Genomic DNA, 57671 nt, shown 5'->3' with positions numbered 1-57671 from the left:
TACGCCGTGCTGCATGGGTACGTTTTCGATGTCTTTGAGGGCACTATCGGCTTTGGGCTTGCGTTTGCTGTCGGTGACGATGTTTCCCTTTTCGTCTCGTTCGGGTTGGTTTACAGTTATTTGGTAGTAGCCAAAGTCTTCGTTGCGGAACAGTTTGCTGTATCCGCTTTCTTCGAATGCAAAATAGAGGCGTTTTATTTCGCGTATATGATCTTCGGTCAGTTCGTTACGCTTGCTCCCGAGCGATTTGCGCATCTTGCTGTAAAACTTGTCCGAGCTCGCGTTGATGAGCTGAATTTTCCCTTTTCGTTTTTCTTCTTTCACGTTGCTTATTATCCACACATAGGTGGCTATGCCCGTGTTGTAGAATATGTCGTTGGGCAGTTGGATGATACATTCCGAGAGATCGTTTTCTATAATATACTGGCGTATGCCACTTTCGCCACTTCCTGCATCACCCGTGAAGAGTGCCGACCCGTTGTGAACGGATGCTATGCGGCTGCCGCCATCGCGTGGGGCTTTCATCTTTGATAACATGTGAAGGAGAAACATGAGCTAACCATCGTTGCTGCGCGATGTGAGGCAAGTTTGTTGTGGCTCGCCCTTGAAGTCGCGAATAGGCAGGTTGAAGCGAGTGTCTACAATGCTTATTTTCTTCTCGGTGCCTACATTCAGATTGTTTATATCTTCTTTCCAGCTGGTTCCGTAGGGTGGATTGGTGAGCATAAAATTGAAACGTAAATCGGGATCGAATCCATATTCGCTAAGTGTGGAACCAAACTTTATCTTGTCGGGGTCTTCCCCTTTCAGCAACATATCCGATTTGCAAGTAGCATATATTTCGCCCGTATTTTCTTGCCCATAGAGGTGGAATGTGGCATTGGAACGTATCTCGCCATCGGGGTCGGTGGCAAATTGTTTCGATTGTGTGAGCATGGCTCCCGATCCCACACATGGGTCATAGACAAGGAATGAGCCTTCTTTTATCTTATCTTTTACGGGCAGATATACCAAATGCGTCATCAGGCTGATGATTTCGCGCGGAGTGAAGTGACGTCCTGCGGCAGCATTGGTTTTCTCATTGAATCGGCGGATAAGGTCTTCGAACATATAACCCATTGCCATGGGCGATATTTTGTCGGGGCTTAGTTCCACCTTAGGGTCGCAGAATTTTTGTATCAACGAATATGTTATTCCCGTACTCGAAAATGTTTCGAGTTGGTTGCGGAACTTGAATTTGAGGATAATATCTTGTACCGTGTCGGAAAATCCGTTGAGGTAATCCAAGAAGTTGGCATCAATGTTTTTAGGATCGTTGAGCAACTTTCCCATCGTGTATTGCGATGTGTTGTAAAATGCCAATCCGCTACCATGCTGTGGGCTGGTAAGCAGGGGTGCAAGATTGTCGAGCTTGCCTTTGTACTGTTCGAATGTAGCCTGCACTTTGTCTTTAGTTGGCTTAAGAGCCAAGTCGAGACGGCGAAGCACGGTCATGGGTAGTATCACATCTTGATACTGATTTTCTAAAAATTTGTTTATCAACACATCATCGGTTACTGTCCAGATGAAGTTTATAATAGGTTGCAACGATTGCTTATTGAAGCTCATTATTAATGGTTTATTATTATTTCAATTTTGAATTAACAAAAATAGTGAAAAATAAACTCAATGCTTTATTTGCTGGGATACATTATTACTGTTTGAGGTCGAAGTAAGTTAAATCAAATCTATATTTTTCATACATTTACAGAAAATATCAAGCTTATGACCGCAACAACTCTAACAGAAAAAGAAACTGCAATCAGAGAAAAGCTTATCAAGGCTGCATCTGAGGGTAATAAGGTGTATTATTCGGATTTGGTAGGTGGAGAGGATGCTTCTCTTATACGTAGTCTTGGGGCAATATTGGAAAATATTACCCGATACGATCTTGAGAACAAACAGCCTATCTTGGCATCTATCGTTGTTCTTAAATCGACAGGTTTACCCAGCGAGGGCTTCTTTGAGATGTGCGACACACTGGATATAGATGCTTATCTGAGTGATTTGCAGAAAGAGTGTTTTGAGTGGTGGAGTGAATAAACCTTTATACGCTATATTATGATAAACTTTACAAGAGGGAATAATACAATAATAGAAGATCAAACGTATAATAATACAGAAACAGTAATCGAATTTCCAACCAATGGTGCGGTTTTCAAGCATTGCATTTTCAAAGAAAATTTAATATTTAAAAATGTCAACCTCAATAGTGGACTATATTTTGAGGATTGTAGCTTTGAAAAAAATGTATTCATATCAAACTGCAAATCTGAGGGAGGTCAGAATATAGTAATACAAAGAGATTCTGGCGCAACGATAACTTTTGATAAATGTACTATAAAGAATCAACTATTCATATCAGGAGTGGTGAATGACGCCCAAACGCATTGCAGCCCAACAGTATTTCAGCGAGGATTATTAATAAAGGATAACACAGAGATAAATGAATTAATTTTCAATTATTCGGAGACAAAGAATGTTGGTATAACTATAAATAAATCTATAATTAAACAAAAAATTGATTTAAATCATAGCCAAATTAATGGAGCAGGATTGCATATTTGGGATTCTAATATTCAAGGTTATTTTAGAGCAATGGATATTAGTGGTTCCTCTTTTGCATTTATTAAATCTAATTTTGAGAAATCATTTCAGATATGGGGGAATAAATTCTTACAAGGAGTTACTTTTAATTATGGTGTATACAATGAAGATGTTGAAATATATGCAACAGAATGTAAAACCTTGACTATATATGATGGAGATTTTCGAAAACACATGCGAATTCGCTGTATTGATTCAACAAGGGAGGATAATCATGTAAATGGATGCGCCAAAGAAGTATATATTAAGAATTCGAAGTTTGGAGATAAATTATCAGTAACGTCAAACTATGAGACGAAATACGATTTAGATAAGATTATAATTCGTTCCACAAAGGAACAAAAAGGGGATATCGTTTTTGAGAAGCTTAATATACATGAAGAACTTTCAATAGAGGGAAGTAATTACGACAGTAATATTAGTTTTCGGGATATATCTTGTAAAAAGATTAAGATTGATAATTTAACAAATTTGGCAACACTTGTTTTTTGGAAATTATCTGACATCGAAGATAATAATTCTTTGTTTGAAATAAAAGGTTCCGATTTAGGAAATACAACTTTTCTTAATTGCCGATTTAAAGATTTTAAAAACATAATAATAGAAGATTCTATCTTATCTCAGATTAAATATTCTAGAGTAGAGTGGTTTAAATCCAACCAAATCAATAAAAATATCAACAGGAAAAATTCTGAGTATTGGAATAGTATTAGAGAAGTTTTCAGGCAATTAAAGTATAGCGCGGAAAATAATATGAATAGACCAGAGGCTTTATATTTTAAAGCCTCTGAAATGAAGGCTTATAATAATTACTTGCTTAAAGATGGTTGGTTTAAAAATATTGGTGACATTATAATATTGAAGCTAAATTTGTGGTCAAATACACATGGACTTAATTGGGGTAAAGCAATAGCATTTACACTTATTTTATGGATTGTATTCTTTTCTTTGTATGTAATGATACGAGATGGTTATAGTTTCCAATTCTATGATAATAATATTTTTCTATTATCTCAAAAAACATTTTGGAAAGAGGCAATTAGCTTTTTATGGCTTCCTGAAGGGTTAGAAAGTCTTACTGGAAATGACAGGTTGTTTACTTCGGATTTAAGCTGGAAGATGTCAACTCTTGGTGTATCATTCTTCTTGTTAGGTAAAATTGCTATTGCGTATGGTATTTTTCAAATAATTTCAGCATTTAGAAAATATGTAAAATAGATAAAAAAGTAATTCATTAATCATCGATATTTACTTTTGTGAATCTTTATAATAATGAGAAAGATTGTAGAATTTAAACCAAGAGCTGAACTTCTTATAAAATGTCTTATTTCGGAATACTAATGGTTATCTTTACTCAAAGGCAAAAATAAGAAATATGATCCTCTTCTTGATTATTTGGAAAAGTTAGTAGAAGAAGATAGATTGGATTCGGATGATTACGATCGTAAAGCTATCAATCGTCTGGTATTTCAGAAGCTACAGGAGTAAAATTAACCAATGTCAAGAAATATCTAACTCAGATTTACGAAGATATACTCGCTTTGAACTATGACAATCCAGAACTATTCAAGGAAGGACATCCGCATAAATACTCTCTTTATTTCAGACATTTAGATCACTGCTATAATGATTTTAATATTTGGTTGCCCACTGAACTACATAGATTTGATCGATTTAACTTCCCATTTATTGCTGGCAAAGTAGATTGGGGATATTTTTGGGTAAAAAGTATAACGCATATTCGCGAATATGGAGAATGCAGAACATTAATAGAGATGGCGGCGGGCTCCGCGAATATTTATAGAGAATTACTTTTAGATAAAGCTGATTTTATGGGCTAAATTTCTATTAATGAAAGATATAGCCTGACGGAATACCAAATGGATGAAAAATTGAAAAATTATGGCAGACGAGAAAAACTGTAATGGCTTTTTTAAAGCTACTACACTAAGCTGATGAACGATTTCAGGTATTCTCTTAAAGCTTCATCACAGACGTAAACATAAGTTCCTTTAATAGACCTTGTAAGAAGAAGCGCATACGTGTTTAGAACATATTCTTTTAGCTCGTCCTCTGTCGCTCCTTTTTTTACATCATTGGAGAATAGAGACTTCTTATTGACCTTTATTTGGTTATCCTTTTTATCGAAATTAAGATCTGGGCCAATTACTAAACCAACATAGTTTAAGTCAAGCCCTCTAAGTGTATAAACACTTCCCATCTCATGTTTAGAGTCCATATTCCCTATCCACATCTTTTTATCTCGATTCCATCTAATCTCTTCGCCATCAATGATAATATCTGGCTTAGAAATATCATTTTTACTAACCCATTTCCATGCATATCCACCGCAGAGTTTGCTTAATCCATGTTTATCTTCTTTGTGTAATATCTCTTCTTTCATTTTTGTAAATGAGGTGAAAAGCTTAAAATCGAAATTCTCAAAAGTTCGCTTTTGTGGTGCTCTCTGATATAGAATGTCGTAGATGTAATCAATATATGCATCCCCTGCATTATTCCTCATTTGGGTTTTTAACTCTATTGGTCTAAAACCTATTTGATTGTTATTCAGAATCTTTTCTTTAATATATTCATCTCGAATGTCAGAGCGTTTAATTATTTGCTTTTCATCATAAAATAATATTTGATATTCGGATTGTTCTAATACCCAATCTAGTTCATTATGTGTATTGTCCAATCCCAATCGTTTATTGCCTTCTTCAAAATGCTTTTTATAAAACACTAAATTTTCACCACGTCTTAGTGCATGTACCTCATCACAAATTATAATATCATATTTTCGCTTCGTCAATTCTATCGGACTGATTATATCTTCCTTCTTTAGCCCTTCTGCTGTTTCATGAAAAACATTTTTCAGAATGTTGCGCATTTGTTCATTCGCAACCACCATAGCTATCTTTTTATTTTTATAGCTACTGTTATTTCTCAGATAGTGAAAAAGAGATGTTGCTATGACTGTTTTACCCGTTCCTGCATTTCCATTTATCAAGATAGGTCTTCTTTTATATTTGTTTGAAAATGGGGCTGTTTCTCCTGAATTTAACGCGTTTACAATGTAAGTTAGAGCATCTGTTTGTCCGTCTGTAAATGTTATGTATGGAGAATATTTATATGCATTAGAATTAATGATAAGCTGAAATGATTTTTGTTTTACCAGCTTTTTATCAATTAGTTGATTCCATAATCTATCAAAATGTAATTCGAATTCATTTTTTCTCTGATAATGAGTTTTATTACCATCAGTTCTGTTGACAACATTAAATAGCCCATCCACTTTCATCAATCTTATCAGAAGTCTTTCGTAATGTTTTGCAGGAGTTTCCTCCATTAAATCACTTGTGATAATATGCATTCGTTGAAAGCTTAATGCTTGAAATTTGCTTATATGTTGATAAGCGCGAATTGCAGCAACTAGAGTTTCTCCAATATAAGCGTCCTTTCCATTCTCTAGTATGTAAACACAATGAAAATCATTAGGTAACTCCCATTTCTCAAAGTCTTCTTGAGTATAACTGGTTGAATATTTGAAAGTTGATATATTAAAGATTGTTTGTTGCATTAGGATTTCACTTCTTGATATTGATTTAAAATACACGATATACAAAAGTATAGTTAAATTTTAAATGAGTCATTACATTTTGATGTATTATATTTTTCTTATTCTATGAAAATATATAACTGTTTATAAGGTGTATAGTCATATATATCCTTACTTTTGAAAAAAACTATTATGGCATTATCTCCAATGTTAAAACATGGGCTTGAGAGCTTTGAACATGGTCTTGAACATTATTTGGATGGAACGGAAAAAAGTCGCAAGTTCGCAATTCTACATATTGATCAAGCAATAGAGCTGTTACTAAAAGAAAAAATTATTTTAATTGGAAAATCAATCTATAAATCCGATGGAACAACTTTATCATTCCATGAAGCATTTAATTCTTTAAAGGGTATTTGTGATATAGCACAGAAACCAAGATTAGAAGAATTACACGATGTAAGAAATACAATTCAACATAAAGGACTGCTTCCCGATGAAGCAACAACAAAATTCTATGTCGAAATAGCATATGATTTTTTAAAGATTTTTTAACAGTAGAGCTCAATCTGATTATAGAGGATATATTATCAAGCAAATATCGTTCGTTAATGGATGGTCCAGAAGTTAGAGTGGATGGAATGAATGAGATATTGTCAGATTTCGAGGTGATTAAGTTGCAATTGGATAATCCTGTAAATACAATTATTTCTTGTTATACATTATTAGAGAGGGCTGTATCTATTCTACCACAAGAATTGAATTCTAAAGGACGACCTTTACTAAAAGCTACAATAAGAAATGCAGCTATAAATAATGGAATTGAAAAAGCAAAAATTGAAAAAGAATTTAAATATATATTGATGATGAGGGGTATGGTTGTGCATCAGAATAACTATGATCCAACAGTAAAGGATGCTAAAGGTTACATAAATTCAGTGCAGAAAATCCTTAATTATATACACCCGAAAAGTGAAGAATAGATTTCTCTTTTAATATTGATGTTTTTTTTGATTGATAGTGCTCAATCCAGTGCCCATTTTTGCGATTCCTTATGATTTTTTATGAACCCTATAGCAGTTAAATGTTGGTTTTAGGCTGTTGAGAGTAGAGTCAGTAAGAGTTAAGACGAGTCAGTTCGATTTCCGTTTCCTTCTCTGGTGGCACCACGAAGAAAAATAAGATAATTAAGCAGTTATAGAAATATAGCTGCTTTTTTTATGTTTGAAAATAGCTGAAAAACAGAACTTGTGTTTTAAAATGTGTTACACAAAATCATAACCTTAAAGGATGGAGGATCCCCTTCTAAAACTGTGGATTACAAAAAACAGAAAATGGAATATATAAACATTAGTATATGAGTGAATTATATCTATTTTAGACTTTGATAAGAACAAACATAAGCACCTTGCCCAAACAAAGATTATATTGAAAAGATAATAGTGAGTACGGAATAAATATTTTTGAACTAAAGGCTGATGATAAAGAATTTTCATATAATTATATTGTTGATAGTCAGTTTTAAACGAACATGGACATCAGTGTAAACGAACTTTTGAGCAATATATTGAAGGCTTAAGGAATCAAAGAAAATGCGGATAGGCAGCTTCCGTTCAACAGGTATACAACTCTTTACTTAAGTTTAATAAACACCTCAATATGTACTTATATCCCTTTTTCAGAGGATCACTTTACACTGGAATATGTGATCACTTTTATTGGGATTTAAGGGAACATCTTCAATCGAATTTTCCAACTGCAAAGTAGTACAAGAATCTCAAAATTTTAAACAACTAAAAATTGCTATTAGCAAGTAATATTGGTGTTCTTCTGAAGTAAATAATCAAAATAGATTTTATGGGATTAGCTTTATTGATTATAAGAATAAGACTAATGGTTAAAAACTAGGGAAGTGTTTACAGCAAATGTAATAAATGATTTGCTTAATGAATGTAAGACTGCTAATATGAAAGAAAAAGTGGATAGTTCTTAATGTGAACAATTGCTCAGGGGCTTTCTTTGAGTGGCATAAGATGGACAGGGAAGGTAAGGTAAGATGTTTGCGCGGAAGATAGAGTCTTGAGAAAAAAGGTAGGAAGGGGACAGGAATATTTGAGATCGATAATTCTTTGTTGTTTTTCTGTTTTATCTTTGTGATTTAATTATCTTTGTGTTCAAGTAGAACTTAAATAAATATCTATGACCCACTTAATCACAGGGGAAGCAGGTTTTATTGGCTCCAATTTTGTAAAGCATATGCTAAAAGCATATCCTAATACCAAACTCGTTATTTTTGATGTATTGACCTATGCAGGAAATCTGGGAACATTACAAGAGGAGTTAAAAAATAAGCAAATAATTTTTGTAAAAGGAGATATTTGCACTAAAGAGGATACAGAGCAAGTGTTCAAAGATCATAATGTAAGTTATGTTGTAAATTTTGCTGCAGAAAGTCATGTAGATCGTAGTACCAAAAATCCACAACTGTTTTTGGAAGTAAATGTGCTTGGTGCTCAAAATTTGTTAAACACAGCAAAGAAGTTTTGGACTACAGGAACTGATGAGAATAATTATCCAACATGGAGAGAAGAAGTGAAATTTCTGCAAGTATCAACGGATGAGGTTTATGGGTCATTAGGTACTGAAGGATTTTTCACAGAAGAAACTCCACTTGATCCATGTTCCCCAGATAGTGCAGGAAAAACAGGAGGCGATTTGATCGTAAGAGCTTATGGTGAAACTTATAACATGCCTCTAACTATAACCCGCTGTTCAAATAATTACGGACCTTATCATTTTCCTGAAAAATTAATTCCACTCATTATACGTAACATTTTGGAGGGAAAACAACTCCCTGTATATGGCGATGGCAAAAATGTACGCGATTGGCTGTATGTTCAAGATCATTGTAAAGCGATTGATAAAGTTTTACACGCTGGAAGAGTTGAAGAAGTCTACAATGTAGGAGGTCACAATGAAAAGACAAATATTGATATAGTGAAATTGGTGATTGATACTATTCATCATATTATGAATAAAGAACCTCAATACAGAAAAGTATTGAAGAAACAAGAAAAATCTGCAAATGGAGATATAGGCAAGAAACTACTACACAGTTAGTCTATTCTAAAGATTAGTTTTGTCGTGAGCTCTTTAAATGATTGCGTGTTGAAAACGAAAAATATGAATCAATTTAATTATGTTTGAAATGCAAAACACTTAAGCATAAGTGATGCACACAAAAGTAAGTTTTTCGGGCTAGATAAGGCATTAATAGAGATATTTTTTTAATATTAAATGTTATCTTTGTAAAGTTTTGATGGGCATTTTGCGAAAAATATAGAGATGTAATTTGTATTTTGATAGGAATTTCTACAAAGAAATAATTATCTGATAAATTGGAAAATCGAAGATTGAATAGGTTTAAGCATCATGTAAATTATAAAAAGTGTTTTGATATAATTATCAAATAATGTCTAGTGCAGCAAAGAAAGTTGTAGTGAATACTGGTGTATTGTATGGAAAGATGATCCTTACAATAGGTATATCTTTGTATACTACACGTATTGTTTTGAGTGCATTAGGTGCTGAAGATTTTGGTATCTATAATTTGGTAGCTGGCATTGTGGGCATGCTTTCATTTCTGAATGCAGCAATGACCACTTCAACACAAAGATACCTATCGTTTTATCAAGGTACAAAGGAGTTAAAAGTGCAAAAGGCTGTTTTTACAAATAGTTTATTCCTTCATATTTGTCTAGCTTTTTTCATCGTTTTTTTTATCGAGATTATAGGATTATTTCTATTTGATGGAATCTTGAATATACCAGAAGATAGACTAAGTACAGCAAAAACCATATATCACTTCATGGCTTTGTCTGTTTTCTTCTCTGTTATATCAGTACCTTTTGTTGCGTCGATCAACTCACATGAGAATATGTTGTGCATAGCAATCATCAATATAATCGAAGTGTTTTTGAAGTTATTTGTTGCATTAGCTCTTTTTCATGAATTGATATATTCTGATAATTTAGCCTTTTATGGTTTTTCAATGGCATTAATAGGATTTATCTCTTTTGCTTTGTATATGATTTTCTGTCTGTATAGATATGAAGAATGCTCCATAAGGATGAGGTCTACAATTCGTAAATCATTATTAAAAGAACTAACATCTTTTGCTGGCTGGAATCTATTTGGAGCTGTTTGTGGTATGGGACGCTCTCAAGGATTGGCTATTATATTGAATATATTCTTTGGTACCGTTGTTAATGCAGCATACGGGATATCAAACCAGGTTGCAGGTCAGATGAATTTCTTTTCAGCAACAATGTTGAGAGCCTTAAATCCACAAATAATGAAAAGCGAGGGGATGGGTGATCGAAAACGGATGTTGAATCTTTCTATGATGGCAAGTAAATTTGCATTCAGTCTATTTGCGATTTTAGCTATCCCTATTATATTCGAGATAGATACTATATTGGGGATTTGGCTAGAAAGCATTCCTGATAATACGATTATATTCTGTCAGTTATCCTTGATTGGCATAATGATCAATCAAATTACTATCGGATTGCAGTCTGCTATTCAAGCAACTGGAAGAATAAAAAAATATCAATTAATAGTAGGGTCAATTCTATTGTTGAATCTCCCAATAGCTTATATTTTATTGAGTGCTGGGTTTGAGGCATACTCCGTTATTGTCAGCTATTTAGTAATAGAAAGCTGCGCATGCATTTGCCGATTAATCTTACTAAAGATGGTTAAAGGTTTCTCTATAAGAAGATATATTAAGGAGGTTTTGCTTCGAATAGTGGCTCCTACGATTTGTTCCGTTATTGCTTGTTTAGCAATAACGCATAATGTTGAATACTTTAAGTACAGATTTGTATTAACAACATTTGTTTCTATTGTCATATTCTTACTATTGTTTTATTTGGTAAGTTTAGCTTCAAATGAAAGGAATATGGTGAAAAATGCATGTCGAGATTTACTTAATAAGATCAAATAAGGACACAATTTGGTGGTCTAAGTCATATTAAAAACAAGAGAAATAACACTGATAGAAAGGTCTTTCTCTTTTAGAGGGAAAAATAAATAATTCTAATATTTTAAGGAATGAAAAAGCGATTAATAAAAATACTTCCGTATCCTATGGAAGAAAAACTTAGAAAACTCTTAAACACATATAGAGCTAAGAAGGCATTTCTGTATGATCATAGACGCTACAAAGATCATTCAGCAACAACTGGATATAATACAGAGGAGAAGCTTAGAGCCCGCATAATGATGGTATATCATATTGCAGAGAAAGGATTAACGATGCCAATACCAAGACTGGGATTTGGTCAAGAGAATATATTTACTATTTGTAGGTATTGTGAGGAATATTTTACGAAATATAATAGAACCAATCATCAAGTATTACACGCAGTAGCTGTACTGCAAGAGTATTTACGATTCCATGAAAGAAATAACTATGAACTAGACAAAGCATTGGTAGATCGTATTGGTACTATAAAGGGTATGGTAAAAGATGTTGAAATTATGGATGGTAAGCAGATAATGATAACTTCTGAAGAATATTTCAAAGAAGTTAAAAGTGATTTCAAAGCCTTTTCTAATTCGCGAAAAAGTGTCCGATCATATTCGGAATCTGAGATTCCAATCGAATTAATTAATTCATCAATTGAAATGGCAAATAATACGCCATCGGCTTGCAATAGACAAACGGCTAGAGTGCACGTATATACCAAAAAAGAAGACATGCAGAAGATACTAGGAGAGCAAAATGGTAACAGAGGCTTTGGACACCTGGCTGATAAGATAATTGTGGTTACGGCCGAATTAGGTGTCTTTTCTCAAGCCATGGAAAGAAACCAAGCATATATTGATGGTGGTATGTACTTGATGAATCTATTATATACTTTGCATTACAATAAAATTGCAGTTTGTACACTAAACTGTAGTCACACTCCTACTAGGGATAAGGTAATGAGAAATCTATGTAAGATAAAAGAGTCGGAGGTATTTATTGCGATCCTAGCTTGTGGTATGATGCCCGAAGAGGCTTCAATTGCATTGTCTCCTAGATATGGATGTACTAATTAAGAATCTATGATAATGAAAATAGGAATTCTAACACTTCCATTACACACAAACTATGGTGGCGTTCTGCAAGCTTATGCGTTAATGACTGTTTTAAAAAGAATGGGGCATGATGTATGGTTGATTGACAGACGAATGAATGAAATGCCAAAATGGAGGTATCCTTTGGCTATTGGAAAACGAATGATTCTAAAATATGCCTTAGGGAAGAAAGGTACAGTGCTGTTTATAGAAAATAAGAGAGCCAAGGAATACCCCATTGTAAGTAAAAATATTCAACCATTTATTCAAAAACATATAGCCCCTAGCACAAAACCCCTTGGTAATACACAAGCATTGGCAGCTACAGCGAAAGATGGTTTCGATGCATATATTGTTGGCAGTGATCAAGTTTGGAGACCGAATTATACGCCTAAAATTCAAAACTATTTTTTCGACTTTTTGGGAGATGATTTCAAAGGGAAACGAATTTCCTATGCAGCATCTTTTGGTTCGGAGAATTGGACATATTCAGATGCAGAGACTCAACAATGTAAATCTTTGATTCAAAAATTTACAAGTATATCAGTGAGAGAAGAAGAAGGTGTACATATGTGTAAGAACCATTTTAATGTAGATGCAACTTGGGTGCTTGATCCAACAATGCTATTAGAGGTTTCAGACTATACAACATTGATAAATAGCAAAAATTCGACTAAGCCACAAAACAAAGGCTTATTGACATATTTATTAGATATGTCAGAAGACAGACAAAAGGTAGTAAACCGGGTTTCTACGTATTTTGAATATAAGACTTTTTCAATCAATAATACAAATGTTGAAAATGAGTCTCTTCCAGCAGAAGAACGTATTGCACCATCAATAGAACACTGGCTAGAGGGCTTTAGAGATGCCGAGTTTGTAATCACAGACTCTTTTCATGCCTGTGTATATTCTATTCTCTTTAATAAGCCTTTTGTTGTGTATGGAAACAAAAAACGAGGTATGGCACGTTTTTATTCGCTTCTGAAACGATATGGGCTTGAAGATCGCTTGGTGACATCAAGTAAAGACGTTACTGATGCCATTTTGGAGTCATCGATCAACTGGGATGGAATAAATATTTTATTGAAAAAATATAAAGAGCAATCTGAAAAATTCTTGTCGGAATCGTTAGGGCGCTGATTTTAAGTAGTATACTACTGATGTTTTATAGATATAAACAATATTAATATTCAAGATCTCTAATATTATTGCTTTAGATCTTCGGTATTTTGGTAATATTCACTGATATTTGTATGTTTAGTAGATTTTAGAAATTTTAAGGCTTGTTTTTTAAGCGCTGATAAAGATAGTAATCAATATAAATTCAGTGAAAAAAGAATGTTTAGTATAATAATACCTCTCTACAACAAGGAGAATTATATAAAAAAAACTATATCTAGTGTACTAGGTCAAACCTTTACAGACTATGAAGTTGTAATTGTAGATGATGGTTCAACTGACAATAGTTTGAGTGTTTTAAGTAATTTCCAAGATGATCGAATAAAAGTATACTCCAAAGAAAATGGGGGAGTGTCGAGTGCTCGTAATTTTGGTATAGAGAAGGCGCAAGGAAAGTATATTGCATTTCTTGATGCAGATGACTATTGGGAAGAGGATTACCTTCAATCTGTCTATAATACTATTCTAAAGTTCCCTAATTGTCAAATCTTCGCGACAGCACAAACTGTATTAAGTAATGATGGTCAAACGGTCAATAAATGTAATAATAGGGACGAAGATTATTTTATGATAAATGATTATTGTTCATCAGCAAGTGCATTTCAGACTAGTGGGATTTGTGCATTTAAAACTTCTTTGGTCGAAGTCGGAGGATTCAGAGATGGTGTAAAACGAGGTGAGGATATAGATTGCTGGCTTAGATTAGCCTGTAATAATAAAATAGCATATTGTAACGTGCCGAAGGTTGTTTATAACTTAGAAACCGAGAATGGCGCAAATCTCTCATTTAGCTCAATAAAAGAGTCATTCCCATATACTGAGTGGTATGATTATTCTTATGAAAATAAGGCCGCATTAATGAAGTATACGACATCCATGTTATTGATGTTATCTCTAAAGGCTTACAAGAGTGGAGAGCGTGATGAAGCTTTAACTTGCCTCAGAAACATAAAAGGAAATGATATGTTCCTAAAGAGATTAATAATTTATTTTAGAGTGTTACTAATGAAAAAGAATAGATGTATATAAAAAATATTGAGAATTCGACATACAAGTTGATGGTCATCTTTTCTATGTTATGGATTGTGATAGAGTCTTTTTTTCCTTTATTTGTGGCGGAAAGAAATGAACCGACCAAAATTTTCAACTTTATTTTTTTCGTAACAGGATCACTTATGTTTTTATATAATTTTATAAGAAGAAAAGCTCCGAATGAGAATACTATCGGAAAAGCATTTGCCCTTTGGGTTTCAATGAATGTAATTTATGTTCTCTATATGTTTATATTTAAAGGTGTCTTCCCTGGCTTTTTTTCAATTATTGTAGCTGTCTTCATGTGGGCTATTGTGGGCTATACTTGCATAAAGTGGGGATACTACTCAAATCAACAGAATATAAGAAACGAAAACTTCCAGTTTATAGTTAAAATTGCTTTAATAACACTGCTTTTTGTTTGTCTACGATCACTATACCTAAGAGCTCTTTATCCTGAAAAGGGAATGCCAATAGAAATCGCACAAGAGTTAATTAATAGAAATCCATATTTAATTTTGTGGTTGTCTGCATTACTGTTGGTAACGAAGTATCGATTTAGAGTATTAATATTTGCTATTTCCTTTTTGGTTATTTTGTCTACTGCGAAAAGAGGGCCACTTGTAGCAGCAGCTTTTGCCGGTTTCTTAACATTACTTTTGAATAGTAAGTTTTCTGTAATAAAAAGGATTGCTGCAATTTGGATTGTCATAGTAGGAGTTATTGGGGCTTACTTTGTTATGCCTGATTTTTTTAACACTCTGTTTGCCCGCTTTGATACTTCAGACTCAGATGTTTCATCCTATCGGTTTGAGTTTTGGACATATTTATTTGGCTTGCAGAGCGAAGCTGATTTAAGTTTGAATTTCTTTGGATTTGGTTTTTATGAAGCACAAAATTATATTGAAAAGCTCATTGGTGTTTTTGTGCATGCTCACTCTGATTGGGTAGAAATTTTTTTCGATTATGGACTTTTGGGTATTATTATATTTATATCAATGCATATCGCCATGATTAAGGTGGCTATTATATCTAAGAAAAAGAAATATGAACATGCTTGGATCTTCATGTACTTTTATTTTATGTTCCTTTTGTCTAATTTCTACACTGGTACAACTATGACTGTTGGTACTGTATGGTTTAGTATACCCTATGGCTATTTATATGGAGATTTTATATGGAAGAAAAACAAACTATTAACGCCGCGATGAATAATATATCACATATAAAAGACTGCTATGGATGTGGAGTCTGCTCTACGATTTGTCCTAGGAATATAATATCTATCAAACTGAACTCAGATGGGTTTTATGCACCTACTATTGAGTTAATGGATAAATGTACAGATTGTGGGCTTTGTTTAGATGTTTGTGCCTATTCGGATTCAGATGTAGAAACAAATGATGAAAAATACACACTAAAAGGATTTGGTGGCTGGAGCTTGGACAATAAGATACATTCAAAATGTTCATCTGGAGGTATTGGATTCGAAATAGGACGCTATTTGATTGAAAATGGATATAAGGCGTGTGGCGTAAGGTACAATAGGGAATTAGATCGTGCAGAACATTACATGGCTCAAACAGTGGAGGAGTTTATCCCTAGTATAGGATCTAAATATATCCCTAGCTATACATGTGATGGATTTAAGGAAATTAATAGAAAGGATCGTTTTTTTATTACGGGAACGCCATGCCAAATAGATTCGATGAGAAGGTATATAAAACGATTGAAGTGTGAGAATAATTTTGTCCTGTTAGACTTCTTTTGCCATGGCGTTCCTTCTATGAACTTATGGGATAAATACCTAAAATTTAGTCAAGCTGAATCAAAGGGAGCTGGTGTTATTTCTTGGAGAGACAAAAAACATGGTTGGCATGATTCGTGGGTCGTATCAATGTATGACAAACATAAAACAAGCCTTTTGGAAGACGATACTCCAATATTTTATTCTCGTTTATCAAAGAATGATTTATTCTATAAATTATTTTTAGGGAATGCTTGTTTGGGAAAGGCATGTTATGATCATTGTAAGTATAAACTAGCCAATTCATCTGCCGATATTCGTATAGGGGACTTTTGGGGTAAAACCTATTCAAACAATAATGACGGAGTTAGCTCAGTTGTTGTTTTTACCGAAAAAGGAGAGAGTTTAATTTCAGAATTAAATCGTAATTGTGTATTTATAGCTCATCCTGTGGAAATAGTAGCAGAAGGGCAAATGAGTAAGTCACCTAGACCTGGAAAAATACTTTATAATCACTTAAATAAATTACTAAAGAGTAAAAAGACACTACCCCAAATTGTATCATCCGCTGTGTGGGTTGATCGATTTGTACATTTTCCTCAAAAGATAATAAAGACACTAAAAAAATGAATAAAAAGACAATAGGCATAATAACAATGCATAAAGTGCTCAATTATGGTTCTGTTTTTCAGGCATATGCACTTCAAAAGTATCTGGAAACTCATGGATTTGATAATGATCTAATAGACTATTTGTATCCTAATGAGTATAATAAGCAGTTTCACAAACAATCTTCTTTGTTGTCTAAATTGAAGAATAAAATCTTAGAAATAGTTCTTGGAAATCCTCGGAAACGCAAATCGAAGAGATTTGAAAATTTCTATGAGACACATTTCAAACTATCGCCAGAGCAGTATAACTCAAAAAAATCGATTCATGAAAATCCCCCTCAATATGATGTTTATATCACAGGGAGCGATCAAGTATGGAATACAAAATATATAGGGGATGATACTTCGTTTCTTCTCTCATTTGCTCCAGAAGAGCAAATGAAAATATCGTATGCATCAAGTTTTGCATCATCTTCGGTAGATGATAAATATAAAGAACTATATAAAAAATATTTAGCTCAATATAATCATTTATCCGTTCGCGAGAAGGAAGGCGTTCAAATATTAAAGAATGCAATGGGACTAGATGGACAACTCGTGCTCGATCCTACATTTTTGTTGAAAAGTCAAGATTGGAATATTTTGGCAAATAAATCGGAATTACCTCTTCCTAAATCATATATTTTAGTTTATGTCTTAGACTATGCATATAATCCATATCCATATGTGACGAACCTAATAAAGGCTATACAAATAGAAATGAATATGGAGGTAGTCGTTCTTGATATGGTCGAAACACAGCTAGTAGGAGCTAAACATATACTTCGGATCAGAGATGCTGGTCCTTATGACTTCTTGAAGTTATTTAGAGATGCAACCTTTGTTGTTACAACATCCTTTCATGGCATTGCTTTTTCACTCAATTATTCGAAACCATTTTATGCAGTATTGAATGACGAAAATACTGGAGATAATAGAATGTTTAATATATTGAAACTAGTGGGAGCAGAGGATAGAGCATTAGTTAAGAATTCACCTTTCCCTAGCTTTTCTGATATGAGTATGGACTACACTGTGATTCAAAAGAATATGGATCTTTTAAGGGAGCAATCATCGGATTTTCTATTAAAATCTCTTACTGATTCTGACCGAAAATAAGGGCATCATTACTATGAATAATAAAGACAAAAGACTAACGATTGTTGTACCAGCCTACAATGCGGAGAAATATATAGAGAAATGTATTTCTAGCTTATTATGCCAGGATTTAACCGACTATGAGATAATTGTGGTGAATGATGGCTCAACTGATAGAACCCAGGATATTGTATCAGATATGGCACTTGAAAACAGTAATGTATCATTAATAAATCAAGGGAATAAAGGACTAGGAGGTGCTAGAAATACTGGGTTGAGGAATGCCTCTGGTGAGTATGTTATGTTTGTGGATAGTGATGATTACCTAGAGCCAAATTCATTATCTATTTTACTAGATAAAATAGTGAAAGATCAATATCCAGATGTGCTTTATGCTGATTTTACAAAGGTAGATACAGAAGGTAATCCTATTCAGAAAATAAAGGAAGAAATGATGGTCGTATATGCACCACAGGTTGTAGATGCAGAAACATTTTTTTCTCAATATTACGCTTTCATCTGTTATGCCGTTCTATTTGTTTTTAAAAGAGAGTTCCTTTTGAAACATGCGTTTAATTTTAAGGAGAATGTTTATATGGAAGATGCTGAAGGAATACCGAAAATTTTGATATTGGCGGAGAGAATATCAATGTTATGCTTTCCTTTTTACAATTATGTCCAAACCCCTGATTCTATTATGAGAGATAATAATAAAATCAAAAAGAGGCTAGGAGACTATATTTATATTATAGAACAGTTGGTTTACACAAAAAAAAACATTGACAATATAAATTTATTAAATTGGTTTAATGAATTTATAAGTTTGAATATTATTATGACAATTAATACATTGTCTGAAATATATTCAAGTAAAACAAGCCATTTAAAAAAAACATTAAAGTTGTTAGTTAAATCCAATAAGCTCTACATTAAAAGACTTCCAGTGAAATATAAAATTATGTCTTGGATTATAAATATTAACTTTGACTTTGCCTTTCTCCTTATACGTTTAAAAAAAAGACTATGAATAAAAAAGACGATTTTTTTTTAAGAACCCAAATTGACAATCTTGTAAGTCGGATTAAAGGTGAAGAATTTAGATTAGATAAGCAAATTCCTTTATCATATTTGCTCTCTTTTTTTTTCCAAAAATCTGTAGCATTAATCTACGGAAAACTCTACTTCTTAAGAAAAAACAGAATTCTGATCCATCCAACTAGTAAAATTAGATGCAAAAAACTATTACAGTTTGGAAATAATTTGGTGATAGATAGATACTGTTATATTGATGCATTATCAAAAGAAGGGATTAAATTAGGAAAAAATGTATCAATTGGTAGATATACCACTATTGATTGTACAGGGAGTTTGAGGACCTTGGGAAAAGGATTAGTAGTAGGAGATAATGTTGGGTTGGGGACACATGGGCATTATGGATGTGCTGGAGGACTATATATCGGATCCGATACAATAATGGGGAATTATGTAAGTTTTCATCCTGAAAATCACAATTTTGAAATTTTGGATATTCCCATAAGATTGCAAGGTGTAAATCATAAAGGAATTATTATTGGAAAAAATTGTTGGATTGGAGCCAAAGTGACAATACTAGATGGTACATATTTAGGCGATGGTTGTATTGTAGCAGCAGGAGCTGTAGTTAAAGGGACTTTTGAAAATAATTCTATTATAGGTGGAATCCCTGCAAAAACTATTAAATTAAGACAATAATTAATATGCCTAAAACAATATTTTTCTTTCATCCTTCATCCGATCTCTATGGTGCAGATAAGATTCTTATCTATGTTATGCGAGGTTTCTCTTCACATAAAAAGTATCTGATATTACCCTGTGATGGTCCCTTGTGCAAATTAGTAAATGAAGAATTACCCGATGTTGAAATCAAGATAATTCCAGAGTTACCTATTATTGCGAAGAAGAATTTGAAACCTTCAGGAATACTTAATTTTATTTATTCCTTTCTAAGATTTCCTTCCAAGCTAAGAATGGATGAAGTGAAACCTGATGTTATTTATATCAATACATTAGCTGTGACGTCTGTATTGATGTATTACCTGTTTTCGAAGGCGAAGAAGGTGGTACATATTCATGAAATATTGAAGAACAATAGTCTTTTACACCGCATAATCAATAAATTTGCTTTACGCAAATCTGATGTTTTAATCTGTGTTTCAAATGCTGTGAAGAACAATATGAAATTGGCAGCTCCTAAGTATGAATACAAGCTACAATTGGTTCAGAATGGAATAAATTTTAAACTCAATAAAGCAAGAGAGAGTAATTTCGAAGTCGATTTTGATAAAATTAACTTTGGTCTTATAGGAAGAATAAAGCCTGATAATAAAGGACAAGGGTTACTCCTAGACGCAGTATCAAAACTTGACATGAACACTATTGCAAAGACACATTTCTATCTTGTCGGTAGTCCTGTTGTTGGTCAAGAATATATGTTAACAGACGTAGAAAAGATGATAAAAGATCTAGGTCTGGTCGAATTTGTTACAATAATCCCCTTTGTTAAAGACATTGAATCTATTTACGAAAAGATGGATGTAGTTTTAGTTCCATCTATTTTTGATGATCCTTTTCCTACAACTGTACTGGAAGGGATGTTTTTTTCAAAACCAGTTATTGGAACTCAAGTTGGAGGTATTCCCGAAATGATAGAAGATGGTGTTACAGGTTATGTAACAACAAGAGGTGATGCAGAGGCACTAAGTGATAAAATAAAGGTCTTTGTAGAAAATCCAGACCAAATAAAGTTAATGGGGGAATGTGGGAAGATTAGATTTACTCAACATTTCAGCGAAAATAGTTTTCATGAAAGATTCCAACATATGATACAGACTCACATTTTTTAATATATGAAAATAGCATTCATTAGTACACGTGGTATTCCTAATAACTATGGGGGATTTGAACAATTTGCAGAATATATATCTGTAGGTTTAGCTGAAAGAGGTCATCAAGTGGTTATTTATTCTCCACACTTCCATCCATACAAGGAGTCATCTTACAAAGGAGTTCGTATAAAACATATCTATAGCCCTGAGCAATGGATGGGGAGTTCTATAGGCAGTTTTTTCTATGATTTTAGTTCTTTAAAAGATGCTCTGAAAAGAGAAAGCTTTGATATAATTTACGAAGCTGGTTATACAAGTATTGTTCCTGCGTATATTTGGTTTAATGTAAAGAAAATCAAATATCCTATATTCACTACTAATATGGATGGGCTAGAGTACAAGCGCACCAAGTTCAATAAATGGGTGCAGAAATTTTTATTCTGGGAGGAGAAGACAACAGTTAAGCACAGCCACTACTTGATTGCCGATAATATGGGAATCCAAGATTACTACAAGGAAAAGTATGGAAAAGAAAGTGAATTTTTAGCTTATGGTGCAAATATTCATGATGATTATAACGAGAGTCTGCTCACTGAGTTTAATCTAATTGCTGACTCTTATTGTTTAGTCATAGCTCGACTTGAGCCAGAAAATAATGTAGAAATGGTGATTAAAGGTTATATAGATTCTAACATTATTGATAAACCTTTGATTGTGGTGGGCAAAACTGATACTCCTCATGGGAAATACTTAGTTGAGCAATATAAAGATCAAATTAAAATTAAATTCATAGGAGGAGTTTATGATTTTAAAAAAATAAATTCTATCCGTTATTTTTCTTCCGTATATTTTCATGGACATAGCGTGGGTGGAACAAACCCTTCATTATTAGAAGCTATGGCTTCAAACTGTTTTATATTAGCTCATGATAATATATTTAATAGAAGCGTTTTGAAGACAGATGCATTATATTTTGAAGATGAAAATAGTGTAACCCAACTTCTCAATAATATAGATATTAACAATAGCAGCTATAGAGCTACTTTCATAGAGAATAACTTGAATAGAATTCGTTGTGGATATTCTTGGGAAAAACTTGTTGATGACCATGAACAATATTTCATCAGAATTTTAGCACAATCTAAGAGGTTATAGTCTTGAAATTATTTCTTACTTTTATATCCATAGGAATTACCCAAAGCAAATTACTAAAAAATACTGCAAATTCCGCGAGATCAAATAGGAGACATTGCTACTTTTTGAAAATATAACTTTAAGTGAATGAGGTATATATGGAGTTAGTTCGATTCCTGGTTGGACACCTTCTTAAGAGGTAAATAATTAGGTAGTTACGGAAATATAGCTGCTTTTTTGTGGCAAAATAATTCATTTTACAGAGTGATTTATATGAGTTGTGTAAACCATGAATATAACATTGATATCATATGATTTAAGTATAAAGTGTTGAAATACAATAAATATTCTTTGATTCATAGGGTCGCAAAAAATAGAAAAAGGGAGTATAAAAGTATTGGTGTGTTAGCCAAATTAGAGCATTGGGATTTTAATAAAATCAGCTTAAGTCAAATACTTCAAACTGAGATCTTATTTTAAAAATAATAGGCAATAAAATCTGAGAGTATAGGGAAGCCGTATTGATTGATGGAAATCCTCACTCGAACTGCCCACTATTCCTACTGAAAGTGATCCCTTGAAAAGGGGGAAGTTTTGATGAACATGTTTTACTATCCCGAATTTTAGATAAAATAAGATTTCATACATTTAAAATACTACCACAAACACATTGACCCTTTCGATAAATTAAGTTAATTTTGCATTTATTTAAATTGTCAAATTAGCGATTGTATTTCTATGAAAAAGATATCGATATTCATGTTTTCTATGGGCTTGAGTGTATTTGCTTTTGGCCAGTTGACTTCTGTTCATAATAGTATCCGTTCGGGGGACGAGCTTATAAAACAACAGGTCGAGTACCAATCTCCCGGGAATGGGGGAAAGGGTATTATCTGGGATTTCAGTGGTTCTAAGACCATCAATGGTGAATATAAGCTGAGTTATTCGCTTCCTCCTATGATCGGAGACAGTTTGTATATTATGGCCAAGAAGACCTATGATGTTAAGGGGGTTCGCCCTGATGAGCTTATCGTGGGAACGGAGCATAATACGATGTACTACTATCACTTCAGAAATGATTCGCTACTTTTATTAGGGCATGAGAATCCGGCTATACGTCTGAAATATAAGGAGCCTATTCTTTTTCTTCCTTTTCCTATGAATTATGGGCAAACGGCTCAGTCCAGTTATTCGTCACAGGGTTTGTATTCAAATACGGTGGATATTTATACCCGTGGTACGGTAACTACCTCTGCCGATGCTTTCGGAAAGATAATTCTGCCCACAGGAGATTCTTTAAATCCCGTTTTAAGGGTAAAGAGTATACAGACGATAGCCGAACTGGAAGGTGACTCACTTGTGATCTCCAATAATCAGGTGGAGACTTACCGCTGGTATACTAAGGGTTATCGTTATCCTGTTTTCGAGACAGTACGTAATACTAATCTAAAAGATAATTCGGAAGTATTCTCTACGGCTTTCTTCTTCCCCTTACAGGATCATCTGTATTTAGAAACTGATCCTGAGAATCTGGCTTTGATCGAGGAGAACTGGAATATGGATCGCCAAGGGGAGAATGGGGAACAAACGGATGAGAATACCAAATCTGTTTCCATCGAGGATATAGTCTCTTGTAAGATATATCCTAATCCGGTGGAGTCTCTTTTAACGCTGGACTATGAGGTTAAGCTGGATGCTAAAATTGCATTTGAAATCTATTCTATGGATGGTATGCCGGTCAAAAGGGTGAAGGCACAAGATAGAAAACCGGGAAGGTATTATGAGAGTATCGATTGCAGCAACCTGTATCCCAGAAACTACATACTGAGGATTACGGTGAATAATTTAGTTGTGAATGAGAAGATTATTAAAAAATAAAGAGAATGAGAAAATTAAATATACTGCTGATAATAGCCTTTATAACAAATTGTTATATCTATGCAGATGATGTAATAAAAGCAACAACACCTCAATTTTTATCCCCTCAGGTTTCAAGTATAGTCCGCTATGACCATACTCCCGTTTCACTAAATTCAGGACGAATAGATCTTCAAATACCATTATTAGATTTCAGTGACCCTGACTTTAGTCTCCCGATATCAGTTAGCTATAATTCAAGCGGATTTAAGCCCACTGATCCACATAACTACGTTGGTCAAAATTGGAATCTGAACACTGCCGGAGTAATTTATCGCGAAGTCAGAGGAATTGCTGATGACTTTAACGAAAAGAATTATGATAATCTAGGACAACAAATGAAAATAAAAGGCTTCTTGAATATACCAAAAGGGAGTAAGTTGTCTAGTGAGATGAAAAATAATATTTTCAACGATCCGGCAAAAAATGCTCCTCTAAATGCGCTATACAGTATTCCTACAATTGCAAATACTGATATTGAAGTATCTTCTGATCTTTATCGATTTAATTTCTTAGGTCATTCAGGTAAATTTATTATCGATTACGATGGTACGATAAAGTCTATGTCTTATTCAGGAGGTAAAGTAGAGATTGATATATCAGGTTATAATTTAATATATGCAAAAGCCCAAGCAAATAAATCTGAAATAAAGATAACGACAGACAATGGGTATATTTATTATTTCGGGGGAAGTTACAGTGCAATGGAATATACAGCTCTAAATTGGATGAACACACTCTCTTCAATACAAATTGACGAATCTATTAATAAGATGAATCAAATTTCAGCATTTCATTTATATAAAATAGTTGCCCCTAATGGACGAGTTCTAGAAATAAAATATGATGATGCAGTAGACAAGACTGATCTGGGACTTTATCATGGAGAACCGTGGAAGCTAGTTCAAACAGTTATAAGCAATCCGAAAAAAAGCGATTTGCAAAGAAGCTATTTATTAAGAGCGGCAAGCACGGCGAGTGGTGTTTTACCACAAAGAGTGTATACATTAAACAAAATTGCTTTGATAAAAGAGATAAAAATAGGAGATGAAAAAACAATTAATTTACACTACTCTCCACGAAAAGTGATAACCGGAATGCACCCAAGCGATGGAATAATTGATTTTATAAAAAATATAGGTGTTCAATTAGATTCAATTTCACTTTATTATAATGGGCAAAAAGGACAGGAACATATAGAATCTACAAAATTTTCATATAACTATTCCGATGAACGTTTATTTTTAGACAACCTCAATAATAGTAAGCGTGGCAAATATAATTTCAAATATAACTCGGCATTCTCTTTACCACCTTCGTATACACTTGATATAGATCATTGGAATTATTGGAATGGAGGTAATAAATTGCTTATACCAACAGCTGGAGATAATGCTGGAGATCAAAACATTATGGATGTCGAATACACTTCAGATGATAGACAACCAAATGAAGATTACTGCGATAGGGCTTTGATATATTCAGTGCATTATCCGACAGGAGGCTACACAACATTTTCATACGAACCACATACATATTCTGCAATTTTAGATAGAATATATTCAAATTATTTACCTCAATTAGTATCATGTACGTTAAAGAAAGCTGGAGGAGCAAGAATAAGGAAGATAATGCATTATAATGATCTCGGAGAAAAAAAAACAATAGAATATTCTTATTCTACAATTCCTATAACAGATGCAAATACGAGCCAAAACAGTAGTGGAGAATTATTATACCATCCTCAATATGCGATAAAAGTGATAAGTGCAACAACAGGTAAACCCATTCGGAATCTTTTCGTGAAATCTAGTAATGGTTTGAATTCTCCGCCTTATGATACCGATCATGTGCGCTATTCTTCTGTTTTTGAATATGAGAATCCGAAAAGTGAAAATTTCACTAAAGGTGATGATTGGTTTTCTGCAAGCATATCTCCAATGGATAGTGAACGAAGTAAAACCTATACTGTAAAAACAGGTTCATTGAGCCAGATATGGACTATATCGGGAGGGGGAGATACCTACTATGGAACAAATGGAAAAGGAATAATTTGTATTGCCAAAGCTGCTACACCTGGGATCTATCAAACATTTGAGTTTACAGGAGCATCTCAAACCAAATACAAAGGGGACCCTGTAGCTAAAAAGCATCAAACAAGCTGGCTTGAATTAAGTTCAAACACAGATTATTTGATAACAATCACTTGTGACATGTATGCAAGTGCTTCAGTATATATTACCTACCCCAATACTGGATATAATTATTCAACGTTTGAAGGGATGTATAAAAAAACGACATTTTCAGACTATCGTTATAATCCTGATGATACCTATAATAGTAAAATATATAACACATTAAAGTGGCTGGGAGAATATTCAGGACCTACATATGATTATGAAATTTCATTATATAAGGGTTATAGTCAATTACCTCAGGACCGATCAATTGAAAGAGGCAAGATATTAACCGAAGAATATTATACAAACGAGGGAAAAGCTGTAAAAACACACACTTACAATTATCGCTACATAAATGATAGTGATAAAGATTTTGCGGTGTACATTAATACACCACAAAATATACAAAACTCATATTTCGGCTTTTATTCACAAGTTAATAAGGAATATTTTTATCCATATTACATTGTAAGTAAAGAAACCTCTGATTTTCTTAATGGGAATGTATATACCAAGGAAGAATATATATACGATACTGCAGGGAACTATTTAAGAGAAAATAAGCTAACGAATTCGAAAGGAGAAATAGTCCAGCAGGTCATCAAATATCCATTCGATTATACAGATGCTATCAGCAAAGGTATGGTAACAAAAAACATGGTTGGTATTCCTATCGAAAACATATCATTAGTTAATAACAGTGTAGTAGTTGCATCGAAAACTCAGTTTAAAGACACCTTAAATACATATTTACCGACAAAAACATACTCATTCAAGTCCTTATCTCCGATAGCATTAAGTTCATATGCAAATTACTATAAATTAGATCATATGTTCACTAAATACAATGCCAAAGGACGACTGCTCGAATCATATAATCCAGACAATACGCACACCTCTTACATCTGGGATGCAAATAGTTTATATCCCATTGCGGTTGTTCAGAATGAGAAATATGATACCGCTGTAAAATCATTCAGTGGATATAATACAACAGGAATAACAATTCCTAATGCGACCACCGAAGCTACAATAAGGAAGAATATACCGAATGCACTTATTAGTACCTATACTTATAAGCCCTTGGTAGGAGTAACGGCAACCACCGACCCTTCAGGCATTACCACCTATTATGACTATGACTCTTTTGGCAGATTAACAGAAACGTATATCATAGAAGGCGGAGTAAAAAAAATAGTTCAGTCGTATAACTATAATTATAAGAATAAATAAAACATACAATTATGAAAAAACATATATTCCTTGTCTCACTATTAACCATAATATTTTTCATGTCTGCAAGAGCACAAGAATTAAATACAGTTAATACAAAAAATTGGAATAGCATTCAAAAAGCCGGATTCTATTATGGTTCAGGCATTGAAGGTTCAAACACTCCAGTTGTAGATAATAATTGGTGGTGGGGTATCAGTTCACCTTCGGCAGGAAATAAAAATGAAGGCAATTTCACCTACTATAATGCGCAAATAGTTATGGCAAACAGTTCTGATCCTGTTAAAATGTATGTGCGTAGCACCAATAATTTAGGCGAAGGCACCTGGGCAAAAGTAGTTCATAGCAAAGGTAACCATACCATAGACGGAACATTAACTGTCAAAGAAATAGTAGTAAAAACAGTAACCGGCGCTGACTTTGTATTCAATGAAGACTACAATCTCACCCCCTTAAGCGAAGTCGAATCCTTTGTAAAGACCAACAAACACCTACCCGAAATACCATCCGAAAAACAGATGATAAAAGACGGTGTAAATGTAACCGACCTTCAGATTAAGCTACTCCAAAAGATCGAAGAGCTGACCCTGTACACCATCCAGCAGCAAAAACAGCTCGAAGAACAAGGCCTGATGATCAGAGAACTTCAATCCACCATAAACAATAATCCCAAATAATCAGCCCATGAAACGCTTATTGTTCACCCTATACCTCTTAAGCACCCTGAGCCTTCAGGCCCAGGACACCAGAGAATTTGCAGTAACCCATCCCAAAGCAGAGACAGTTACCGCCTGTAAAGGAATCAATCTCAAGCCCGGCTTCACCTATAAAGCCACAACCGGCGGAGCTCTGGTATTCAACATCAATACCAGCGTCTGTACACCCGCTGCTACCACTACAGCCATAGCCGGTGACCAGAACTACATCATGACCATTACACCCCTTGGACAAACCAAGTCGGTAACCTATAACGCCCAGAAACAAATAGTCGTAGACCGCACCATCGAAGGCGACGTACAAAGCTTGGTATCCATACAATACTTCGACGGACTGGGACGTCCCGTACAAACCGTACAAAGAGGAATCACCCCCTCGGGAGCAGACCTGGTATCCTTACAGGAATACGATAGCTTTGGCCGGGAATCGAACACATGGCTGCCGGCAACAATGCCCGGCAACAACGGAGCATTTGCTGCTCTGGCAACTATACAGGCCAATGCCAAAACAACAAATACCAACAACGGGACTAAAGACGATAACCCATTCTCCAAACCTGTTTACGAAGCCTCGCCGCTGAACCGTGTAGTTCTGCAATACGGCCCCGGAGCTGACTGGCATACCAACTCTAAAGCCGTCAAGACCGACTACATGACCAATACAGCAACAGGCGATCAGAGCTGCTCAATCTTCAAAGTAAGTGGCAGTAAAGACGCTACAACACTCAGCAAAGGAGCTCTCTATGCAGCCAATCAGCTATATGTTACCAAAATGACCGATGAGGACGGATATATTTCTTATGAATTTAAAGACAAGTCAGGTCAAATAGTATTGACTCGGCAGATAAACGGAACCGAAAAATATGACACCTATTATGTGTATGATGATTTCGGTAACCTGTGCTATGTATTACCACCAAGAGCCACTGATGATATAACCTCTTTCGGGGACGATACCGACCTGATGAAACAACTTGTCTATCTCTATAAATACGACGAGCGTAACCGCTGTATCAAAAAGCGCATACCCGGTACCGACTGGGTACACTATGTATATGATAAAGCCGACAGGCTGATCCTTTCTCAGGACGGTGAGCAACGGACAAAAGGAGAATGGGCATACTCCATTCCTGATGTGTTCGGCAGGGTGGTGGTCTCGGGTATCTGCACAAATAGCATAACCAACCTCAATGTACTGAATAGCGTGGTGGTAACAGCCACCTACAGCGGAGCAAGCGAGACATACAAGGGATATGCTATCAGCAATTTTACACCTTCAGGGAGTACTTTACTGGCTGTAAACTATTACGATAATTATACCTATCTCACCAAGCACGGTTTTGTAAATACAGGCTATAATACCCAAAGCGGATTCCCTGCTATGTACGCCACACCAAAAGGACAGCTTACAGGCTCGGCAACAGCCCTGATGGACGGTTCGGGTAAATTCCTTTATACATCCATGTATTACGACAGCAGGGCGCGGCTGGTACAGACCAAGTCGCTCAATCACATGGATGCGGACGAGAGGGAATATATAGCTTATAACTTTACGGGGCAGCCGGTAAAGAAATACCACAGGCATGAGGCTAAGGGGAAGCCTGTACAGGAAGAACTTTATACTTACTCTTACGATCATGCAGGCCGTCCTACTGAAACCAGACACCAGCTTAATAACGGAACAACTGTTATACTGGCAAAGAATACCTACGATGATCTGGGAAGGTTAAAGACTAATGTCAAGAACGCCAATGCCAACCTGACAACCACCTATGCCTACAACGTGCGTTCGTGGACTAAATCGATAGTGGGTCCGCTGTTTAAACAGACATTGTACTACAACGATCAGTATGCAGGCAGCACAAAGAGCTACAGCGGCAATATAGGTGCTATGGACTGGACTGTGACAGGTGACAAGACAAGGGGTTATGCCTTTACGTACGATAATCTCTCACGCCTGACTGCAGCCAACTACCTGGAAAACGCAACAGCTAACTCAAACTATAAAGTAGATGCTGTCACCTACGATAAGCACGGTAATATGAAAACCATAAAACGTTACGGTAAGACAAGTGCCGGAACAACCTTCGGGATAGTCGACAACCTGACTATGACTCATACGGGTAACCAGTTGCTGACAGTTAATGATGCGGGTGTAAATGTTACGATAAGCGAATCGGCTGACTTTAAGAATAACGCCAATACGGCTGCTGAATACTCCTACAACAAAAATGGGGCGATGAGTAAAGATTTGAATAAGGGGATATCTGATATTCAATATAATTCTTTAAATTTACCGAAACTCATAGATGTCAATTCATCCGGCACACAGGCTCGTATAGTATATACTTATTCGGCGGCAGGCACTAAGTTGCAAACGCAGTATTTGTCGGATAAGAGTCGTTCAATGAGTCCCATGTCAGGGATGATGACCGAATCGATTATCGGATATAGTATCAGCCCTGCTGCTCTGACTGCAACCAAGACGGTTGATTATGTGGGTAACAAGGTGTACGAGAATGGTTCTTTGAAACGTGTGTTGGTCGATGGAGGCTATGTTGAAGGGGGTGTTTATTACTTCTTTTTGACGGATCATCTGGGGAATAATCGTGTGGTGGCCAATGCCGGTGGTACGGTGGTACAGAAGTCGCATTATTATCCGTTCGGAATGGCGTTTGCGGAGAGTACGGACTTAGAGAAGCAGCCGTATAAGTATAATGGAAAGGAACTGGAGCAGGAGCATCAGCTCAATATGTATGATTATCATGCAAGGCAGATGGAACCAACTATGGGGAGGTTTATGAGTGTCGATCCGCATAGTGAAAATTATTATAGCTGGTCTCCATATGTGTATGTGAAAAACAACCCATTATTATATGTAGATTTAGATGGAAAAGACCCTGGTAAACTTAGTCATTGGATACAATTTGGTAAGGAGATTTTTAATAATATTAAAGCTTCCGTGAGTGTAGGTTTACAAATTGCAGGAGAAGCTAAGCTCGGGGCAACTGCTGTTGGAGTAGAAGCTAATATGATTTCTGTAGATATAGTTGGATTAAAAGATGGCACAACTTTTAGCCCGGGAGATAACTTTAATAAATCTGAAATAAAGCAAGGATTTAATGTTGGTGTAGGCACTATTCAAGGTGGAATAGAAAAAACAATAAAAAATGTAGATAATAAAATGGTTGTAGAAGAAAAGCAGCATGTAGGTACTTCTTTAATTGAATTAGAAAATACAGTAACTACTCGCATAAATGCTAATTTTGAAAAAGTTGGAAATGGAACAACAGAAACAAAGCTTAATGTTCCTGATCTTGGTGCAAAAATTAAAGCTATTGTTGGAATTGAAATAAGTTTAGATATAGAAAAATCAGCAGAAGCTTTAAATCGATTATTAAAGAAAGATTAATGAATTATGATTAGTGTTAAGATACGTATTATTCTCTTTTTTATAATTGGCTCTATACTTTTCATATGTGGTTTTATTACGTTAATTGAAAGTCAGTTTGAATACACTTTGAAATTTATAGTTGGAGGGACACTATTTCTAGCAGTTAGTTTATTATTAAAAAAAAAGTATAAATAATGAATATTGAAAAAGCTAATTCATTACAGAGATTTAAATCAATTTTTTTTGATCTAATTCTTCTTATTATTATAAGCGTACCACTCGTAGTAACGATATTGTTTTTTAGATTCGATGACAATCTCCTTTATCAAACCTTCATATTATCAGTACTATATACTTGTTTACTTAGCAAAGATCTAATTGGAGGTCAAAGTATAGGAAAGCGTATATGTAAATTACAGATTGTCAATGTAGATAATAGTTCAGCATCTTCTTTGAAATTAATTTTGAGAAATGTTCTTTTTCTAATATGGCCTATTGAGTTTATTATAATACTAATAAATCCAGAGAGAAGGTTTGGTGATTTATTATTTAACACTAAAGTTATTCCATGTAAGAAAAATAGTGGGGTAAAACAGAAAAATATATATTACACTTTTTTGGTCGTTTTAATAATAGTGTTTATACTGTTTTATTTTGTAATTAAAGTATTGTATGCATATAGTAATTTAATAAAACTTTTATATACATAAATTCCCACTTGATGTGTTACTACTTTTTAAAGCCGATTCAGAAATAATATTATAAAAACTAGATGTGAGAATGGTTCTTTGAAACATGTATTGGTCGATGGGGGGGGTATGTTGAAGGGCGTGTTCATTACTTCTTTCTGACGGATCATATGGGGAATAATCGTGTCGCGGCGAATGCCGGTGGTACAGAAGTCGCATTATTATCCGTTTGGAATGGCCTTTGCGGAGAGTACGGACCTGGAGAGGCAACCGTATAAGTATAACGGGAAGGAGCTGGATCGTATGCATCAGCTGAATATGTATGATTATCATGCAAGGCAGATGGAACCGGGTACTGGGAGGTTTATGAGTGTCGATCCGCTGGCGGAAAAGTATTATAATATATCGCCGTATGCTTATGTCAAAAATAATCCGCTGAAGTATATTGATCCGACGGGAATGTGGTCTATAACATCCACTGGATGGACAACGAGTAATCCCGATGATATAGAAGAGGCTATGAACAATCTAAAATCAAAAAACGATGGTGTCCCCTCTCAAAAACAGCAGGCAATAAGCAACTTAAGCAGTTTATCTGATATGGCAAGCTTTGGTGGATTTATGGATAAAGTTGGTGAATATGTGATGGATTTATTTGCTATTAAGACAGAAACAACTTATCCCAATGGAGAAGTACAAACAAATTATACAGCAAGAGACTATAAACCTCAATATGTTGGGTTGAACATATCGTTCTCATGGTATCTTGGTGGTGGTTCAGGTTTTGACCACAATCTTGGATATATAAGAGATGATGGTTTTTTTCATAGCGTTGCTGTAAACAATGGTTTGGGAGTTGATTTCTCTGGAACAGCAAGTTTGCAGTTTGGATATTATAGTGGGGCAGGTAAAGCGACTATTGAATCACTTGAAGGGCATTCCATTAATCAAAGCTATGGATTGGGAACTATTAGTATAGGTACATCTCATGATATTACTCACGGTTATGTTGGTAAGAAATGGAATATGGGATCTATTGGATATAGTTATGGTTCTAAGACTTTTACAGGCTTCCACTACAATCATGGATATACTTTCTCTCCTACATATATAAATAAGTTTAATAAATAATGAAATATATAGTAATAATATTCTGCATTTTTCTATATGCTTGTTCTTCACTAAACGAATCAAAAGTAAAATCTTCGAATTATATTGGTGTTATTACAAATATATATAAAGACACCCAAAATCATAATACTATTTGTTTTGATGTCAGAGTCAAAGATGGAATAATTACAATTCCAGCTGAATTTTATCCTAAATCGTGGGAATTTGCTATAAGAGGAGATTCTATTATAAAAAAACAGGATGAACTTTTCTTCACTATTAAAAAAAGTGATGGTAGAAAATTGGACTTTTATTTTCAATAAATTGACCAGTAATATGACCCAATATCTGAATAAAGAGATATCCAATATAATTCTCTAAATTTACCAAAACTCATGGATATAAAGAGTCCTGTGGGTGAGGCTCGTAATGAATATACATACTCGGCAAGTGGAGCGAAGTTGAAAGTGGTACAGAAATGGAACCCGAACTACTCTACGAATCCGATTGTCGGTTCGGCTGTAACGGTTAGTACGCTGACCAGTACTAAGACTACTGACTATGCTGGTAACAAGGTATACGAGAATGGTTCTTTGAAACGTGTGTTGGTCGATGGAGGCTATGTTGAAGGGGGTGTTTATTACTTCTTTTTGACGGATCATCTGGGGAATAATCGTGTGGTGGCGAAGGCGGATGGTATGGTGGTACAGAAGTCGCATTATTATCCGTTCGGAATGGCGTTTGCGGAGAGTACGGATCTCGAAAAGCAGCCGTATAAGTATAATGGGAAGGAACTGGAACAGGAACATCAGCTCAATATGTATGATTATCATGCCAGGCAGATGGAACCGGGTACGGGGAGGTTTATGAGTGTGGATCCGCTGGCGGAACTACATTATGATTATAGTCCGTATGCGTATGTATTAAACAATCCGCTCAAGTATATTGATCCGACTGGAATGGATACTTCTTATGTAAATCCTCAAGGTGAAACTATTGTTGCTATTCCTGGAGGAGAGAATGTAACAATGCCGGTAGCGAATGATGTTGTTGTAGAATCGTCTAATTCAGGGACGTCATATTGGGGGATAGGTTCCACTTTTTTTGGTATACTCGGAGAGAGTGATGCATATACTCATAATAAAAGGTTCTCAAATGTTTTTAAATCTTATTATTCATCTACGAATTATCATGGATCAGCTCATATTGATAAATATGGTAAAATTTGGAGGAATGCAGAAAATTCAGGTTTGTTAAAAAAGTCACTAACGAATAAAATGCCATTCATAAATAGATATGGATCCAAATGGGGCAAAGCGGGAGGCATTTTGAACACGGTAGACGTTTCTTATTCTTTAGCAAGTGCATATAGTTCAGTTAACGTAGGTAATCAACTATATCATATTAATGATGCTGCTCTTAAATCTCCTGCATTCATTCCAGGTGTTGGAGGCGTTGTTTATGGATTGTTATATGGTGATGTTATTAAACCTATTTGGCATACAGGAATTAACAATCATCAAGAAAATTTGGATAAAGGAATGCCTCCAACTATGATCTTTTATATTGGAGGTTTACATCCTGGTGGTAATTTTGAAAGTTTATTTAAATGAAAAATATGAAACATTATTCCCCTTTTATTAAAAAGTATATAAAAGAAATCCAAAATGGAGAATATATAATTTATCCCGATGGAAATCAAATATATAAAAAGATTGGTATCTATTATGTTCTAATAACCGATTTATCTATTAGGAGTTTTTTATTTAATATTCTATCGTTTGTTGATGTCTTTATCTGGATTAAAGATAGTAACACCAATATTATTTTAAAAGAAAAGTACTTTAGAGGTTGGTGTTTACCTAATTATAAAAAAGTAAATGATTTTATAGAAAGATCTATTCAACAATTAGATTGAGTTATTTATCAATAGAATTTGATACAGAGATAACTTCAATTATAACAGAATGGGTTGAAGGGGGTGTTTATTACTTCTTCTTGACGGATCACTTGGGGAATAATTGTGTAGTGACGAAGGCGCATGGTACGGTGGTACAAAAGTCGCATTATTATCCGTTTGGAATGGTGGCTTCGATATTAAATTGTATGACGCACCACAACGTCCCTCTTCTGTTGGCAATTTTAAATGGAGTGCAGAAACAACTCTAATAAAAGTAAAGGATGTTGGTGGGAAACAATTAAATGCTCCTGTAATAACGTTACAATGGGGATTCTCCAGATTAGGGTCAACCATTAAAACTGACCCTGTTCGTGTAGTTGTCCCATCAGATTTTCATAAAAAAGCGATACAACAAACAAATAAATAAAAAAGTATGAAATACATTTTTATATTTTATTCTATACTATTATTCCAAGCGTGTTCTACAAAAAGTGAACATCAAGGATACATAATATTTATACATGCTGGAGAGCAGGATAGTCCTGTAAGTCCATATAGTATCATATGTAATGGAGATACTACACATTTGCAATATAAAAAAATGGAAAATGAATACCCTTTTTCTTATTTTATAAATACAGCTGGATATCATCCCGAAAATATTGACACCTTAGATTACAAAGATTTTGTAATGATGAAAAATATTCTAACTAGATACTCTTTGACAAAAGATGGAGTCAATACAGGGCAAAGAGGTTCTTTGCTTGTTTTAGTAGGTGATGGCTTAGAAGTTTTGAGATTTATAATGCCCAGTGGTGATTCAACATCTTTATATTTGGAAAAATTAATTTCATTGTCGAATGAGATTGGAAAGAAAAATATTGTTAGCAGACTTAATGAGTATAAAGCGATGCAAATACCTCAGAAATAACATTGAGAAAGGCTAAACATTAGGGGCGAAGTTAAAAGTGGTTCAGAAATGGAATCCGAACTACTCTACGAATCCGATTGTCAGTTCGGCTGTAACGGGGAGTATGCTGACTAGTACTAAGACTACTGACTATGCAAGTGAATGGTTCTTTGAAACGTGTATTGGTGGATAGGGATGCATAGAAGGTAATATCTATCTTTCTATTTAACTGATTATTTAGGGAGTAATCGAGTGATGGCTAATGCTGGCGGTACGATAGTGCAAAAGTCTCAAATTCATTTTTCAGATAATAAGAAAATTTATTTTATTATCAATGTAAAGAATCCGAATAGTTAAGCTAACATAACTATTCGGATTCTTTTATTTGTTCCTACTTATAAAAAAAACTAATACACCATTCTCGTTTTATCCACAGCTTCTTTCACATCCGATATCGGAATAAGAGTAAATCCCCACTTGTAATTTTCATCAGCATATATAGTAGCTTCGGGTATTGGCCTTGCCCCCCAACTATCATAACCGCCTACTCCTTGCTGTTTCCAATCGAGACATACTTCGACAAAGTTTCGGGGAGTAATATCTATAGCATGAGTTTGTTTAGGTAATCGATCCTTAGCATCAGCGTCATTTCTTTGTGCTATCTCTTGAGGTGAGAAATTGTTCCATTGATACGGTGCGTTCGATTCCTGAGCATCAAAATCTTCAACTGTATTTCTTAGCGTATTGAATCCGATCAGGTCATCAGCCTTAATTAAAAGGCCTTTTCCATTGCTTGTGGTTGCTGTCAGCCAGCGTGTATCTGTATGGTGACCGTTTTCTTGCGGGCGCACATACGGATAATACATATCTTCGGCTTTGGATTTATATATACCTACTAATGTTCCTTTGTTTCTATCAATATAATTTTCTTCCGGTCCTCTTCCGAAATACTGAATATTATCTAATTCTAATGGTAAACGAAAACGAACTCCTATACGGGGAACTTCTATCACTTCTTTTTTCTTTTTATCCATTTTGGCTTGAGGTGAGGCGGTAGCTAATAATTCAGCCTCTGATTTTGCAATTTTTTCCTCATCCTTTAGTAACGCTGTGAAATTTGCTTCTACTCTAACTATGCCCGAAGGATAAATCTTATAGTTTATAATATAGTGATTTCCGGCGGTAAGCAGATAATCTACATTTATATTCACATTATTACCATCTTGCCATGCTTTATAATCTACTACATTGAAGTTTTTGCTAGATTGTTTCCATACTTGCAGGCGTTTTGGAGCTCCGTTACCATAATCGTTATCGTTAGGCCCTCTCCAAAAGTTTGGTTGAATACCGAATTCTTCGTTAAAATATTCATAACCGTCTACTTTGTATGATATAACGAGTCCTTTCTTTGTGTCGAGCACAAAGTTTATTTTTGATGAAGAGATAGACACTATACCATCATTTTCAGAGATATTTAATTTAGGTCCATTTTGTGCAGTATATGCTTTCGCATCAACTTTTACAGGCAATTCAAATTGGTCGTAAGCTATAATATGACCAATAGGAACAAGTGGTTCTCGTTCTTTCGTTTTTACTTCAAAATTCACAAAATATTCGACTCCAGCTTCGGCTTTAAGATCTGCTACTGGGATTGTAACTACTTTCGACTTTTGTGGAGCCAGCTCCAGTGGTAGAATAGCCTCTTTCATACGAATACCATTTTTGAGTATCTGATACTTTATTTGATATTTAGAAAGATCCGTAAAGTAGAATCTATTTGTGATTTCAATTTTTCCTTTATCCAAGTCTATTGCCCTGAAGCCTATATTCTGATGATTATATTTTACTTCGGCTATGGCAGGATGAGGATTCTGATCGGGTCCGATAATACCATCTGCAACAAAATTGCCATCCGATGGCCTATCTACCCCGAAATCTCCTCCATATGCGAAGAAAGCTTTCCCATCTTTGTTTTTAGCTATTATGGCATGATCGATCCACTCCCAGATATATCCTCCTTGCAGATGTGGATATTTGTATATAGCATTCCATTGTCCGTTCAGATCGCCTGTCGAGTTACCCATTGCGTGTGCATATTCGGAAGGAACGATTGGTCTGTCTGCCCCTTCTTTGCCTATTTCTTCGAGCCATGCAGCCGAAGGATATTGAGGAACATACATATCTGAGTTCCAATCCCATAAAGCACGCTCGTAACATACAGGGCGGTTCATCAGATTTTTGTCAAGATCCTTAAGTAAGACATACGCATTGTAAAAGTTATAACCGTTTCCGGCTTCGTTCCCCAGCGACCAGATAGTAACACTTGGAAAATTTTTATTCCTCTCGAACATATTTTTAATACGATACAAATGGTTCTCCAGCCAATCGGGATTTTGTCCTAACGTTCCTTTCTTGTTGCCGTCGAGATGTCCTTCTGAGCCTTTGCGCATATCATCTTTATATATAGTATAATACATTCCGTGCGATTCGATATTTGCCTCGTCATATACGTATAAACCATATTCATCACACATTTCGTAAAATTTCCTGTCTTGGGGATAATGGGATAAACGAACCGAATTTACGTTATTTAATTTCATCAGTTCGAAATTTCTTCGCATTTCTTCGGGAGTCACATAGTGCCCTGTATGTTGACTTACTTCGTGGATATTAACTCCCTTGAGTTTAATTGGCTGACCATTTACATAGAATAGTCTTTGTTTTCTGTCATTTATAATATATTCGCTCTCTTTAATCTCTATACGGCGAAAACCGACATTGAATGGTACTACTTCCTGCACCTTTCCATCTTGCTCTATTGTCATCATCAATTTGTATAGATTTGGATGCTCTGAGGTCCATGTAGCTACATTATTCAGTACTGTTTCGAAGCTTACTGTCTTTATTTGATTTCCATCTATACTTAATGTGTTGGATGAGTTTGCGACAGATTTACCTGTTTGATCAAGAAGGCTGTAAGAAATCTTGGCCGTCGAAGGTGATGTATTTGTATTCTTAATATCGATCCCTAGTTTAAATATACCATCGTTATAACTATCGTCCAGTGTCGATACGATCTTAAAGTCATGTATAGATGTTTTGGGTTGTGACCAAAGATAAACATCCCGTTCTATTCCGCTTATACGGAAAAAATCCTGACACTCGAGGTAAGAGCCTGTGCTCCATCTGAATATTTTAACTACGAGTGTATTTTTCCCTTCTTTAATATATGGGTTTATTAAAAATTCAGCAGGATTTTTAGAGTCTTCACTATATCCTACTTCCTTTCCATTGATATATACGTAAACGCCCGATTTCGCACCAGCTAAATGGATATAAACATCTCTGCCCATCCATTCCGAAGGTATATCTATATCTCTTCGATATACTCCGACTTCATTGTTGTCTGGTAGGAGAGGAGGAGTTGGATTTCTTGGTTGGAATTCATAACCATGATTGATATAAATCGGCGTACCGAAACCTTGTACTTCCCAGTTACCGGGAACCTTGATGTCATTCCATGTAGATACATCAGTATTCGGATCTGTAATAGTATCCGGTAGTTTATTATGATTATCAGTATAATAGAATTTCCATGTGCCGTTCAATAATTGGTAATATTTACTCTTCTCATACTTACGGCTCAGAGCATCATCCCAATTGTCATACGTCATGAAGGAACTACGCGGAGCTTCTTTATTAACACTGAGAATTTTTAAATCTTTCCAATATGGGATACTTTCTTGCGCAGAAAGCGCAACTGTTATTGAGATGAGAAATGAAATTGCAAATAGTTTTTTCATTTTAGTATTCGATTTGGTTTGTATCATGCAGATTTAAGATTATTCAATCGATTCAACCATTTCTAGTAAAATCAGGTATTCCTACTCATGCAGAAATATGCCTTTTCAATAAGTTAGTATTATAATTATTCCCAACTATTTTACCAGATAAGGTTCTTATTTGTCATGGAGCTGTAAATCTAATTTAAATATATTTAATATCATTGTTTTTCCTCTATAATTTGCATCGCCATAACTAATTGTTGAGAATTGTAGTCTCTCTTTCAACTAAACATAGTGTACTATTAAACGAAAAAAAGGAAATTGCAGAATACGTATTCTGCAATTTCCTTTTATATAAATTATAAAGTATTCTTTATTTACTCTTTTATATCTTCCAATCCTTCTCCATAATAGAAGTCAGGATCAAAATCCTCATCTTCGTCATCCTCCCAATCGTCATCAGAATCATCTAAAGGAAGTCCCTCATCATCATCTTCAAACTCGACAGCTTTAATATCTAAGTTACGATGTGTTATGCTGAAGTCCTTACGGTATTCGCCATCTGCATTAAGCGCATTCCACAGCATATCTTTAAGTTCTGTAAGTCCTTGACCGATAATAGAAGAGATGAAAATGTGTGGAATCTCGGGTAAATCCTGAGCCATTGCTTCCATCAACTCTTCGTCGAGCATATCCGATTTCGATATTGCTAATATTCGACGTTTATCCAACAATTCAGGATTAAACTGTGCTAATTCATTTAGCAATATACGGTATTCCTTGTGGATGTCATCAGCATCAGCCGGAACTAAAAATAACAACAATGAATTACGTTCGATATGACGTAAAAAGCGTAGACCAAGTCCTTTTCCTTCACTTGCACCTTCTATAATACCCGGTATATCAGCCATTACAAAAGACTTGTAATCACGATAGCTTACAATCCCGATATTAGGCACGAGTGTAGTAAACGGATAATTTGCAATTTTAGGTTTTGCTGAAGTTACAACAGACAGTAGTGTCGATTTACCGGCATTAGGGAAACCAACCAAACCTACGTCGGCTAATACTTTGAGTTCGAAAATTACTCTTCGTTCCTGAAATGGCTCACCCGGTTGTGCATAACGAGGTGCTTGATTTGTAGGAGTTTTGAAGTGGTTGTTTCCAAGACCTCCACGGCCACCTTTCAACAAGATTACTTCTTGTCCATCTTCGGTTACATCACAAAGGTACTCACCGGTTTCGGCATCATAAGCAACTGTACCACATGGTACTTCGATCACTTTAGAGTCGCCACTTTTTCCCGAACTTGTTCGGCGGCTACCACTTTCGCCATGACCTGCTAAGATATGACGCTGATATTTAAGGTGTAATAATGTCCAGAAATTACGATTGCCTCGAAGGATTATATCACCTCCATCACCTCCGTCACCTCCATCGGGACCTCCTTTTGGAATATATTTTTCGCGGCGGAAATGAGTAGAACCTCTACCTCCTTTTCCCGAACGACAGTATATTTTGACGTAATCAATAAAATTTGATTCTCCCATTTTGAAGCTAATTATTTATGAAATTCTTATGCCGAAAAAAGGAAGTTATAAGAGAAATATTCCTTATAGCCTCCTCTGTTCTATACGTATTTCGTATTATTTTACTTTGTCTACAGCTTCTGAAATACGGGCGAAAATCTCTTCGACAGTTCCCATACCTTTAATTGAAGCCAATTTACCTGTTTTTGTATAATGATCTTTCAGTGGAGATGTTTGATTTTTGTAAACATCCAGACGAGACTTGATAGTCTCTAAGTTATCATCAGAACGTCCTGATAATTGTCCGCGTTTGATTAAACGATCGATCAATTCGGGTTCTTCAACTTCTAAGCTAACCACTACAGATATCTCTTGTCCTCTGTCTTTAAGCATTTGCTCTAATGCCTCTCCTTGAGGTAAAGTACGAGGAAAGCCATCGAAAATAACTCCTGCTGCATCTTTTTTGCTGTCCAAAACATTCGCTAGCATACCGATAACAACTTCGTCAGGAACCAATTGTCCTTTTGAAATATATCCTTCAGCTAATTTACCTAGTTCTGTTCCGTTCTTCATCTCTGCACGTAAAACGTCTCCCGTAGAGATATGTGCCAAATTGTACTTTTTAATCAGATTTTCGCTTTGAGTTCCTTTTCCTGAACCCGGAGCTCCAAAAATTATAATATTCAACATGATATATTTATTTTAGCTTTTAATTTTATAAATATTGGGATAGTTCCGTCCATATCCATCGCAATCCAATCCATATCCTACTATGAAATCACTCGGTATCTCTAATGCCACATAGTCGAGCTGTACCTTAGTTTTCAAGGCATCTGGCTTAAGAAGTAAAGTCACTACTTTTATTTCAGCAGGCTTTTGAGCGGTTAATTGCTCAAGCATACGCGACATTGTATATCCGGTGTCTACAATATCTTCCACAATGACCACAGTGCGACCTGTTATGTCTTCCTCAAGACCACATATTTCCTTTATTTTTCCGGTAGATTCAGTTCCGTCGTACGAAGACATTTTCACGAACGATACTTCCAATGGAATAGATACTCGCTTCATAAGCTCCGAAGCAAACATGAAAGAACCATTGAGCACACATATAAATAAAGGATTTTTATCCTTCAGATCGTCACTAATCTTCTGCGCAATGTTATCGATTGCTGTTTCTATTGTTTCCTGCGTTAAGAATAGTTCGAATTCTTTATCCTTAATCTTGACACTTTTCATGAGCGAGTTATCTTAATTTAGATTTCCAAACTGCAAAAGTAGTATAAATCACTCAATTGTCGGCTACAAAATCATTTTTTAATGAATGGATATAGCCATATTAGAAATGCTGCGACACGATATAAAAAAATAGCATCGGAAATCCCGATGCTATTTTTTATATAATTATACGAAATGCTTGTTATTTGATCTCGTTCAGCATATCTACTTTTCCTTCGTCAACCAATTTTAAAATTAGTTCTCCGAATAATGTATTTTGCCAAGCGAACCATTCGCGTGTAAATTTAGCAGGATCATTTTTGTGGAAAGATTCATGAATGAATCCGGTGTTATTGTCTGTTGCCAATATCATCTTCACACAATTTTGTATTTCTTTATCATCTTGGCTCGTGAATGCTTTCATCATAATACTCATTGGCCAGATCATATCATAACCGATATGTGGTCCGCCGATACCTTCGCCCGCTGTTCCTTTAAAGAAATAAGGGTTGCTGTCACTCCAAACAAAATTACGGGTATTTTGATAGATAGGATCATTTACATCTACATCACCCAAATAAGCAAGAGCTAATAAACTAGGTACATTTGCGTCATCCATCAATAATTGGTTACCAAAACCATCTACTTCGAAAGCATAGATTTTACCAAATTTAGGGTGATTGTGCACTGCATAAGTTTTCAATGCAGTTTCTACCTCAGCAGCTAGATCGGTACATTCTTTAGCAAGAACTGTATTTTTATTAACTTCTGTCAATATTTCAGCAGCTTTGCGTAACGATGTTACAGCAAAAAAGTTGGAAGGTACAAGGAATTGAAACGTAGTAGCATCATCCGAAGGACGGAAAGCCGAAACGATCAATCCAACAGGTTTAACAGGTGTTCCCAGTCCTTTATTCGGAAGAGTGTCGTATGCACTGGATGTCACACGCATAAACGAATATGGTCCTACACCATCTTTACGTTGTTGAGTTTTGAATGTTTCCAATACTTTAGTGATTGCTTGTATCCACTCTTCACCGAATACGCTCGAATCGCCTGTTGTTTTCCAATAGTGGTAAGCAAGGCGGATAGGATAGCACAAAGAATCGATTTCCCATTTACGCTCGTGAAGCTCAGGAATCATATCTGTCATATCAGACATCCATTCGCCACCTACAGGGCCATCATTGAATGCATTGGCATACGAGTCTATATTGATACACTTGAACTGGCGGTTGATAACGCCGGCAAGCATTTTTTTCAATTTTTCGTCTTTGTTGGCAAGCTGAACATAAGGCCATACCTGGGCACCCGAGTCACGTAGCCACATAGCATGTATATCTCCTGTATAAACGAATGTATCGTCTTTACCGTCCAATACACGGTAATGAACCGTAGTGTCTAATGTATTCGGAAAACAGTTTTCAAACATCCAAGCCAGTTTAGGATTAGTCAATAGTTTCTTAACACGAACTATTTCACTTTCTACCGCTTTCGACTCGAATAATCTTTTCGATAAATCAGGACGATTGGTTGTATAAGCTGATGTGGTAGATACTGTAGTGTTATCTTTTGCCATTACGTAGTCAGAAGCTTGTATATTTCCTCCTGCTAATAGTGCCACAGCCATAGCACACAAACCGATGTGTTTTGTGGCACGATTTTTTTTAGATTTCATAGATTAATTAATGTTGATTTTAGATGTTAAATTTAAAATTGAGCTAAATATACAACATTATCGTGAATTACAAAAAAAGGAGGGCGTGTCATAAGTAAAAATACACTGTAAAAGTGTTACACTCTTTTGCCATTCTGAACGAAGTGAAGAATCCCGATATTCCATAATAGATCCTTCTCTTAGTTCAGGATGACAGAATCATACGAAAAGATTACTTATGACACACCCTCTTTATAAGATGTTAATCGTTGATTATTTTTCGGTCAGATACGTTTCTTCGTAAGGCTGTACAATCACCCAACCATCGCCTTCGAATTGCATTTGGAAACTTTCGCCGCTACCTCTTCCAATAAATGTTTTGAAAGACACATCTGTTTTCATTTTTGGAGTCAGATTGCCAGACCAGGCTACTGTTGCATTAGGATCGGTAAACACAGGCTTACCGGGTTTAACCAACAAAGTTAAAGGGTCGCCATGTGTAGTGATGGCAACATGTCCTGTTCCGTTAAGGCGTACCTGAAAAAGACCGCCACCCATAATGCTTGCTACACTCTTCATCATCTTAACATCCGATTGAATAGCAGCTTCGTGTGCTAATATATCGTTTCCGTTAACATTGATTGCCTCATTTTCGAGATACAGAATTCTTATCTTTTTGGCAAGGTCTGCCACATATACGCGTCCGGTACCTGCCGTTTTCATCATAGATGTACCTTCACCGGATACTGCTTTCTTCAAAAGGTTTCCAATACCTTTGCTTAACATACCCTCCCGTTCAAACTTAACGTTACCGTCGTAAGCTACCATAGCTCCTTTTTTCAACATAACAGTTTGATTATTTAAATTAAGTTCCAGCAGGTATGCTTTTTCTAATTGGAAAAAATCGTTTTTGGATTCATCTTGTGCAGTTTCTTCGATGAATGCTTTAATAGAATACTTGTTCATAAATTTGTGTTTAGTTTTAATTATCAAAAGTGTGTAATTGATAAATGCAAATATAGTTAATAATCCCCAAAAGCGTTCGTATTTACTACGGATTTCATATTTTTACAATCTATATATTACTTTAAATCTAATATAACGAATAATGAGAAAAATATTACTTTTCGTTTCCACACTCCTGCTGAGTGCTTCATCTTTATATGCGTCAATAGACGACCCGGTAGAATATGTGTTGCCCAGAATGGGGACACAATCTAATTTTGCCTTATCTACCGGTAATTTGTATCCTTACATTTCGAGACCGTGGGGTATGAACTCGTGGACTCCCCAAATGGGACAAATGGGTAATGGATGGACATATACTTATGGAGGTGTGTATCCCGATGGCAAGTTTGAACAAAAGATAAGGGGTTTTAAACAAACTCATCAGCCTAGTCCGTGGATAAACGACTATGGTCAGTTTTCGATTATGCCTATAACAGGGAAAAAGGTTTTTGATCAAAATGAGCGTGCCAGTTGGTTCTCTCACAAAACAGAAGAAGCCAAACCATATTATTATAGTGTTTATCTTGCCGATCATGATGTGCATACTGAGTTTTCGCCAACAGACAGATCGTGTATTTTCAGATTTACTTATCCCGAAAATGATAATTCTTATGTTATAATAGATGCTTTCGACAAGGGGTCTTATGTGAAGATTGTACCCGAAAAAAGAATGATAGTAGGTTATTCTACTAAAAATTCGGGAGGTGTACCCGATAATTTCAAAAACTATTTTGTAATTCAGTTCGATAAAGAATTTACATCAGCGGATATTGTTTCCGAAGGAAATATTTTAGATAAGGTTTCAGAACAACAAGGCAATCATGTAGGTGCAATCATAGGCTTTAAGACAAAAGGCGGTGAGCAGATCAATGCACGCGTTTCGTCTTCATTTATCAGTGCCGAACAAGCCGAATTAAACCTGAAAGAATTAGGCTCTAAATCATTAGACCAAGTTGCTCAGGAAGGCAAAGAGGTTTGGAATAAAGAATTAGGTAAAATAGAAGTTTCGGGCGGAAGTATCGATCAATATCGTACTTTCTATACATGCCTATACCGTTCTCTGTTGTTCCCACGTAAGTTTCATGAAATAGACGCCAAGGGAAATACTGTTCATTATAGTCCATACAACGGACAAGTTTTACCCGGATTTATGTATACCGATACAGGATTCTGGGATACGTTCCGTTGCTTATTCCCGTTCCTTAACCTGATGTATCCGACTGTGAATGCAGAGATACAAGAGGGGTTGGTTAATACATATAAAGAAAGTGGTTTCTACCCCGAATGGGCTAGTCCGGGACATCGTGGCTGTATGATTGGAAACAATTCGGCTTCGGTATTAGCTGATGCTTATCTGCAAGGTGTAAAGGTGAAAGATACAAAAGCATTGTGGGAAGGAATTGTACACGGAACTAATAATGTTCATCCGAAGGTATCATCGACAGGCAGATTGGGACATGAATTCTACAATAAGCTAGGTTATATACCTTGTGATACAAATATCAGACAAGATGCTTCGCGTACGTTGGAATATGCATACAATGACTGGACTATCTATAAATTAGGAGAGGCTCTAGGTCGTCCTAAAAAAGAGATTGAAATTTATGCGAAAAGAGCACTGAATTATAGAAATCTATATGATGCCGAAACTAAATTAATGCGCCCTAAATTATTAGATGGAACATTCAATCAAGATTTTGATCCGAAGGTATGGGGACGTTCGTTTACCGAAGGAAATAGCTGGCATTACTCGTGGGCTGCATTGCATGATCCTCAAGGAAATATAGACCTGATGGGCGGAGAAAAGGTATATGTAAATATGCTGGATTCTATTTTCAAAATGTCGCCTACTTTTGGTGAGAACAATAAGCGAATGATTCATGAAATGCGTGAAATGCAAATAATGGGTATGGGGCAATATGCACACGGAAACCAGCCGATACAACACATGACTTATTTGTACAACTATGCAGGTGAGCCGTGGAAGTCGCAACATTGGGTGCGTAAGGTAATGGACAAACTCTATTCGCCGACAGCCGATGGTTATTGTGGCGATGAGGATAATGGTCAGACTTCGGCTTGGTATGTGTTCTCTGCTTTAGGTTTTTACCCTGTTTGTCCGGGTAGTGGCGAATATATTATCGGTACTCCGTTATTTAAGAAAACGGTTTTACACCTTGATAATGGTAATACAGTAAATATAGAAGCTCCGAATAACAGTCCTAAGAATTTCTACATAGAAGCGATCAACGTCAATGGACAGCCATATTCTAAGAATTATTTTGTAATAGCAGATATGAAAAAAGGAATGGATATCTATTTTAATATGAGTGATACTCCTAACAAAAATAGAGGAACAAGTAAAGCCGATGCTCCTTATTCATTCACAAATGAATTGAAAAAGAAGTAAGAAGATCAAATTAATATAAGGAAAGGCTCAACACATTTGTGTTGAGCCTTTTTTATTGCTGCGCTGCTTATTTATGATAATTAACTCTATAGTGTAACATTGGTTACGAATATCTAGCTATCAACCTCTTAACCTTACTTTTTTAATTTCAAAATATTAATGATATGAACGATATATTTAAAAAAGGAGCTATTCTTGATATGGCTCAATTAGTTGACTATTCGGAAGGTGGCATAATAAGCAAGCAAGTATTGAAAAGTAATGCGGGAAACATCACTCTGTTTTCTTTTGATAAAGGACAGGGATTGAGCGAACATACTGCCCCGTTCGATGCAATGGTACAGGTACTGGATGGTGAAGTGGAAATAAAGATAGGAGGGTCTCCTTTTGTTCTGAAAAAGGGAGAAACTATTATTATGCCGGCGAATATCTCACATGCACTGTTTGCAACAGAAAGGTTTAAGATGCTATTAACAATGATAAGAGGGTAATTGTCATGAGTGAAATAATAAACAATTCGCAAAAAAGAAAAGAGCTTCTTAAGCACTTGATACTTCAACTGCATAATAATGAAGCTCCGGAGGTTGTAAAAAAACGTCTGATCGAAATACTACACTCTATACCTTATAACGAAGTGGTAGAGGTAGAACAGGAATTGATAGCAGAGGGATTGCCCGAAGAAGAAATACTGCGTCTTTGCGATATACATACTGCTGTACTAGATGGCAGCATAGATGTGTCTGCAGCGAAAAGTGTGCCGGCAGGCCACCCCGTAGATACCTTCAAACAAGAAAACCGTGCGTTGGAAGAGTGTATTGCCAAGGCTAAAATACTATTTGATAAAGGGAATAAACTAAAAGAAGATGAAGTAAAAGAATACCTTCTTCAGCTTAAGGGTATCTTCAATAGTCTATCGGATGTAGACAAGCATTACAAGCGTAAGGAGTACCTATTATTTCCATTTCTGGAAAAAGCAGGAATAACAGGACCTCCCAAAGTGATGTGGGGGAAACACGATCAAACCCGAGAGTTATTAAAATCTGCACACGAAGTATTATCTGCCGAAGGGAATACCTCTGTTGATGAAATACCGACTTTAATAATGCTTATCCTGTTACCTGCCATCGAAGCTATTGAGGGTATGATAATGAAGGAAGAGGAAATTCTCCTTCCTATGAGCTTGGATACATTGCAGGATGAAGATTGGTATCAAATTTATAAAGAGACCCTCGAGTTTGGATTTTGTTTGTATGATCCTCAAACAGAATGGAAACCCGAAAATGTGGAGAACGATTCACCTACATATTTGCAAGGAGATGCTATCCGTTTATCTTCGGGAAGCTTTGCGATGAAAGAACTCGAAGCATTGTTCATCACCTTGCCTATCGATATTACATTTGTGGATAAGGATGATAAAGTGAAATTCTTTTCGCATAGTCCCAAGCGCGTATTCGATCGTAACCGGTCTATCATAGGGCGTGATGTTCGTTTGTGCCACCCTCCGGGTAGTGTTCATATAGTAGAGCAAATCATCAATGACTTTAAAGAAGGAAAAGAAAACAAGGCGGCTTTCTGGATATCCTCATTCAAAGGACGTTTTGTATATATTGAATACACAGCCCTAAGAGGGCGTGATGACGAATATTTAGGAGTAATTGAGGTAACTCAGGATATTACTGAGTTGAGGCAATTGGAGGGAGACCAACGATTACTATCCTATGCAAAAAATTGAAAGATGGATATAAACTTGCATACAAAAGTTGCAGATTTGTTATTTGCATATCCTCAATTGGAAGGAAAACTTCTGGAGTTATCTCCGAGATTTGCCAAGCTTCAGAATCCGATTCTACGTCGTACTGTTGCTAAAATGACTTCGTTGCAGCAAGCGGCCAAGATTGCGGAGATCTCTCCGGGTCTTATGATACAAAGCCTGAGAGAAGCTGCCGGCTTACTGGAAGAATATGATGAGCTAGAGGATAACAATAATGAATATTCGACAAATCCTCCATTGTGGTTCAATAAAGAGAATATTAAAATATTCTTTGATGCCTGTCCTATTATCGATGCAGGGAAAAGTCCAATGCAGACGATATTGAAATTAGCATCAGAACTAAACGGAGAGGAGATATTACAAATTAAAGCACCATTCAGGCCTATTCCTATAATAGATATTCTCAAGTCGCAGGGTTATGAAGTGTGGTGTTATCAGAATGATAATTTTTTCAAAAAAACAAATTAAGAAAAAATAAGTGGCCAGTAAAAGTAACGTTCAATATGTAATATATTAAACGTTTTATTTTTAACTTTGTTTGTCTACATGTTAAATCTAAATACTAAACCATGAAACATTTAATTACTTTGAGGAAAAGTATTCTGCTCGTCTTTGCCATCTGTTTTTCGGCAGGGATAGCAAGTATAAATGCTCAGAACTATGAATTGAAATCTCCGAATGGAGAAATAAAAGTAGCAGTTAAACTGAGTGACAAAATCTACTATTCTATTTCTTATGAAAATGAAGAATTACTTAATGACAATTATCTGAAACTCGACCTGAAAGGGGAATCGTTAGGTGCCAATCCTAAGTTGGCAAATCAAAAGCGCAGTAGCGTAAATGAAAATTTAAAGCCTATTGTTCCGCTAAAGTATTCTACAGTAAAAAATCAGTATCATTCTCTCTTACTTAATTTTAAAGGAAACTACTCGGTAGAGTTCCGAGCTTTCGACGATGGTATAGCCTATCGTTTTATCACGAATAAGAAAATGGAAGTTGAAGTGCTGAATGAAGATTTTGCAATCAATTTTCCCGGTAACTACCTTGCACATGTACAACAACCCGGAGGATTCAAAACAGCTTATGAAGAGCCATATACGCATGTTCAGACATCCGAATGGAAACCGGCAGATAAAATGTCTACCCTACCGATACTAATTGATACAAAGAAACAATATAAAATACTGATCTCAGAATCTGATCTATCCGATTATCCGTGTATGTTCCTTAAGGGCACAGGCTCGAATGGTATGCATTCTACTTTCCCCAAGACTCCCCTCGAATTTGGAGAAGACGGAGACCGAAGCCTAAAGATATTGAAAGAGGCCGACTATATCGCTAAAACAAGTGGTGCTAGGAACTACCCTTGGAGGTATTTTGTTATCACAAAAGACGATAGACAGATTATCGAAAACACTATGACATACAAACTGGCAAGTAAAAGTGTGTTGCAGAATACAGCTTGGATAAAACCCGGACAAGTAAGTTGGGAATGGTGGAACGATGCGTCGCCTTATGGGCCGGATGTAAATTTTGTTTCCGGTTACAACTTAGATACCTATAAATATTATATCGATTTTGCTTCAAAATTTGGTATCCCTTATATCATTATGGATGAAGGTTGGGCAAAAACGGTATTCGATCCATATACACCGAATCCGAAAGTGGATGTACATGAACTTATCCGTTACGGAAAAGAAAAGAATGTAGGTATCGTTCTTTGGCTGACATGGCTATGTGTAGAAAATAATTTCGAACTATTCAAGACATTTCAGGAATGGGGAGTCAAAGGACTGAAAATCGATTTTATGGATCGTAGCGATCAGTGGATGGTAAATTACTACGAACGTGTCGCAAAAGAAGCAGCCAAATATGAACTGTTTGTCGATTTCCACGGGTCATTCAAGCCGGCAGGATTGGAATATAAATATCCGAATATATTATCGTATGAAGGCATACGGGGCATGGAACAAATGGGTGGGGCTACTCCTGATAATAGTATTTATTTTCCATTCATGCGGAATGCTGTTGGTCCGGCAGACTATACTCCGGGAGCAATGATCAGCATGCAGCCCGAAGTATATTGTGGTAACAGACCGAACTCGGCAAGTATAGGTACACGCGCATACCAGCTGTCTTTATTTGTGATTCTGGAAAGCGGATTGCAAATGCTGGCAGATAACCCAACTCTTTATTACAGAAATGAAGATTGTACTAAATTTATCACCCAAGTGCCTACCACATGGGATGAAACAAAGGCTTTAGTTGCCGAAGCAGGGGAGATTGCAATCGTGGCTAAACGTAAAGGCGATAAATGGTTTATTGGCGGTATGACTAATAATAAGGAAAAAGAAAGAAATATAGAAATCAGCCTTGACTTTCTGAATCAGGGAAAATCCTACGAAATGACTTCTTTCGAAGATGGTATCAATGCCGGACGTCAGGCAATGGATTATAGGAGAAAAGAATCGCAGGTGCGTAATGGCGATAAAATACAAATAAAGATGGTGCGTAACGGCGGATTTGCTGCTGTAATAGAATAATTTTAATCAAAACTGAAGAGGGTGTGTCACAAGTAATCTTTCGTATGATTCTGTCATCCTGAACGGAGAGAAGTATCTCTTATGGAAAGCTGGGATTCTTCTCTCCGTTCAGAATGACAAAAGAGTGTAACACTTTTACAGTGTATTTTTACTTATGATATACTCTCTTCATTTTTTCTATATAGAGATGTATTCAAGACTTATCGGCAGGATATACAACCCCGATTTGTTTTCTTATCTCGTCTATTATCTCCATTGTGATGAGGGAGTTTTCGTGGCTGTTGATTTCTGATTCCCGTTTACCGGATTCCACCAGATTTATGAATTCGGATATTTCATAATAGAATTCATTTTTTTCGATCGGACGACTGATAACATCTTCTTTACCGTCTCGACTCTTTAAAGTAACATGGCTGATAATATTTACCCTATCTAGCATAATAGTGCCATCCTCACCTTGTATTTCCGTTGGTAAAGCAGAGTCTGCTATTTTTGAATACAGTACGGTTGCATTCATTCCTTCGTATTCGAAATTTATTGCACCTTGTCCGTCTGCACCTGTAGATAACATAAGACCTGTGGCACTTATTTTACTTGGTTGGCCAAACAAGACTACCATCGGATAGATTGTATATACACCTAAATCCATCACTGCACCATTCGATAAAGCAGGATCGAAAGCATTCATAAGCACGCCTTCTTTTAGGCTGTCGTACCGGGTCGAATACTGGCAATAGCACGAAAAATAGCGACGAAGAACTCCTACATCTTTTACATGCTTCCTTACAGAAAGGAAGTTAGGTGTCAGTGTCGGCTTCATAGCTTCCATTAGTGTAACGTTATATTTCTCCGATGCTTCGATCATGGCTTTTACTTCCCGCACATTCGATGCAAAAGGTTTCTCACATAACACATGTTTACCGTGTTGCATAAAAATAATGCTTTGCGGTGCGTGAAGAGAATTCGGCGAAGCTATATATACGGCATCGATCAACGGACTGGCTGCCATTTCTTCCAACGAAGTGAATGTATGCGGCACATTATGCTTTGCCGCAAACTCATCTGCCCGTTCCTGTGTACGGGAATAGATAGCTACAAGATCGAAACGGGGATCGAGACATGCTCCGGCCAACACTTTATCAACAATGTAGTTAGAGCCAACAATTCCAAAACGTAATTTAAAAGATTTAGACATAGTCGTAATTATATAATTAATATCATTTCACAGTAGCAAGCCTGCCATACATTTCTACCATCGCTGCCTGAGTCAAGAGCCATATTGAAGCATCTTTTTGTTGTCCGCTCCAGTCGGTACTAAATAAACCGTTTTCGTCACGGGAATGTTCCCAGGCATAATCCATATTTTTTTTGAAGGCGTTTATATATATCGGATTGTGATCTACATTATAAAGCTCTATGAAGCCGCGAAGCATAACTGCGGTGAACCAGATATTTCCTTTATTCAATAAACAGAATTGTTCACCTTTAGCCCCTTTAAAGTCATGAAAGAAGTAATTATAACATGCTGTTGCCAGATTTTGGGCATCTGTCAGATACTTATCCTCGCCTGTAGCTTTGTATAGTAGTACAGCTGCTTGCATCATTTGGCCACTGTTATATGCAAATTTCGCTTTGCCTATTTTTCCATCTAATCTGATGTTGTCAAAATATAAATTATCAGTTGGATCTTGCAGATTTTTCTGCGTCCATTCGTACAGATCTTTTCCCGAATATAAATAAGCACGGTCTTTAGTCGCTGCAAATAACTTAAGGGCAAAAACAGCTCCCGGAGCATTAGAGCAAGTATTTTTGGATTCTCTCTTTTGCTCGCACCAGTAAATGCCACCGCCCAATTTGTCGTCCATGCCACTTGCTACAAAATCCCAGATAAGCTTGGCTTTATCCAGATATTTTTCCTCTCCTTTCATCATGTATGTATCTGTGAAGTCGATTCCCAGCCAAACATTGTCATCATAGAAGCGGTCTGATTCAGGCGCAGAATTGATATACGAAGCATATCCGGAAGGATCTCTTTTTTGGTCAAAGTATTCTTCCAATCCGGGCAATACCTTAGTATCCAGTATTTCTTTATATTTATTATTATCAGTAGCTTCCAATATTGCATTAACTGCCGAGAATGTTCCCGAATAGGGCCATAGATAAGAATATTGATTTGGAACGGCTTGGTCGTCAGATGCGAGATAAGTAGCCGTATATTTATCATCAAAAGGGTAATTTTCCCGTAATAGATTTGTACCTTGAACAGCATATTTAGCGTAGAGGGATTCTAACGCAACTTGTGCTCTTTCGTGATTAATGTTCGCGCTTGTTTTTTCTTTTTTTAGTTCAAAACTAGAGAATAAAATTAGACATGCTAATGATACATAGATAGGAACGTGTTTCATTTAGATTTTATATTTATTAGAATTAATAAGGTATTACATGCAAATTTACCTATTTAATAAAGATATTGGGTTAGATAAATGATACTAAATCCTTAAAAAATAAAAAAAATAGCTTTATTGCGAGAGCTTCTTTTTCTATCTTACCTCTCTAATAAGCAGAGAGATGGGCTATTATTTGATGATTTTTTCTAATAACTTCCATTTAGGTGCGTTATTCAATTTTCTTTTGGCCTATACTTTGCCTTGTTAGCTAACAACAAATGTACTAATAAGCATAATGTAACAAATATCGAACCAACCACCACCACTCCATTCCATCCGTAAGACTCCCAAGCCTTGCCGCCGACAAAAGTACCGAAGGCACCGCCGACAAAATAAGAAACCATGTAGACCGTGTTCAACCGATTTGTAGCTTCGGGATGAGTCGAAAATACGATTGTCTGATTGGTTACATGCATTCCTTGTAATCCCATGTCGAGGAAGACGATACCAAGTATTAGTCCCGTGTATGTCATTCCGAAAATACCGAATACCAACCACGAAAGAATCATAAGAGAGCAACCGATGGCTACCAGATAATTTTTCTTAATCTTACCGGAGAAATATCCGACCAGCGAAGCAGCTAATGCTCCTGCAATGCCAACAAGACCCAAAAGTCCTGCAACATCGCTCCCCACATGAAAAGGTTCTTGTTCTAAGTGGAAAGTCAGCGTAGTCCAGAAGATAGAGAATGAGCCGAAGCCTAATGCTCCGCGTAATGAAGCCAGACGAAGGCTGGGTATTGTTTTTGCATAATAAAGAATAGAACTCATTAGCTGGCTATATGTACCCCTGAATGTTGATTGCATATTAGGTAATAATATGGCGATAAGTACACCTAGCACAACAGTTAGTCCTGCGGCAATAAGAAATACCTCTCGCCAGCCAAGATATTCACCAAGTACACCGCTAAATACACGGGAAGCTAAGATACCGATCAATAAACCACTCATAACCTGAGCTACATTCTTATCCCTGTCTTTCGGTGCGGATAACTGTGCTGCGATAGGGACAAATATTTGAGGTACGACGGAAGTCAAGCCAATGAAAAAACTGGCTACCAGCATCACTTTTAAAGTCGGACTGAAAGCAAATACAATCAATGATAATAAGATGAACACAAAATCAATCAGAATAATCTTTTTGCGCTTAAACATATCTCCTAGTGGTATGATAAGCAATAAACCAGCAGCATAACCAATCTGTGTAAACATAGCAACTCTACTTGTAGCAGCCTCCGATTCACCAAGTTCTTTTGCAATCATACCCAACAGTGGCTGATTGTAATAATTATTGGCTACAACCAGACCTGCTCCGATTGTCATCAGCCAGAGGGTTGTTCTCGATAAATGTTGTTGATTACCAGATTCGTATAGAGAATTCATATAAATATAATCAGTTCGTTTTATTCTGAATAAGGAGTATTTAATATCCAATTCCTTACCATTTCTTTATCCATTATCTTACCAATAACTCTGTACTTAGAGTCATTTAATGGATTCCTGCCAATCAGGGGTTCAGACGGAACCTTACTGTGACCGTGAAAAGCCCATGGAGTACCATACCATGCTTTGAAATATTGATCGGAGATATTAAGCAAATATTCTTGTGCATCTATAATGATACTATCTTGGTTGACTTTATTCCCATTACAACTATTATAGAGTTTTCGGAAATCATTCCGTTTATTTGAGGAATCTGCTTTGAGATCGTCATACGAAACTAAAACTTCATCTTCAATTATCTCTTCTTGGAGAGAGTTCGGTTTAACTTCAACTTCCTCTTTTTGAATTTTGGAAGAGCAGGATAAAATCAACAATAGGAATAATAAAGGAATAGAATACCTCATTTATGTTTTTTAGTCAATGAATCGTTTGGTAATATCTCCAAAAGCATCTATCCGTCTATCACGAAAGAATGGCCACATACGACGGACAGCTTCGGAACGCTTAATGTCTATATCTACAATCTGTACTTCTTCTTTATCATTAGAGCCATTCCACAGGATTTCGCCCTGAGGTCCTGCAACGAAACTATTGCCCCAAAAGGTAATACCATTTGTTTGACCCGAAGGATCAGGCTCATATCCTGTGCGGTTCACCGATACGACGTGTAGGCCATTGGCAACAGCATGTCCACGTTGTGAAATTACCCAAGCCCCCAATTGACGATTCTTTTCGTCTTCTGTGTCTGTCGATTCCCAACCGATAGCAGTCGGATAGATTAATAAATCGGCGCCGGCCATAGCCATGAGGCGGGCAGCTTCGGGATACCATTGATCCCAACATACCAATACGCCTAATTTGCCAACAGACGTTTCGATAGGCTTAAATCCGATATCACCGGGAGTGAAATAAAATTTCTCATAGTATGCAGGATCGTCTGGAATATGCATTTTGCGATATTTCCCTGCAATTGAGCCATCTTTTTCTATTACAACTGCCGTATTGTGGTATAAACCCGGAGCACGTCGTTCAAATAGAGAAAGAACAATCACAACGCCTAATTCTTTAGCCAGTAATCCAAATTCATCAGTCGAAGGACCGGGAATTGTCTCTGCTAAATCGAATATATCAGGGTCTTCTATCTGGCAGAAGTAAAGAGAGTTATGTAATTCCTGTAAGACAATCAATTGAGCACCTTGCTTAGCTGCTTGTTGTATCTTATCTTTTAGATTCTTCTTATTTAATTCTATATCAGATGTATTGATCTGTTGTACTAATCCTATTTTCATGGAGATAATCTTTTGTTTATTAGATAAAACCTTCCGGATACTGCATTGTTATGCAATGTAACGATCCGTGTTGGCGTATTAATGAAGTGCACTCTATGCCTACGACCTCTCTTGTCGGAAATGCCTGCTGCAATTGCTTACGAGCTTCTTCGTCTTTCTCTTTATTATTATAGAAGGGGAGAAGAATAACTTCGTTCATTATAAGGAAATTGGCATAAGTTGCCGGTAGCCGCTGTCTATCCTCATCATATACGGGTTTGGCCATTGGTAGAGGAATCAATTTATACGGTTTGCCTTTATAATCGACAAACGTTTTTATTTGTTTCTCCATTTTGGATAGAGCATCATAATGCACATCTTCTTTATCTTCACATTTTACATAGGCGATAGTATGCGCATCGCAAAACCGAGCCAATGTATCTATATGGCTATCCGTATCATCACCTTCTAAAAAGCCATGATCGAGCCACAAAACCCGATCGAGT

46 protein-coding genes and 2 pseudogenes (2 of these 48 only partly in view) are annotated in these 57671 nt (G+C 35.9%); 34 read left to right on the top strand and 14 right to left on the bottom strand.

Annotation, left to right across the window (positions count from 1 at the left end; genetic code table 11):
• Positions 1–1608: pseudogene (locus G7Y57_RS17960) on the bottom strand (N-6 DNA methylase) (it extends 222 nt beyond the left edge of the window).
• A 156-nt stretch (positions 1609–1764) separates the two neighbouring features.
• Between G7Y57_RS17960 and G7Y57_RS05060 the strand changes: the two are divergent.
• Positions 1765–2082 (top strand): hypothetical protein, encoded by a 318-nt coding sequence (locus G7Y57_RS05060; RefSeq protein ID WP_165021108.1) that lies wholly within the window; start codon positions 1765–1767, stop codon positions 2080–2082.
• Between the two features lie 18 nt (positions 2083–2100).
• On the top strand, positions 2101–3864 hold the full coding sequence (locus G7Y57_RS05055; protein ID WP_165021107.1) for a hypothetical protein: 1764 nt from the start codon (positions 2101–2103) through the stop codon (positions 3862–3864).
• 724 nt (positions 3865–4588) lie between these two features.
• On the opposite strand, the gene G7Y57_RS05045 is transcribed toward G7Y57_RS05055, so the two are convergent.
• On the bottom strand, positions 4589–6226 hold the full coding sequence (locus tag G7Y57_RS05045; RefSeq protein WP_165021105.1) for a DNA/RNA helicase domain-containing protein: 1638 nt from the start codon (positions 6224–6226) through the stop codon (positions 4589–4591).
• 171 nt (positions 6227–6397) lie between these two features.
• Between G7Y57_RS05045 and G7Y57_RS05040 the strand changes: the two genes are divergently transcribed.
• From G7Y57_RS05040 to G7Y57_RS17955, 27 genes and pseudogenes are all read left to right on the top strand, one after another.
• A complete protein-coding gene (locus tag G7Y57_RS05040) occupies positions 6398–6760 on the top strand; it encodes a hypothetical protein (protein ID WP_165021104.1) in 363 nt (120 codons plus the stop codon).
• A gap of 56 nt (positions 6761–6816) precedes the next feature.
• Positions 6817–7188, top strand: a complete 372-nt coding sequence (locus G7Y57_RS05035; protein ID WP_165021103.1) for a hypothetical protein — start codon at positions 6817–6819, stop codon at positions 7186–7188.
• 1216 nt (positions 7189–8404) lie between these two features.
• Positions 8405–9301, top strand: a pseudogene (locus G7Y57_RS05030) (dTDP-glucose 4,6-dehydratase); the annotation flags it as partial.
• Positions 9302–9677: 376 nt separating this feature from the next.
• Positions 9678–11213: a hypothetical protein gene (locus G7Y57_RS05025; protein ID WP_165021101.1), complete on the top strand. Its 1536-nt coding sequence runs from the start codon at positions 9678–9680 to the stop codon at positions 11211–11213.
• A 107-nt stretch (positions 11214–11320) separates the two neighbouring features.
• Positions 11321–12313 (top strand): nitroreductase family protein, encoded by a 993-nt coding sequence (locus tag G7Y57_RS05020; RefSeq protein ID WP_165021100.1) that lies wholly within the window; start codon positions 11321–11323, stop codon positions 12311–12313.
• A 12-nt stretch (positions 12314–12325) separates the two neighbouring features.
• Positions 12326–13474, top strand: coding sequence for a polysaccharide pyruvyl transferase family protein (locus G7Y57_RS05015; protein WP_165021099.1), 1149 nt, complete (start codon positions 12326–12328; stop codon positions 13472–13474).
• 198 nt (positions 13475–13672) lie between these two features.
• Entirely contained in the window at positions 13673–14542 is an 870-nt protein-coding gene (locus G7Y57_RS05010) for a glycosyltransferase family 2 protein (protein ID WP_165021098.1), read from the top strand.
• A gap of 83 nt (positions 14543–14625) precedes the next feature.
• Positions 14626–15756: an O-antigen ligase family protein gene (locus G7Y57_RS05005; RefSeq protein ID WP_221412109.1), complete on the top strand. Its 1131-nt coding sequence runs from the start codon at positions 14626–14628 to the stop codon at positions 15754–15756.
• Positions 15723–16922, top strand: coding sequence for a Coenzyme F420 hydrogenase/dehydrogenase, beta subunit C-terminal domain (locus tag G7Y57_RS05000; RefSeq protein WP_255491343.1), 1200 nt, complete (start codon positions 15723–15725; stop codon positions 16920–16922). Before G7Y57_RS05005 ends, G7Y57_RS05000 begins: the two co-directional genes overlap by 34 nt.
• Positions 16919–18061, top strand: coding sequence for a polysaccharide pyruvyl transferase family protein (locus G7Y57_RS04995; RefSeq protein ID WP_165021096.1), 1143 nt, complete (start codon positions 16919–16921; stop codon positions 18059–18061). Before G7Y57_RS05000 ends, G7Y57_RS04995 begins: the two co-directional genes overlap by 4 nt.
• Before the next feature lie 13 nt (positions 18062–18074).
• Complete coding sequence (locus tag G7Y57_RS04990; RefSeq protein WP_165021095.1) at positions 18075–19067, top strand: glycosyltransferase family 2 protein; 993 nt, start codon at positions 18075–18077, stop codon at positions 19065–19067.
• Complete coding sequence (locus tag G7Y57_RS04985; RefSeq protein ID WP_165021094.1) at positions 19064–19771, top strand: acyltransferase; 708 nt, start codon at positions 19064–19066, stop codon at positions 19769–19771. Before G7Y57_RS04990 ends, G7Y57_RS04985 begins: the two co-directional genes overlap by 4 nt.
• 5 nt (positions 19772–19776) lie before the next feature.
• A complete protein-coding gene (locus G7Y57_RS04980; RefSeq protein ID WP_165021093.1) occupies positions 19777–20922 on the top strand; it encodes a glycosyltransferase in 1146 nt (381 codons plus the stop codon).
• Between the two features lie 3 nt (positions 20923–20925).
• Positions 20926–22059 (top strand): DUF1972 domain-containing protein, encoded by a 1134-nt coding sequence (locus tag G7Y57_RS04975; protein WP_165021092.1) that lies wholly within the window; start codon positions 20926–20928, stop codon positions 22057–22059.
• A 306-nt stretch (positions 22060–22365) separates the two neighbouring features.
• Entirely contained in the window at positions 22366–22518 is a 153-nt protein-coding gene (locus tag G7Y57_RS18170; RefSeq protein ID WP_410492634.1) for a hypothetical protein, read from the top strand.
• 258 nt (positions 22519–22776) lie between these two features.
• On the top strand, positions 22777–23916 hold the full coding sequence (locus G7Y57_RS04970) for a T9SS type A sorting domain-containing protein (protein WP_165021091.1): 1140 nt from the start codon (positions 22777–22779) through the stop codon (positions 23914–23916).
• Between the two features lie 5 nt (positions 23917–23921).
• Positions 23922–27368: an RHS repeat domain-containing protein gene (locus G7Y57_RS04965; RefSeq protein WP_165021090.1), complete on the top strand. Its 3447-nt coding sequence runs from the start codon at positions 23922–23924 to the stop codon at positions 27366–27368.
• Positions 27369–27379: 11 nt separating this feature from the next.
• On the top strand, positions 27380–28045 hold the full coding sequence (locus tag G7Y57_RS04960; protein WP_165021089.1) for a hypothetical protein: 666 nt from the start codon (positions 27380–27382) through the stop codon (positions 28043–28045).
• Positions 28046–28052: 7 nt separating this feature from the next.
• The gene (locus G7Y57_RS04955; RefSeq protein ID WP_165021088.1) at positions 28053–31496 is read left to right on the top strand and encodes a DUF6443 domain-containing protein; all 3444 of its coding nucleotides are present in this window, start codon (positions 28053–28055) and stop codon (positions 31494–31496) included.
• 176 nt (positions 31497–31672) lie between these two features.
• Positions 31673–32188 (top strand): RDD family protein, encoded by a 516-nt coding sequence (locus G7Y57_RS18165; RefSeq protein ID WP_165021087.1) that lies wholly within the window; start codon positions 31673–31675, stop codon positions 32186–32188.
• Between the two features lie 174 nt (positions 32189–32362).
• Positions 32363–33298 carry an RHS repeat-associated core domain-containing protein gene (locus tag G7Y57_RS04945; RefSeq protein ID WP_255491342.1) on the top strand — a complete coding sequence of 312 codons (936 nt, stop codon included), beginning with the start codon at positions 32363–32365 and terminating at the stop codon, positions 33296–33298.
• Positions 33298–33600 carry a hypothetical protein gene (locus G7Y57_RS04940; protein ID WP_165020886.1) on the top strand — a complete coding sequence of 101 codons (303 nt, stop codon included), beginning with the start codon at positions 33298–33300 and terminating at the stop codon, positions 33598–33600. The genes G7Y57_RS04945 and G7Y57_RS04940 overlap by 1 nt, the downstream gene beginning before the upstream one ends.
• Before the next feature lie 72 nt (positions 33601–33672).
• Positions 33673–34890: an RHS repeat domain-containing protein gene (locus tag G7Y57_RS04935; RefSeq protein ID WP_255491341.1), complete on the top strand. Its 1218-nt coding sequence runs from the start codon at positions 33673–33675 to the stop codon at positions 34888–34890.
• Positions 34891–34895: 5 nt separating this feature from the next.
• Positions 34896–35195: a hypothetical protein gene (locus tag G7Y57_RS04930; protein WP_221412108.1), complete on the top strand. Its 300-nt coding sequence runs from the start codon at positions 34896–34898 to the stop codon at positions 35193–35195.
• A gap of 103 nt (positions 35196–35298) precedes the next feature.
• The gene (locus G7Y57_RS04925; RefSeq protein ID WP_165021085.1) at positions 35299–35604 is read left to right on the top strand and encodes a hypothetical protein; all 306 of its coding nucleotides are present in this window, start codon (positions 35299–35301) and stop codon (positions 35602–35604) included.
• 6 nt (positions 35605–35610) lie between these two features.
• A complete protein-coding gene (locus G7Y57_RS04920) occupies positions 35611–36108 on the top strand; it encodes a hypothetical protein (protein ID WP_165021084.1) in 498 nt (165 codons plus the stop codon).
• Positions 36109–36145: 37 nt separating this feature from the next.
• Positions 36146–36280: a hypothetical protein gene (locus tag G7Y57_RS17955; protein WP_255491340.1), complete on the top strand. Its 135-nt coding sequence runs from the start codon at positions 36146–36148 to the stop codon at positions 36278–36280.
• 214 nt (positions 36281–36494) lie between these two features.
• Here the strand turns inward: G7Y57_RS17955 and G7Y57_RS04915 are convergent, their stop codons facing one another.
• The 6 genes from G7Y57_RS04915 to G7Y57_RS04890 all read right to left on the bottom strand — a co-directional run bounded on the left by G7Y57_RS04915 (position 36495) and on the right by G7Y57_RS04890 (position 45242).
• Positions 36495–39890, bottom strand: coding sequence for a glycoside hydrolase family 2 TIM barrel-domain containing protein (locus tag G7Y57_RS04915; protein ID WP_165021083.1), 3396 nt, complete (start codon positions 39888–39890; stop codon positions 36495–36497).
• A 359-nt stretch (positions 39891–40249) separates the two neighbouring features.
• Positions 40250–41422, bottom strand: a complete 1173-nt coding sequence (gene obgE, locus G7Y57_RS04910; RefSeq protein WP_165021082.1) for a GTPase ObgE — start codon at positions 41420–41422, stop codon at positions 40250–40252.
• Between the two features lie 96 nt (positions 41423–41518).
• Positions 41519–42091 (bottom strand): adenylate kinase, encoded by a 573-nt coding sequence (locus G7Y57_RS04905; protein ID WP_165021081.1) that lies wholly within the window; start codon positions 42089–42091, stop codon positions 41519–41521.
• Positions 42092–42103: 12 nt separating this feature from the next.
• A complete protein-coding gene (gene hpt / locus G7Y57_RS04900) occupies positions 42104–42640 on the bottom strand; it encodes a hypoxanthine phosphoribosyltransferase (protein ID WP_165021080.1) in 537 nt (178 codons plus the stop codon).
• A gap of 181 nt (positions 42641–42821) precedes the next feature.
• The gene (locus G7Y57_RS04895; RefSeq protein ID WP_165021079.1) at positions 42822–44297 is read right to left on the bottom strand and encodes a glycoside hydrolase family 125 protein; all 1476 of its coding nucleotides are present in this window, start codon (positions 44295–44297) and stop codon (positions 42822–42824) included.
• Positions 44298–44549: 252 nt separating this feature from the next.
• Complete coding sequence (locus tag G7Y57_RS04890; RefSeq protein WP_165021078.1) at positions 44550–45242, bottom strand: AIM24 family protein; 693 nt, start codon at positions 45240–45242, stop codon at positions 44550–44552.
• A gap of 142 nt (positions 45243–45384) precedes the next feature.
• Here G7Y57_RS04890 and G7Y57_RS04885 point away from each other — a divergent pair, with 142 nt between their 5' ends.
• The 5 genes from G7Y57_RS04885 (at position 45385) to G7Y57_RS04865 (ending at position 52008) form a co-directional block, all read left to right on the top strand.
• The gene (locus G7Y57_RS04885; protein WP_165021077.1) at positions 45385–47694 is read left to right on the top strand and encodes a GH92 family glycosyl hydrolase; all 2310 of its coding nucleotides are present in this window, start codon (positions 45385–45387) and stop codon (positions 47692–47694) included.
• 164 nt (positions 47695–47858) lie between these two features.
• Positions 47859–48185 (top strand): cupin domain-containing protein, encoded by a 327-nt coding sequence (locus tag G7Y57_RS04880; RefSeq protein WP_165021076.1) that lies wholly within the window; start codon positions 47859–47861, stop codon positions 48183–48185.
• A 5-nt stretch (positions 48186–48190) separates the two neighbouring features.
• Entirely contained in the window at positions 48191–49426 is a 1236-nt protein-coding gene (locus tag G7Y57_RS04875; RefSeq protein WP_165021075.1) for a DUF438 domain-containing protein, read from the top strand.
• A 3-nt stretch (positions 49427–49429) separates the two neighbouring features.
• Entirely contained in the window at positions 49430–49933 is a 504-nt protein-coding gene (locus G7Y57_RS04870; RefSeq protein WP_165021074.1) for a DUF1858 domain-containing protein, read from the top strand.
• A gap of 119 nt (positions 49934–50052) precedes the next feature.
• Positions 50053–52008 (top strand): glycoside hydrolase family 97 protein, encoded by a 1956-nt coding sequence (locus G7Y57_RS04865; protein ID WP_165021201.1) that lies wholly within the window; start codon positions 50053–50055, stop codon positions 52006–52008.
• 193 nt (positions 52009–52201) lie between these two features.
• Here the strand turns inward: G7Y57_RS04865 and G7Y57_RS04860 are convergent, their stop codons facing one another.
• The 6 genes from G7Y57_RS04860 to G7Y57_RS04835 form a co-directional block, all read right to left on the bottom strand.
• Positions 52202–53203 (bottom strand): Gfo/Idh/MocA family protein, encoded by a 1002-nt coding sequence (locus G7Y57_RS04860; protein ID WP_165021073.1) that lies wholly within the window; start codon positions 53201–53203, stop codon positions 52202–52204.
• 22 nt (positions 53204–53225) lie between these two features.
• Positions 53226–54413, bottom strand: coding sequence for a glycoside hydrolase family 76 protein (locus G7Y57_RS04855; RefSeq protein ID WP_165021072.1), 1188 nt, complete (start codon positions 54411–54413; stop codon positions 53226–53228).
• 215 nt (positions 54414–54628) lie between these two features.
• A complete protein-coding gene (locus G7Y57_RS04850) occupies positions 54629–55837 on the bottom strand; it encodes an MFS transporter (RefSeq protein WP_165021071.1) in 1209 nt (402 codons plus the stop codon).
• Positions 55838–55857: 20 nt separating this feature from the next.
• On the bottom strand, positions 55858–56301 hold the full coding sequence (locus tag G7Y57_RS04845) for a hypothetical protein (protein WP_165021070.1): 444 nt from the start codon (positions 56299–56301) through the stop codon (positions 55858–55860).
• Between the two features lie 9 nt (positions 56302–56310).
• Complete coding sequence (locus G7Y57_RS04840; RefSeq protein WP_165021069.1) at positions 56311–57186, bottom strand: carbon-nitrogen hydrolase; 876 nt, start codon at positions 57184–57186, stop codon at positions 56311–56313.
• A 19-nt stretch (positions 57187–57205) separates the two neighbouring features.
• On the bottom strand, positions 57206–57671 hold the final stretch of the coding sequence (locus G7Y57_RS04835; protein ID WP_165021068.1) for an agmatine deiminase family protein. The gene runs 572 nt beyond the window's last position; 466 of the gene's 1038 nt are visible here — the last part of the coding sequence; its start codon lies off the right edge, out of view — the gene reads right to left on this strand; it ends in the stop codon at positions 57206–57208.

The sequence above is a fragment of the Dysgonomonas sp. ZJ279 genome, assembly GCF_011039205.1.
Lineage (GTDB): Bacteria > Bacteroidota > Bacteroidia > Bacteroidales > Dysgonomonadaceae > Dysgonomonas.
Note: the sequence above shows the minus strand (reverse complement) of the source record. Positions and strands in the feature narration are given on the sequence as shown.

Excerpts from the sequence above, each read along its gene's own strand:
- G7Y57_RS05060 (WP_165021108.1), top strand. The coding sequence starts at position 1,765 with ATGACCGCAACAACTCTAACAGAAAAAGAAACTGCAATCAGAGAAAAG.
- G7Y57_RS05055 (WP_165021107.1), top strand. The coding sequence starts at position 2,101 with ATGATAAACTTTACAAGAGGGAATAATACAATAATAGAAGATCAAACG.
- G7Y57_RS05045 (WP_165021105.1), bottom strand. The coding sequence starts at position 6,226 with ATGCAACAAACAATCTTTAATATATCAACTTTCAAATATTCAACCAGT.
- G7Y57_RS05040 (WP_165021104.1), top strand. The coding sequence starts at position 6,398 with ATGGCATTATCTCCAATGTTAAAACATGGGCTTGAGAGCTTTGAACAT.
- G7Y57_RS05035 (WP_165021103.1), top strand. The coding sequence starts at position 6,817 with ATGGATGGTCCAGAAGTTAGAGTGGATGGAATGAATGAGATATTGTCA.
- G7Y57_RS05025 (WP_165021101.1), top strand. The coding sequence starts at position 9,678 with ATGTCTAGTGCAGCAAAGAAAGTTGTAGTGAATACTGGTGTATTGTAT.
- G7Y57_RS05020 (WP_165021100.1), top strand. The coding sequence starts at position 11,321 with ATGAAAAAGCGATTAATAAAAATACTTCCGTATCCTATGGAAGAAAAA.
- G7Y57_RS05015 (WP_165021099.1), top strand. The coding sequence starts at position 12,326 with ATGAAAATAGGAATTCTAACACTTCCATTACACACAAACTATGGTGGC.
- G7Y57_RS05010 (WP_165021098.1), top strand. The coding sequence starts at position 13,673 with ATGTTTAGTATAATAATACCTCTCTACAACAAGGAGAATTATATAAAA.
- G7Y57_RS05000 (WP_255491343.1), top strand. The coding sequence starts at position 15,723 with ATGGAAGAAAAACAAACTATTAACGCCGCGATGAATAATATATCACAT.
- G7Y57_RS04995 (WP_165021096.1), top strand. The coding sequence starts at position 16,919 with ATGAATAAAAAGACAATAGGCATAATAACAATGCATAAAGTGCTCAAT.
- G7Y57_RS04990 (WP_165021095.1), top strand. The coding sequence starts at position 18,075 with ATGAATAATAAAGACAAAAGACTAACGATTGTTGTACCAGCCTACAAT.
- G7Y57_RS04985 (WP_165021094.1), top strand. The coding sequence starts at position 19,064 with ATGAATAAAAAAGACGATTTTTTTTTAAGAACCCAAATTGACAATCTT.
- G7Y57_RS04980 (WP_165021093.1), top strand. The coding sequence starts at position 19,777 with ATGCCTAAAACAATATTTTTCTTTCATCCTTCATCCGATCTCTATGGT.
- G7Y57_RS04975 (WP_165021092.1), top strand. The coding sequence starts at position 20,926 with ATGAAAATAGCATTCATTAGTACACGTGGTATTCCTAATAACTATGGG.
- G7Y57_RS04970 (WP_165021091.1), top strand. The coding sequence starts at position 22,777 with ATGAAAAAGATATCGATATTCATGTTTTCTATGGGCTTGAGTGTATTT.
- G7Y57_RS04965 (WP_165021090.1), top strand. The coding sequence starts at position 23,922 with ATGAGAAAATTAAATATACTGCTGATAATAGCCTTTATAACAAATTGT.
- G7Y57_RS04960 (WP_165021089.1), top strand. The coding sequence starts at position 27,380 with ATGAAAAAACATATATTCCTTGTCTCACTATTAACCATAATATTTTTC.
- G7Y57_RS04955 (WP_165021088.1), top strand. The coding sequence starts at position 28,053 with ATGAAACGCTTATTGTTCACCCTATACCTCTTAAGCACCCTGAGCCTT.
- G7Y57_RS18165 (WP_165021087.1), top strand. The coding sequence starts at position 31,673 with ATGAATATTGAAAAAGCTAATTCATTACAGAGATTTAAATCAATTTTT.
- G7Y57_RS04945 (WP_255491342.1), top strand. The coding sequence starts at position 32,363 with ATGCCGGTGGTACAGAAGTCGCATTATTATCCGTTTGGAATGGCCTTT.
- G7Y57_RS04940 (WP_165020886.1), top strand. The coding sequence starts at position 33,298 with ATGAAATATATAGTAATAATATTCTGCATTTTTCTATATGCTTGTTCT.
- G7Y57_RS04935 (WP_255491341.1), top strand. The coding sequence starts at position 33,673 with ATGGATATAAAGAGTCCTGTGGGTGAGGCTCGTAATGAATATACATAC.
- G7Y57_RS04930 (WP_221412108.1), top strand. The coding sequence starts at position 34,896 with ATGAAACATTATTCCCCTTTTATTAAAAAGTATATAAAAGAAATCCAA.
- G7Y57_RS04920 (WP_165021084.1), top strand. The coding sequence starts at position 35,611 with ATGAAATACATTTTTATATTTTATTCTATACTATTATTCCAAGCGTGT.
- G7Y57_RS04915 (WP_165021083.1), bottom strand. The coding sequence starts at position 39,890 with ATGAAAAAACTATTTGCAATTTCATTTCTCATCTCAATAACAGTTGCG.
- obgE (WP_165021082.1), bottom strand. The coding sequence starts at position 41,422 with ATGGGAGAATCAAATTTTATTGATTACGTCAAAATATACTGTCGTTCG.
- G7Y57_RS04905 (WP_165021081.1), bottom strand. The coding sequence starts at position 42,091 with ATGTTGAATATTATAATTTTTGGAGCTCCGGGTTCAGGAAAAGGAACT.
- hpt (WP_165021080.1), bottom strand. The coding sequence starts at position 42,640 with ATGAAAAGTGTCAAGATTAAGGATAAAGAATTCGAACTATTCTTAACG.
- G7Y57_RS04895 (WP_165021079.1), bottom strand. The coding sequence starts at position 44,297 with ATGAAATCTAAAAAAAATCGTGCCACAAAACACATCGGTTTGTGTGCT.
- G7Y57_RS04890 (WP_165021078.1), bottom strand. The coding sequence starts at position 45,242 with ATGAACAAGTATTCTATTAAAGCATTCATCGAAGAAACTGCACAAGAT.
- G7Y57_RS04885 (WP_165021077.1), top strand. The coding sequence starts at position 45,385 with ATGAGAAAAATATTACTTTTCGTTTCCACACTCCTGCTGAGTGCTTCA.
- G7Y57_RS04880 (WP_165021076.1), top strand. The coding sequence starts at position 47,859 with ATGAACGATATATTTAAAAAAGGAGCTATTCTTGATATGGCTCAATTA.
- G7Y57_RS04875 (WP_165021075.1), top strand. The coding sequence starts at position 48,191 with ATGAGTGAAATAATAAACAATTCGCAAAAAAGAAAAGAGCTTCTTAAG.
- G7Y57_RS04870 (WP_165021074.1), top strand. The coding sequence starts at position 49,430 with ATGGATATAAACTTGCATACAAAAGTTGCAGATTTGTTATTTGCATAT.
- G7Y57_RS04860 (WP_165021073.1), bottom strand. The coding sequence starts at position 53,203 with ATGTCTAAATCTTTTAAATTACGTTTTGGAATTGTTGGCTCTAACTAC.
- G7Y57_RS04855 (WP_165021072.1), bottom strand. The coding sequence starts at position 54,413 with ATGAAACACGTTCCTATCTATGTATCATTAGCATGTCTAATTTTATTC.
- G7Y57_RS04850 (WP_165021071.1), bottom strand. The coding sequence starts at position 55,837 with ATGAATTCTCTATACGAATCTGGTAATCAACAACATTTATCGAGAACA.
- G7Y57_RS04845 (WP_165021070.1), bottom strand. The coding sequence starts at position 56,301 with ATGAGGTATTCTATTCCTTTATTATTCCTATTGTTGATTTTATCCTGC.
- G7Y57_RS04840 (WP_165021069.1), bottom strand. The coding sequence starts at position 57,186 with ATGAAAATAGGATTAGTACAACAGATCAATACATCTGATATAGAATTA.